Raw genomic sequence first — 44,645 nt, forward strand, 5'->3', positions numbered from 1 at the left:
GGGAAATTAGGGGAGTATAGAACCCAACCCATAGCGCCAACCCATAACCCATATTAGCGATCCATATATGATCCGGTTGGTTATTTTTATGTGGGTGGACAGGCTGGACAAAGTGGACAGCTATATTTTTTGGCTGTCCAGTATGTGTGTCTGGTAGTGGGTGGACAGACTGGACAAAGTGGACGCTAGCCGCAAAGCCTTGATATATAAGGCTTTATCTCTTGCAATCTGTCCATTTGGTATAGTGGACACGTTGATCTGTCCAGTGGACAACAGCTAATTAGGGTTTAAAACTGTCCATTTGCTTGTCCAGTAGTCCAATAAGCAAGGTGGACAGATTTGTATGGTGGACAGGATCGAGGTAGAACAGTGTAGCTAATGGCGGTGTTGGAAGCAATTAAGGGTTTTGGGTTTTGTTGGTTTGGGTTTATGGGTATCTATCTAAAACCCATAGTAACCCATACCCTATTTGATACCTGATCTCAAATTAACAGTAGTATAGATTAGTATAGTCTATATTGTAATTGCTAGTTGTGGTTCATTTGAGCTACAATATTATCAATCCAACGCTAACAGGAAGCAATCTGGATTTATGAAAAGGGGCAAGACTCTGAACCAGTTGTGATCCTGAAACTAACCGAACAGCCCGGACACTGGAAAGTTGGAAACATCTACTCTGCCCTTCCTCATGATGCCATCCTTTCAGAAGCCACCATAAAGGAACTGGTAAAGGCCGGAAAGGTGCTGAAGGGCTAACGCCCTACCAAAAACAAAGAGTATAGACTATATTATACTAATCTATACTCTGTTATCTTCTGGTCTGCCATTATGGTTCCAGCTCCGGCATAAGGTAAAACTCGCCTTTTGGTTATACTTCTACTTTCTCCCTGATGTGCCTGATTACCTTAGTTCTACGCCAGATTTCAACACAGCGAGTATAGTCTATATCAGTATATACCGCTTGTTTTTGTCTGATCGAAAGCCTCTAAACCACGCTGTAGAGCCTTTAGGTAAGCTACTGGCCTCCTGAACGTATTAATCACTTCCCTGTATACTGTCCTGTCTTCATATGGGCTGTAATCAGCAGGGTTCTTGTAAACGTCCATGATGCTGATTATGATCTCTTTTTTATTTTTATACTTCATATCAACCAAGAAAACAGCCTTTTTACCATTATCTAATTCTTTTTCCTGACCGCTGATAGACTCATATTCTTCAATAAGCTCAATATTTTTATTGCTTGTTGTCAAGCCTAAAGATCTGTTCAGCTTCTTAAGCTCGTTATACATATCTCTTAAATATACAACAATAATAAACCTTGATTGATATCTCCTCCTCTTGTTTTTTAAGGATTCAATGTAATCTCTATTGCTCTTGATAAATGCTTCATGCTGTTCAACGTCATAAGACAATAACTCTTCTCTATAAAGTATGTTTAAGAACTCATTAAAATACATAGTTTCATTTTTTTTTAACTCAAGCTCTTTTATCTCCTTCACGATTTGTTGAAAGCTAATAAATTGTTTTTCCATATATCACCTCGTTAAATGTTGTTATTTGCTTTTGTTGGACTTTTAAAATAACTCATTATAGCTTCAGCCATTTCAAAGTCTGCTTCTTGTGCCGCTTCAAAAGATACAATATGTTTTTCACCTTTGAGCATTGCTATAAAATTATCGTTTGTTCTTTTTATTTTCTCTCTCCTTTTCAAATCCATTATTGCATCATCTAAGGATTTATCTATCATTACTGTTGTGTGTTCTATTTTCATTATACTTCTCCTTTATTAAGTTTATTTGTTTTCCTATGTAATAGGTATAATATCAAAGATAACAACCCAAATATTATAAGGTTTGTGATTTGCGGGTTTTCAATATTGAAATAGATTTTTAAAAATGGTAGTAAATCAAGCTTTAATTCATTCTTTAATTCATGATACTCGTGAGCACCAAACAAATTCATCATTATATAGCTGTATAAATAGAGCGCAGGAAAAAATAAACCACTGGCACTTACCACTCCATAACCTAAAGCTAACTGTCTAAATATTGTATTTTTATTGCTGCTAATCTTTTGTGAAATAATACAGAAAATCGGAATACAGAAAACCGCTATTACTAAAATCATTTCCATTATGTTTACTGTTCCGTTTGTATATATATTCCTTAAAAGAAAAATCACAAATAAAAACAATATTGCTAATATATATAGTGATTTCTCCAATGAGATATTAATGTATTTTTTCATTATACTTCTCCTTTTGTTTTGGTTTATGTATATACCTATAACCGATATAAAGTAAAAGTATATAGTAAAATATACAAATCCTTTATGTTTCCGACAAACGGTAGATATGCTTTTCAATCAATTCTCTTTGCTTTATTAGAAGCTACATATAACAAACAGAATATTAAAGACCACACACCAAAGAACAAAAAACAATGGATAAAAGGATTTTGCCAACTTAAAGACCAATCATTAATTCGCTCTACCTCCTGTTTACTAATATTGTAGAGTCTTGAGAAAACATCCGGGTTTATTTGAGCATAAATTAGATGATAAGGTGCAGTGATACTACCAATTGCTATAAACGCACATCCTTTAGCAAACCTTTTGAATATCATTTTCATTCCCATGATGTAATCTCCACAATATACAAAAGCACAAATAATATTTGAAATGGCATTAGATAAAACCTGCTTGCCACATAATAACTCATGACTATAACCGAACTGATACCTAATGCGGAAACCAATTCATTAACTAATGCTACTTGTATATTTAAACTGTTAAAGGCAGCAACTAATATTACTAATACCAATGAAATAATAAATGGCCTTTCAAATATAATACTCCCCTCGAAAGGATTAAAACCAAAGTCTTTTACTAACTTTTCAAATTCTTTTATTAAGTATTGCTTTATGATAGTCATAATTAACACCTCCATATAACAGCCCCTTTCGGGGCTATGTTAATATTACTCATCGTTTTCGTTTCTGTCAGCTTCAAGCATTTCTAAAACCTGCTCACAAGCATCATATTCATCTGATACATCATCAACAGCTAAAGAGTCATTGATAAGATATAAGTTAGCTTTTAAAACATACTCTTTTAACTCATCCTCTGTATCAAAGTAGTCATGACCAAAATCATGATTCATACCATAATATGAATTGATAACACTGGTATAAAAACCATCGCTTCCTAATGAATCAATAGCGCTATCTAAATAGTCTTTGATATAATCGGCGTTGTCATATTTAATATAATCTTCTTTTTCAAGGTCTGATATTGCTTGATAAATATAATGTGCTAAAACTTTCGTTGTTATAGTTGCTATCTCAAGTGGGTTATTGTATTTCATACTGCTCTCCTTTGTTTTGGTTTATATATATAGTTATAACCGATATAAAATAAAAGTATATAGTTAAATATACTTTTACTTTATGTTTCAGATAAACGGTGTAGTTATATCCTTTTTATAGTGGTTTTATTATTGGCTGTTGGTATAAATGATTTTAGATATACGCTCTGAAAGTGTGCTATTAACATATTAATCAAAACTGAATTAATATTTCTACAACCATTAAGATTAACAGTGTTATTTATAAAGCTATCTTTTAATGCTGGAAGGTTATCAGATACAAAATCTATTGTCGCCTGAAACCCTTCTCTTCTGTTTATTTCGTCTAACAGAATAACAGCCTCGCCTTGAGATAATACTTTTGCTTTAGCCTTTAATTCGTCTATAAATGTTTTGTGTTTTATCATATGACTTCTCCTTTTTTGTTTTGGTTAATAATCTTTAATCTATAAAAAAGAAAAAGTCAAATTTATTTTATACTTTTTGTTTTTTATTATGATAAGAGGTATAACTAAAGGATTTTTTTAAGTTGTTTAATAACGCATTGCCATTAAATATTTTGACTGATTTTATATCTACGTCTTTAAAAGCTACTGGAGCCATAATCTGAACAATAGCCATTTTAACCATTAGTGGATCTATGTCGTTCATTTGAACAGCCTGTTCAAGATAGTGTCCTTCTCTCCTACAGCGTTCTCTGAGCCTTGCCAGTGTCATAGAGCCTGCGCCACAACATTCTTCATAGAACGTTCCTGATTGCCCTGATGTTGCCTGTAATGACGCTGTAAGGCTGCTAATGTCCATAGGAGTAAGGAACTGGCCTAACCCGTCGCCGTTCTTACCCGTAAGGTAGAGATCTTCAAACAGCTCTGATAGAACGTCTGTAAAGGCTTCTTCCTGTTTTATAATGTCCCTGTAGAGAAAAGCGGCGTCTGCTGCTTTTGTATATTTAACAACCTCATTCTTAGACATGTTTTTGATTATGTTGCCATCAAAAATTTCAGATGTTATTTTGAATAAAAAATCTTTCTTGGCTAATCCATCACAAACGAGATAAAGGCAAAAGCCAGTAAATAGCTCAATGCCTTTTATTAGATTTGTAGCATTCGAAGGTGATGAAGGGTTTTTGATTTCAGTGATGAGTTTTGATAGTTTTTGAATGTCATTCATAATGTTTTCCTTTAATTGTTTTAATATTTAAAGTTAACACTATGACAAAAGCATAAATCAAATTTATTTCTATTTTAAAAAAAGAAAGCCCCTGAGCGGGGCTTGTAAAACTTTTATCTTGAGAATACTACTCTTTCTGAATAGATGGTTTTAGAGAGAATAAAGGTTAAGATCAAAAACACAAATAGAGAAGCTAAACCAATAAACATATTCTCTGAAAAAATCAGCACCACAAAGCTTAATACGACAGATAATAAAGCGCCAATTTGACCAAACCATAACGGTGCTTTACCGTATGTTATGTTTGCTCCGCAAGGTAAACACACACCTAAGCCGTGTTTTGTTTCGTGATCACAAAATGGGCAGCGAACAGTTTTATTTTCCATTTTATTAATCCTTTTCGAAAACTACGCCTTGATAAACTACGCCCTGTTTTACTTTCTCAATTTTGAAAGTCCAAGATCCAATGTCATTGTTTTGTGTTTTAGCAATGTATACAGGTTTTTGGCTTTCATCCCACGACTTAACATTAAAGGTGCTGTCTTTAAACTTGATTACGTCCTTTTGAATATCAAGCCTTACTCCATACTGCTTACTGATGTATTCGCCATAAATGCCGTCATTACAACCAGCCAGAAGTGAAGCCATACCGATAACCGCAACCGCCATAAACTTTTTCATACTCAACCCTCATTCATTATAAAAGTGGTCAGTTATGCACCAGATCGGCGTGACACTATCAATAAAAACTAGTTAAATCAATTAGTTAATTAGGCTTTTGTTAGGTGGGTAAGACAAGCCCCGGTCGGGGCTTTTGGTTAGTCGGCGTTGGTAAAAACAAGCACTGAACTGGTGTTAAAGCTGGAACAGAAAGCGGTTATGTCTGCCATGCTGGATGTGGCCGCAATCTTAGATCCTGATGTGGTGTTGCTTACGTTCCTGTAAACCACCCTACCGCTGCTTACAAGCGTAGAACAGGCGCTTGGTGGCACATTGTAGTAAGACACATCATAAGAGTCGTCTAAGCCGTTGTGAGCCGTTATAGTGAGCTTACCGCCATAAGCATTCACAAGCGTGTTAGTTCTGGTGTCTACCATCGTAGAGGGAAGACTCTTTGAACTGATGAGCATACTGTTAGCTTCAGCTACAGTGGGCTTAGAAGCTGTTATAGCGCTCATGGCTTTACTGATAGTTGCCAGATCACGTATAGCGTTGCTTGTTCTGAACCCTTCCTGCAGCTTGCTATACCCGTAAAACGTTGCTCCGGCGATTCCAGTAGCAACTACCAGCACTAATAACATTTCAATCAGGCTAAATCCTTTTTTACGTTCTTTCATTGAAACCTCCTTATGCCGCAAACTTTGGCTTGAAAAAACCTTTTATTTTTGAATGGATTTTCTTTCCTAAGAAGAAAACACCCAAAATAAAAGTCATTGAATAGGTGATTTTTAAATAGTGAACAAATATAAGAGATAGAATAATGTGAACTTCTCTTGATAAATGAACTGATATGAATAATGAAGCTAATAAAGCAACTCCTAACCATCCTATATTTTTATATATCTTTGTTAATTTCTTACTGTTTTTGATTTTAATGCCTGTATAAATAAAAAACGCTATAAATAAACAAAATACTATAACGCCAGATACTATTGATAATATATTCATAATGTAATCCTTCTTTTATTAGTTTAAAAATACGCTCATTCCATTAAAAGCTTCTCTGCTGCTTTTGGTTCTTGCGTTGATTCTTTTTTGTTTTCTGTATCTTCTGATAATTAACATTGATAAAATCCATAAATGTATCATCATCAAGATAATTATGCCTTCATCAATACCTACTGCCATTGCTGTTAAGTGTATAAAGAAAAGAATAGTTATTGTCGCTATCGTAAACTTTAAGTAATCTTTTGGATTAAACCAATCCTTTTTGAAAGTGCTTTCTTCTATACTACCGCTTACAGTCATAAGCTTTTCAACAACTATTATATTCCTTTTAAACCACGCCCTTATAATGTCTCTTCGTGTTCTTTCTGTATAAACACATGAAAAATACAACCCCATCACAAACGCACTTGTTTTTACTAACACCAATAAATCATTTATCATCTCCATCTGAATCACCTTTTATAAAACTCATTGCCTTATCCTGTGTTTTTACCGCCTCTTCAAGAACTATGTTTGTTAAGTCCTCTTTCATTTGCTCAATAATACTCGTTGTTTCATTTGCTCTTTTCTTACCTGCCGGGGCATATGCCACTTTGAGTATTTCGACAAACGGACTATCTACCCTGAATCTTTCAAACTTACGCCCACGTAAAACTTTGACTATTTTTAGTTTTATTTCGTATGTCGCTGTTGTATTAGAAACTAAGTGGTAATCGTGTTCATTAAAACTAATTGAATCCAATATCATTATAACCCTCCTTTATTTTGGTCTTTAAAATGTATGAAGAATGAATTACTTTGAGCTAACTTGAACGTTAACATCTTTAAGAACTGAGCTTCTTTCTCACTGTCCTGATCATTTTCAGGAGCGTAAAAGAAGACTGAACCCGCTACTATTTCATTTTTTCTTTTGCTATATGAAAGTATGCCATCAAGTTTCTTGAATGTTGTTATTTTCTTACCAAGCTTGCCGCTTAAATATTTAGTTAAATAATCAACATCTATTCTTTCTGAACTTGCGAAAACTTCATTGTGATTCCTGCCTTTTCTAATGTCGTTTATTATTCCATGCGCTAAAGCTATTGTTTTAATCTCTTTTATAGAATTCATATTTAAAACCCTCTTATATTTAATTGTGTATATTATAATATATAAGGGATTTTAAATATAAGTCAATCTATATTGAGACTTTATTTTATAATTAATTCAGAAACTTCATATAAATCTTCTTCTTTTAAAATTCCACGATAATATACATTACGGCAAAAAGCTAATTTGGCTTTGTGAGATATTTTATTTTGATAGCTAATAAGTAATTTAATGATGGGAATAGAAGGAGGGGTAAAGCGGTTATGGAAGGAATCAAAATACTCTAACAGATAATCATGTTTTACGTCTTTAAAATCTAAGCCACTTTCTGAACATTCTTTTATAACAGATTGAATCTCTGTATCACTACCTGAGCGAACCGTATGAAACAACTTATCAGCAAGACGTTTCCTGTGCTGTTCCTTACGTTTTTTATCATCCAGAAAATCATTTAAGCTTTTGTATTTCATCTGTGTTTCTTCATGATGTATTAATTTTGATGAAGGAGGCGTTGACCTCCTTCATCACTAAGAACTAAGCTTGTGCGTTCTTTATTAACTCATAAATCTCATCATTAGCAAATTGAGTCATGAATTCAACCTTGATTGTTTTGCTTATTTGATTAAACAATGCCTGAGCATGTGCAATTTTGCGTTGTTCTTCAAGCCGCAAACTATCTTTACCATCTACATTTTTTGTTTCAATGATAAAGTTTAAGTAATCACCACTTGTAGTTTTAACAACATAAGCAAAGTCAGGGGAATACGTGTATCCTCCTGCTACCGGAATTTTAATAGAGTTCTTCGGTATCTTCGTAAAAACAGCTACAGACTGGATCTCTCCATCTGTGATGTTGAGTCGTTCAAGCTCTGAGTCGTAAAAAACTTCTTCAAAAAGATAAGAATCTAACGGTGGTTTCGTATTATCATGTAATACACCAAGATCACTCGACAAAACCTCGTTTAGAGGACTTCCTTCTTCATTAGTGAACTTTGTAGGATGAATCGATCCTGAAATAACATTATATCCAAGACTGAATTTGTTAAACGAATTGTTAAGCAGATATTTACTAAACCCAGATTTAATTTTTCTGATTGTCTGAATGTTCAGGTAGTCAGTGATATTTATAGTATCCTTTATATAACAAAATACCTTATGCAAAGTATCATGTTTAGCAAACATGGTTTGTGATAAGTTATCAAGAAATTCTCGATAACTCATTGTGTTGAGTTTAGCAAAGTTATCATCATCACTTATAATGCTTTTCGACATCGCCGTATCATTATGGATGTAAATCCTATCTATGCGAGTATGAACGCCTGATTTAGTAAATCTATCTGCTTCTTCAAGCATGAATGATTTGAAAATGGATAAAAACTCATGCTCGCTGTTTATTTTGTACTCAATAACTGCTTTCTGATTGATCAGGTCCCAAAGTTCTTTCAGTTCAGTGAACTTGCCAATACGCATTTTAGTGCGTTTTTTCCCATCAGTGGCTTTTTTGATTTTGCTTGGTTTTAACCCAGTAGGGAATGCCGCTGGATATTTGGCTTTTAAGCGACTATAGGCATCAGAATCTTTAAAGTTGTCATTATCATCAATGATTTCATCATCAAAAACTTCATTCATGAGCGTTCTGGATGAAAGCTCAGGATACTTAGTTAGGATTTTAACCTTAAGCTCTTCAGTAAACTTACTTGGAACAGTTTCTTTGAAGGAGCTATCGTTGACCTCTTTGACAAGAGAATCGACAAAATCCTTTTCCGTAAAATCAACATAGTAGTTGAGTGTAAAATTGCGATCTTTCACTCGGCACATGTATTCATTCACTGGAAGACGCAACCCACGCCCTACTTCTTGAAGTTTAGATGTGGTGCTACCGCTCGAACGTAGCTTACAAATCTGGAATACGTTAGGGTTATCCCAGCCTTCCCTCAATGTCCACTTAGAGAAAATGAAACGGCGAGGATTATCTAAAGATAATAAACGCTCTTTGTCATGAAGGATTTCGTTGATTTCCTGTTCAATTTTATCATCCTTATCACTATTATCTTTTGAAAAATAACCACCATGAACAGAAGATACATCCTTAACAGTTTTTTCAAGGTAGTTTCTGTAAAACTCATCTTTTTCTGTTTTTAACAGTTCATTCGCTTCTGCCAAAATGAACGCTTCAAACTTAGTTTTCAGGCTTCCGGCAATATCATTACCATCACGATACCCTTCAATGTCATCAATGAAGAATAGAGTAAGAGGCTTTATACGTGGTCTTTGTGTCAGATACTCTTTTTCTAACTTAAAATGTTCTTTGACTGCTTTAAGCATCATGTTATCAGCGAGCGTCTGATCGTAAGAGTAGGGGTTTATTGAACCACCAATTTTTAGTTCAATACCATTACTCAACACTGCCGTGCTCTTGTTCAAGGCATCCAGCGTTAAATCATGAATTGCACTATGTGTTTTAGATAGTGATTCATCTTTTGCTAATTTGAATTTTTTCTTGTTGCCATTTTCATTCAGTTCAAAAGTGGCTTCTTTCCCATCGGATTTAACAAATCTGAGACTGGCATTACCATCACCAATCATATCTTCAATGTAAGCATCTATACCTTTAACAAGGTCTTCATTGAATGCATCTACGGCGGTGAGACGATAAACTAAGTTTTTATAGCCTTCACTAAAGGTTGCGCCATAGCGGATGATATATTGAGCATTGAATTTCTCAATATTTTCCCATGTTTTTTTAGCTGTCGGGAACTTATGAGGTTCATCAATAATAATGAATGGTTTAACCGCACTAAGAGCAGCAAATGGCGTATCAAACTGATTATCAAACAAACCCACATCATAAGTGTCAGTTAACGACTTGGAGTTAATCATACCTGAGTTGATTACAAGGACGTGTATATATTTCTTGTTAAAATTACTTGCTTCAACAAAATCATGAATAGCTTGAGGCATATACGATTTTGTGTTTTTTCCAGAGCTTTTCTGACTTTCAACAACATAAGTCTTTAGTTCACGCTCGTAATCATCTCTAAAATGCTCTTTTAAAGCATCGCTTTTTAAAAAGTTAACTGTCCCGGCCTTTATCGATAGGGTAGGAACAATAATAATAAATTTATTAACGCCAAAAGATTTGTTCAGATCAAAAATGGTTTTTGTGTAGGTATAGGTTTTACCCGTCCCTGTCTCCATAGAAACGTCAATGACGTTGCTTTTAGCATCGTAATTATCTTTTGAATGCTCAATACCATTGAACTCCTGAACATTTTTTATGTTGTTGTAGTATTGCTGTTCAGACAGATTCAGTTCTGGATTAGATAACAGGCGAATAGCAACATTATCCGTCTGATGAGGTATGGCAGATACAAAGACATTCATCACCGCATCAACGCCAGCCTTTTGATGAGGTAAATTCTTTTCGAATGTGAACCCTTTAGACATGATTAGTTCCTTACCACCAAATCTAAATCAATAGATTTTTTATTAGCATAACTTTTTAGTGCTTCATTGAGTTCCATCTGTTTCGCACTTTCGAAGTTGCTGCCATAAAACACGACTTTGTTAGGGTCAAAGTCTTTGTCTGAATCCAGCTTTTGAAGTAAAGCTTTCAGTGCTTCACTGGTGAAATTAGGCGCAATCATATACAGACGACCATCGCATAAGTGCGCTTTGTAGCCATCAAGATCAACATCTTCAATTGGTGTTGTTAACAAACTACCATCATACACACACCATGTAGTTAATAAGGTGTCATACTGTTCAGGAGTCAATACAACATCATCGAAGAAACTAAGGTTAGAAAGTGTTAGCTCTGATTCATTTTTCGCACGGAAATCATTTACTGTTTCAAAGATTTTGAAACCAATATCTCCATTATAATCTGGATTTGCTTTTTTTATTTTTTCTCCGGCCTTGATGATTCTATCTTTTGTAATATCAAAGATTGTTTTATATCCTTTATCGTACGCAAAATCATCATTTTTCAGTTTTTCATCAATTTGCACCAATATAAACTTTCTATAGGCATTGTCATTTTTGTTCAATTCTAAGATTGCATGAGCTGTTGAACCTGAACCACCAAAAAAATCAAGAACATAATCGCCATCAGAAACAACTATGTTAATCAAATCAGATAGTAGCTTTAAAGGTTTTGGATTATCGAATGGATGAAAATCAAACAAATCTAACAAATCACTACTTCCATCGCTAGTTGTACCTGATTTATCAAGTAAAGTTTCATTAATGAGAATTGATCTTGGTTTTTTCCCTTTTGGTAATCGTTGTTTAAATTGTACGGACCAACCTCCATCTTCCTTTTGGATTAATCTGACGTCTCCTTTTTCTAAATCACTTTCAAATCTATTTCTTGAACGAAGCCAGCTAATCTTATTACCGTTATCATCATATTCCAGCACTGTACCATCAGGGCAAGTTATTGGATAATATTGTTTCCCTGATTTTCTTTTAAACGTGTCCCAATAATATTTTGATTCATTATCTTCTTGATTGTATCTTGACAAATACTCTGGCTTGTACGTTTCAAACAAGCGCTCAAGACTACTTTTATTTTTTGAGTACATTAAAATATACTCATGTTCAATTGCTACATGAACAGAATCATTTCCACCACCCTTTTTATTCTTCCACACAAAGTCAGTGATAAAATTATGCTCACCAAAAACTTCATCGCACAATATTTTTAATTGGGAATGTTCGTTTTCATCAATCGAAATGCATATAACACCTTCATCACACATTAATTCTTTAGCTACATATAAACGTGGATAAATAAACGTCAGCCATGCACTATGGCTGCTTGAGCCTTTTGTAGTAAATTCAAGAATGCGTGTAGCTTCATCAAGACCAATACCAGCCAGCTCAGAAAGCTGTTCAGGCGTGAACTTGCGATCGTCATTATAGACGAACCCATCAGAACCTGTGTTATATGGCGGATCAATATAAATCATCTTCACCTTTTCAGCATAAGCATTAACCATATGCTTCAATACTTCGAGGTTATCCCCTTTGATTAACAGATTCTGACTGTTCTTGTTCTCTTCAAGTTGGTTATGGTCTTTATCTTCGGTGAGCAACGTCTTCGGTGGTAGGTTAGGGAAGGTGCGAACAAGTCCCTGATATGAGATCATGTTTGTCATCTGGAGCCATGGAACAGGGTTCATCATGAGTCATCAACTTACCTTCGCCGACAGTGAATTCAGCAGTAAGCGCCGTCAGACCAGAAAAGAGATTTTCTTGTCCCGCATGGAGCAGATTCTGCCATGGCAAAACATGGTGGAAGTCATCGAGCCGTTTTACCCCAAGGCTGGTAATGGCCGGCGACCTTATCCGCTGGAAACCATGCTACGCATTCACTGCATGCAGCATTGGTACAACCTGAGCGATGGCGCGATGGAAGATGCTCTGTACGAAATCGCCTCCATGCGTCTGTTTGCCCGGTTATCCCTGGATAGCGCCTTGCCGGACCGCACCACCATCATGAATTTCCGCCACCTGCTGGAGCAGCATCAACTGGCCCGCCAATTGTTCAAGACCATCAATCGCTGGCTGGCCGAAGCAGGCGTCATGATGACTCAAGGCACCTTGGTCGATGCCACCATCATTGAGGCACCCAGCTCGACCAAGAACAAAGAGCAGCAACGCGATCCGGAGATGCATCAGACCAAGAAAGGCAATCAGTGGCACTTTGGCATGAAGGCCCACATTGGTGTCGATGCCAAGAGTGGCCTGACCCACAGCCTAGTCACCACCGCGGCCAACGAGCATGACCTCAATCAGCTGGGTAATCTGCTGCATGGAGAGGAGCAATTTGTCTCAGCCGATGCCGGCTACCAAGGGGCGCCACAGCGCGAGGAGCTGGCCGAGGTGGATGTGGACTGGCTGATCGCCGAGCGCCCCGGCAAGGTAAGAACCTTGAAACAGCATCCACGCAAGAACAAAACGGCCATCAACATCGAATACATGAAAGCCAGCATCCGGGCCAAGGTGGAGCACCCATTTCGCATCATCAAGCGACAGTTCGGCTTCGTGAAAGCCAGATACAAGGGGTTGCTGAAAAACGATAACCAACTGGCGATGTTATTCACGCTGGCCAACCTGTTTCGGGCGGACCAAATGATACGTCAGTGGGAGAGATCTCACTAAAAACTGGGGATAACACCTTAAATGGCGAAGAAACGGTCTAAATAGGCTGATTCAAGGCATTTACGGGAGAAAAAATCGGCTCAAACATGAAGAAATGAAATGACTGAGTCAGCCGAGAAGAATTTCCCCGCTTATTCGCACCTTCCTTAGCCAACAGCCGGGCATAGGACTTACCCAGCCAGTTTAAGCTGTATGATTCTTTAGAGAGTTCAACATCCGAGGATTTGACGATCTCAAGTAGCTTCTCTTGAATGAACGCCCCGTTTTTATCAAAACACTGTGGGAAGTTAGCCTTTAATACAGCAAGCTGCTTGCTGTTAGCTGTTTCTACTTCTGAAAAAAGCGTTTCTTTTTGCATATCCATGTTAAACCTGATTATTTATTGTTCGATTTGGTGGTGTTTTTGATTGAAGCTTCACTTAAACCTATGCGCATTAGTTCGGCTACCGCACCATCAATGCTTTTGAAGAGCCGTGCTTCGTATGGCTGTCTTGAGCTACATAAGACTAATGGCTTACCTTCCCACTCTGAACCATCAAAAATCACGGTATACTCGCCTTTAGAGCCTTGTATTGTTGCTCTATCAAGTAGACCTGATCTGACCCTTTCCTTAGCCATTGAGCTAAGGATAAAATTTCCACCATCAAGACCTGACATCATCGTTATGACCTCGTTATGCGATACTGAAACAATATCAAATATCGTCTCAATGGTAAACTTTTGCTTTTGTTACGAGGGTGAATACGAGAGTCTTACATTGGTGTGCTACTCCAGAAATGACAAAGGGGCTTATGCCCCTTGTTTCGCCATTTTGATAAAATCTTTTATCACTTTAAACATTAGCCAGTTCAGATTTAAGGGATTTCAACTCGTTTTCAATTTTAGCAATCATATTCATAAGCGTATTAACCTTGTCTTCTTTACTGTCGTCTTCAACATGCTCTAAAACAAATGTTTTAACCTGCTTATGTCCAATCAGCTCTTTAAACTCTTTAGGGTTTAGTGTTGTTGTAAGAACAAGTCTGATATGTTTAAAGCGTAAATAGTCCATTAGAGCGTGAAGCTTAGTTATCTCTAATCTCGAATCATCTAATAAAAGACAATCACGTTCTATACCATCAATGATGATTGTGTTAATACTTAATTTTGTAGATGTTAAACCAAATGCTTTAGTCTTCCATGCATCAAGTTTTTCTGATCTGGTATTAGATGAGCTATTACGCAATAGATTAAGTATTGAAGTTTTACCTGTGGCTTCTCCACCTGTTAAAATAATTACTTTGCTTGAGTATATAGCTTTTTTAACTTGAGTTGTTTTATTTTTTATATATTTATTTACTGTATTCATAATTTATTTCCTCTTATTATTTTATTGTGATAACTTCTATGCCATAGTTTTCTTTCGTGTGTTGTTCAAGATATGGACTTAAAAAAACCTTATCATTCGTAAATGATAAAACCTTGTTGTTATTAGATGGCTTTTCAAATATTCGATTTGCATAACTGTTATCGTTAACCATAGCAAAATAGCTATAACCTATACCTCTTATTTGATCTACCTCTCCGCCAAAGTGCTTGTCATAAGTTTTTTCAGATATACTAATATCGAGATGGTCAAAAACAAATAAGGTGTTTATAGATTCCATCATTACTCGTCTGAGAGCAGCTTTTGTAATATTAGAATCGTTATAGAAAACTATGTTATCTATTCCTTCAATATTTAAATCCTTCAAGCCTAACATAATCTCATCTCTGTGAGACATATTTCCACCACGCACAACTACTATTCTTTTATCTTCAAATGCTGATTTTATTTCTTCTTGTATGTTTTCTATTTTCATAATGTTTTCCTTTTTTAATGTTTATAATGTAATGAATATTTCTATTCATAGATATGTTGTATTATATTTTAACTATAAGTCAAGTTTAATTGAGAAAATAAATTAAAAAAGAGAAGATAGTTAAACCTCCTCCTTTAATTATTTAAAATACTTGCTTGAGCATCTTGTAAAAAGCAAACCCGGTTGTTGATAATAATAAGAACGGCAAGTATATAATGAACGCCAACACCATAAGAAAACCAAGACTAAAAGCCGCCATGAAATCAAACTGTTTATTAATGAAATCATCAAAGGTCATTTCCTTACTGGATTCATTTTCAAAATCATCATCCTCACAAGTAAGTAAGATCTCATCGTCTTCTTCCGATAATTCTAAGTGCTCATAATCTTTTTTCATAATCACTTCCTTTATTTCTTCTTTTTTATAATATACTCTAACTCGCCATATAGACTATTAATCTTTTCATCATGCTCTTTTTTTAATTCTTCAATCTTTCTTTCTAAACCTATTATTTCACTTTGAAGAGTCATGTTTTCGAGAACAATGTAATCATAATCCTCATCTGCTTTATTCTTTTCCTCTTCCAGAGTTTCTATTCTTAACGTTAAAGCTTCTTTCTCATCCTTTAATTGATTGTATTCTTTTTTATACATAGTAGAATCACTTTCATTCAAATCATTAATCATTTCTAATCTGAATAAATCAATGGAATGTTCTTTAACTTCTTCTTTTAGTTTTTTATTTTCAGCAATCAATCCCTGTATAAATTCATCAGCCTCTTCTAATAACTTTCTTCCACAGTTAGATATTTCCTCTTCTTCCTTTAGTTGAGATTTAAGATATGAAATCTCATTTAATAAATCATCAGTCTCAGTGTTATTTTTTTCAGTATACATGTTAAGCATGTCATTAATTGCCTGTTCCGATAACACATCATCGTTATCTACTTCCGGGAGTGGTATCTCATCAGGGAACGTTTCTACCGTGTCAAATGCTTCTATAGCTTCTTTGTTTGCTGCTGTTCTCTTAGAAGCTTTGTTTTCAAGGTAGTTGACTTCAATAGTCTTCATAGGTCTATTTTTTAAGAGGTAAGCAATTTCTTTTCTGCTTTTATTGGATGTTAAAACAACTTTTATATCTTTATCTTTTAAAGCATCAAGAGCTATATTTATATCACCATCTCTATAGGTATAATCAGCTCTTTCAATGAATACTACTTCAACACTCTTACAGTCTGAAAACTTAGGATGTTCAATATCATATTCAAAAATCAACTCTGATCTATGATTGTAAATAGTCTTTGTGTTTTGTTTGGGTGTTTTTACCTTCCTTTCTAATGAGGATTTAGCTTTCAATTCAGAAACAACTTTACCGCATAAAACAGTATCACCTGTTAATAAAACTAAATTACACTTTCCAAATAATGCCTTTAATACTTGGTCTGCTTTTCTTTCAAAATACTTTTCTGTTCTTTTCATAACAATCTCCATTATTCATTAGTTAATATTTAGCGAGGTGTCATTATTGATAGCCTCACATTTGTAATTAAAACAAATAAAGAGAAAGTCAATAGATAACGATAAATTAAAAAATAGAGTCGATGCTATTATTTTAAAGGCATTTGATGTAGCCGCTTTAAACCCAGTAAATACGCCACTCTCTAATAATGCATACTAAATCTTACTTAATAATCACAACTGATAATTAAGTTATCAATGTCGCAAACAGGGTTTATCACCCTGTTGCTAAATCTAAATATTCCATTTCTTGACGGTATTTTTTAGCTTCATTAATCTTTAAACGATAACTGATTGTCGTTTCATAACCTTGATTGTAATCAGTGATAGCGTTTCTACAGCATAGCTCTATAGAGTGGATCACCGTATTCATTAGGTTGTTGTACGCCAACTGAGCAAAACAACAGGCTATAGCCACATCATCAAGATCTATGCAAATCATCTTGGTTATCTGCTGGCCTTGCTCCAGTTTGTATTTAGCTCTTGCGAGTGATAAAGCTCCCATACCACAACACATATCAAGCTCTATGATGTTGACTCTGTTCCCCATCATTTCGGCAACGGCTGTAGCTACAGAATCAGGTGTGTAAAACTGCCCGTTTCGCTTGGCCTGTGGCGCTCCATCAAGTATGAGTTCACTGTAGATAGGGCTTAACAGGTCTGTATACGGATCAGAGACTGATACCAGCTCTATGTATGTCATTATGGCATCACAGATAGCACTGGTGCTTGTTCTTGCGTATACATCCGGCCTTACCAAGAAATCACCCGTTTCGATCTCAGAGACATAAAGCCGGGTTGTATCCCTTGCGGCGGTAGCTGCCGCAAAAGCAAAGGCTGAAAAGCTTTTGTGTGTGTTATCACTGATAGCCTGAATCTGTTTAATCAGTTTCTTTTTAAGTAATTCATCTGTTTTTTTCATTTAATGCTCCTCTTGTTCATTGTTATTCTTCAACCTATCGCCATATCTAAGCACTTATCGTTATTATCTACTTCTTTATCATCAAGTTTAATTCGATAGTGAATATCCCATTCATCGCCATAATACATAACAGCGTTCATGCACTTTAAATCTATCAAATGAAAAACCGGATTTTTTAGATTGTTGTATGCCAACTGAGCAAAACACGCTGCTATAGAAGTTGGATCGATATCTACTCCTTTCATTACACAAATACTCTTGCCTTGTTCCAGAGCGTATCTTCCCCTTGCCAGAGCTAACGTTCCCATACCGCAACACAAATCAAGTTCTGCTTTGTAGAACGTATTACCCACAAATCTCGCAACGCCATTAGCTAACGAACGTGGTGTATGGAACTGTCCTGTTCTCTTGGCCTGTGGTGCGTAATCAAGCTGTAGTTGATGGAATACATCGCTTAACAGGTCTGTATACGGCTCAGAGACTGATACCAGCTCTATGTATGTCTCTATGGCATCACAGATCTTGCTGTAGCGTGTTCTTGCGTATACATCCGGCCTTACCAAGAAATCTCCTGTTTCGATCTCAGAGACATAAAGCCGGGTTGTATCCCTTGCGGCGGTAGCTGCCGCAAAAGCAAAGGCTGAAAAGCTTTTGTGTGTGTTATCACTGATTGCCTGAATCTGTTTAATCAGTTTCTTTTTAAGTAATTTATCTGTTTTTTTCATATAATGTTTCTCTTATTCATCGTTATCGCATTTATCAGCTTCAAGCATTTCCAAAACTTGTGAGCAAGCATCTAAATCATCGGAAACATCATTAATAATTAAAGAGTCATTAATGATAAATAGATCTTCTTCTAAAAGAAACTCGTTTAACTCTTCTTCTGTGTCAAAATGGACTGCTTCATATTCATGATTTTTCCCATAAAAGTTAGTTATTATATTTTCACAAAAACTATCTGTTTCTAATGAATCTATAACGTCATTTTGATATGATTCTATATCCTCTAAAACTTCATAAACATCTATATCTTCCTCATGAGATTGAAACCCAGCTAAGTCTTCATATTTAGCTAAACTCTCACCATCAAGTTTTTTTATTCCTTCATAAATGTATTTTGCCAACATATTAGTTGTTATGGTTGCTATTTTAAGAACGAGGCTTTGCTCATTTTTTAAAATAATATCTGTTTTTTTCATTCAATGTTCCTTCTTGTTATCTAAATATTTTCTAGATCAACCCAATCGCTAAAATACATATGTATATGCCGAGGCCATCTTTTACTTTCATCTCCTGTAAAGTTCTTATAAAACGGTTCATACCAGTTATTCATATGCATAGTGTATGACTCGTGATAAGGACAGCACCAAGATGTTATTGAGCTAATATTTACATAGCAATCAAACATCCTTGCAATCCCTTCTGAAAAAATTTCTTGATAGAAATGATTAAGTTCATCAGATGATTCAAAGAAAATATCAAACCATTCTTTCCTATATCTTTTCGTTTTTATATAATGAGCATCTTCTTCTCTATTATTATTTTTAATAATATCTATATTTGATGCACTTCCATATTCACATATGTTTTGAAAATCTTTAACCCAAGCGGTGAGTTTTTCAGCATTTTCTTTCTTAATCTGGATGCTTACAACATTCAATGACATATAACTCATTTTATTTCCTCTTTGTTTTTAATAAGATTCATCACATAATCTACATCTTCACTATCACCGCTAATAACCATCAGCATGTAATAGAAATGAGAAAGATAATATTCGAATGAATAGCTAACCATTCTGATATCAAAAACACCATAAAAAAGAGAACACATAGGGTTTACATCATCAAACATGCGATTTAACCTTTCTGTCATTTCTTCAATGTAATCATCAGGAGCATATTCATTAACATACTCAAGTAAAAGATACTTAACAGCGAGAAGTTTTATATCAACATCTTCTTTACTATCAATGCTGTCTTTTATGTATCTCTCTTTATTTATGTTTAATGATGATTTTCCATCATTCATCCAAACTTTTATCAAGGGACTAACTTTACTTTCAATCGCGTTCAAAATATCTTCTTTCATAGTATTTTCCTTTTGTTGTTAAAAAATAATTACGCTGCTTTTTGGGTGTGTTCGTGCCTACTCCACATAAGGAGCAAATCAGTAGCTTTAACGGCCTCATAGCCATTCGCTGTTTTCTTACGTCTTCCTGCCGTATAGGTAATGTCAAAACGCACTACAGAGGCATCAGAGGCGTGTTCTTCAAAGAAACCATCATTAGCCTCACGGTTAGCTAACCAGACACTACAGCCCCGTTCCTGTTGCTTACGACACCATGAGATCAGTTGTTGATGGTCTTCATCAGTGAATGCATGGCCATAATCGGCGTAGCTCGCCCGGTAAGGTGGATCACAGTAGATAAAAGCCCCTTCCGGCACATCGAGATCAGCATAAGAGCCACACTGGATAGATGTTTCCTGCAGGGCGGTATGCCACTCTTTCAGTAGAGAGTAATCAAAGAGGCTTGTTGTATGGTTAAGCAGTCCTGCAGCCGTTCCGTAGCGGCCTGTTTTGCGTGAAACCTGCCAGATTCCATTGAAGCCGGTTCTGAGCAAAAAGAAGAGCAAAGCAGATGCCCGGACGGATCCAATATCAGCTTTCCAGTATTGTTCCCGGATGCGGTAAAAGTGGTAGTTCCTCACCTCCAGAGAACGATAACCAAGATAGACGGCTTCCAGCTCCTGCAGATGGGTAATCAGCTCATCATGATCATGCTTGATAGTGTTCAGTAGAGCGATAAGCTCCGAGTTTACGTCATTGATGATTGCCGGGATATGGCTGTAGGTAGACTTAACAGACGCAAAGAGAGCGCCAGCGCCAAAAAATGGCTCTACGTATGCGCTTACGCTGTTCAGGTCTGGTAGATAGGTCTGGTAGCTTTTGAGTAGCTTAGATTTGCCGCCAGCCCACATGTAGAGGGGCTTTAAGCTTAATGATGGGGTGTTTTGGATAGATACAGTCATAAACCAACCTTCTGATAGTTAGATCAGCCCCATCATTGAGATGGAACAGGCCGGAACCATTCCGGCGGTTGGTTGATACCCATCTATCGAAAGATGGAGGGCTAAAGCCTGAACCTACGTATCATTTAACTATCAGAAGCAAATATGACTGCTTCGATGTGAACTATCGTATGTATTTCGTTTATGACGATCAACTACTTTTTTCACTTTTTTGAAAAAATTTTTAAATTACGATTGACAGGCTAATAGAAATTGATTACTTAATATTTATCCGGTTGGAAATTAATTAATACTCTAAGTTAATAATGAAAACAGGTGTCAAACATAAAGTATCCTTTTATATAAAATGTTGAATTGGTAGTATTAGAAAAGCGCTTATCCGGCGCTTTTTCTATTTGTATCTTCTGGACTTATAAACTTCTGTCAGAACATTTTCATACTGAATGATAAAATCTAAAAAACGGTCATTACCAATCTTCAATATGAGATCATACCCGCTCAAACCTTGCTTATTTCGCTTTTCAAGTGAAGCGCCATTCATTAACAGGAAGTTAAAGAAAGAAAGTTTATCCTGTATAACAGCCTCTTGAAGAGGCGTTAATGTATCAACAACAGTATTCAGATATTCAGGTTTTGCTATTAACTGAATCATTATATTGATAAAGTGATTACCTTGTTCGTCTTCTTTCAATACCCTGATTAAGTAAATAAGGGCATTAAGTTTAACTTCTAATGTTTGAAACATGAAGTGATCATAGATAATATCACCTCGATTCTGTTTTATTGCTGTAATTAACGCTTCTTTTATATCCATGATTAAGCCTTTTTCTTAGCCTTATTTTCTTCTGATAACAACATACGAGAAATTGTCTGGTTGTTTTCAATGTCTAACATCGCAGCATAATCAGCGGCTTTTCTTCCACTGTGATCATTAATCAAAACATCGCCACCATTGACAATAAAAAACTTAACTGCTGGAACATTACCCATTATAACAGCGTGAAATAGAACTGTTTTACCTTCTCTGTCCTGATTGTTTATATCAAAATATTTAACAAGCATTTTGGACATTTCATACTCTTTATATTTTTTATAAAGTAGCGTGTATAATAATAAGGTGTGATGATTTGTTGTAAGCCAATCATCCTTACCAATGCCATTATCTATAATATATTTTTCAAACCCGGCAACATCTTTTGAAGTAAATAGTTCTTTTGGGAAGTTTTCCATAATATTCTCCTTAATAATTAAAATGTGATGTATTTTATATACAAAATTAATTCTTATTGGTCAATAATATAGAAATAAAAAACCCGCAATTAAGCGGGTCAGAGAGAAGGAGTATTAATTTAAGCGCTCAATAACATTCTTTCTTCATTCTTTTTTCTTACGTTATTTTTAAATACCTCTATAAACTGACTGTAGTTTTTTCTGTCTGCCATTGTCATGTTTTCATAGTGATAATGACCATCAGCACTTTTCAGGAATGGATTACAGCCCATGTTAATCAATCGGGCAACATTCAAAAGCTTGTTGGTTTTAAAAAGCACTGTCTGGCCTTTGTTGTTTCTGTGGTTGATTTTAGCGCCACAGCTAACAAGATACCTGATTACATCAATATTACTATTGTGAAATATAGGTGTTTCACCTTCATTATTCATAAAGTTAACATCAGCACCAAGTTCTACAAGAGCCTTAGCTACATCAACATTACGCGCCACTGAAAGCGGAGTAAACCCCTTGTAGTTCACAAAGTTAACATCTGCGCCCTTTTTTATTAAATCTACAACTTCTTCATAGGTGTTTACCAAAAAGAGATCGTAATTGTATTCTTCAATCAAATTTAAATCTTTCATATTTAACTCCTTCTATGTTCTCTCTCCTTCTTATATACACCATAATAATAACATTTTCAAGTATAGATTAGTATAGACTATACTATTTTCTTTTAAAAAAGTTGCTTTTAACAAGGTTAAGATGTATATTTAAATCTATTCATAATGTATTTCCTCCATTTGAGGAAAAAATCTTTTTATATTGTATGGTCGGGATTTTCCCGGCCTTTTTTTATGCGTAAAAAAGCCCCGCATAAACGAGGCTAAAGTTAAACCTAATCAATAATCAAAAAGGCACAAAATCATCGTCTAACTCTAATGGTTCTCCATCTACTACTGTATCAACATTGCTGTGCGCATACTTAATGATTTCCTCAAGATCAGCTTTACTATCAATAGAGTTGTTAATAAAAGCTTCGTCAAGAAGCGCATTTTTGGCCTCTTCGCTTTCTGTTTCAATCACAACAGGTCTGTTCTTAAGAATAAATGTTTTTTCACGGGTAGATGTTGAACCAAGAAGCAATTGTTTTGCTCCCCTGACTCGCTTAGTATCATAGAGTTCAAGTTTCTTAGCAGAAGCTACAAGCTCTGTAATTTCGAGTTTGAATGAACGTCTTAGGTGTTCATCACCCATCGTATTTAAAATAACATAACCATCAAAATCATTTGGTGTTTCCATAGGGCTATTCAAATGAATAATACCTAAAACATTACCTTTTGACTGAGCCATATCAGAATAACGCTTCGCTTCTGATTTTTGAGCCGCTACTCTGTTAGAGGAATCATCATCAGAATAAGCGTAAGTTTCCCAAACAAAAGAAGCTTTATTGGCGTTGATCATGAGTTTGAGAATGTCCATATTATCCCAATGTTTCTCATTTACATCAAATTGAGGAATGTCCTTATTTGAGAATCTTGATTTGTGTATATCAATAGCTTCATGGCAAATCATGCCATATTCTTCACCAAGAATAGCTCCCACAATATCAGCACCAATTTTTGAAAGTGCTATTGTCTGAATGGTTCTTCTTTCATCATGAATGATTTTATAGTTAGGGTCATTTATTAACTCACCCTCATAAGCATAAATATTAGTTCTCAACTCATCTACATGCTTAACGATATAATCAATAATAAGGGGGTATAAATGACCAAAATTCTGGTCAAGCTGGTTTAGCCACCATTCAACAACATCACCACGCCCTTCTTCTAAGTTAATACCAAAGATGTTTATCTCTGGATCTTCTACGTCAAACTCAAAGATACGTGAGTCAATGGCGCTTTGCTTCATATCCCCTCTTGTTAGTTCATAAAGGGATTTATTACTGGTAGTGAAAAAGATACTGTTCCACATTTTACCTTCTGAAACTTCTGTATCTTTATCATACTTGGAACGCCCACCATTGTTAGCAATAGTCATGAGCTTAGAGATCGCATCACTGGCGCTACCACGGAACATATCATCAATCTCATCAATGACGAAAAAGCCATTGGTGTAAGATGCCAAGAGTTCTTCGAGTCCGGGGAACGTGGTCTTACTGTCTCTGATAAGACCATACTCACGGTTAGGCGCTCCCTCAATACTGGCTATCATGGCCTCTAATGTAGACTTCCCTTTACCCTTCTCACCGAAAATGTTGTAGATAGGTGAGAAGTTGGCTGTTTTACGTATCAGCCCCTTTGTATAGGAAGCAAAAGCAACAGATATAAATATGCTTGCAAGGCGTGAGGACTTAATCAGTTCTTGGAATACGGTGATCTGTATAGAAGCATTACCAACACGTTTAGTTCTGGTCTTGGACACACCTACGAATTGTGGATGGCTTTCTCTTATGTGTATCAGGCTATCAACAATCCAGCCTCGCTTTGTGTAAGCAGGTAAACAATCAATGAGCTGGTTTTCATCATCAATGATTTTACCATCCAAACGTTTATAAGGACTCTGAGCAGTAGCAAGGACGGTGCTCACTGCTTTCTGTATCTCTTTTAACTGCTGATTATCGCTGTAAGGTAAAAGATACCCGGCCTTTTTTAGCTTAGATGATTTGAGATCAGAAAATTGGTCGAGTGGAATAGAAAGAATTTTCTTTTCATTACGGATGTTTTTAAAAGCTACATTAACATACATGCTATTAATATCTTTGTTAGCATCATTGTTATCGCCTTCTAAATCCACTGTGGATAGAATCTGAACAGGATAAATATAATAGTCTGTAATTTTAATCCAGTAGTAATTAGCTTTTTTGTCTTTGGCTGGGTTGCTCTTTGCTAATTTATATATACCTGTTTCGTGAATGATATAATCACGAGCAGCAAAATAAGAAGTCTCTATTAGTTGCTTCTCGGTATATTGTTCTTCTTCATGGTAAACTATATCAGTTGATAGTTCACTTTTGATTGTTCTCATATTCATAATGTATCCTTTTATAATCTTTTTTGTGTGCTCTAATGGCACTTTTACTATTTATAACATTTTCTCACTATAAATCAATAGTAGAGTGAGAAATAATTAAGCAATCGCCTTTAAATTTCGCTTCCAGTTATAAACGTAGTTTTCTATATAGATTTTAGAAAGATTGTTCGGGGCTGTATTTCCATACTCATTTTGAATGTCATTTAATACATCTTTTATTACTTCAAGCTGTTTATTTTGATCAACGTTGAATATTGATACTGCCACAGGTAAGTTTCTTAAGATACATTCCTTGAAAAAGAAATATAAAAACTCATCATTATATGATTCTGGCTTGAAACAACCCCACTTTTTAAGCTTTGAACCAAAATAATCAATGAACATATTTACCTGCTGACAAGTAAAATTCTCATCGCCATATAGTGAATAACTGTTTATACCTTCTTCAACAATAAGTGTTTTATTGTCATTAAATGGTAATGAGTGTCTGAAAATAATTTTTTCTTTCCTTGATAAGTCAGTTCTGTTCTTCCAGACATATCCAAGCAATGAACCATAATCAACCTCAACATTTGAGGTTGTAGCGGTTATTTCAACTTCTGGCTGTGGTTCCTGTGCTTCTGCTTCTTTTCTGGATTGTATAGCCATCCTCGCTTGTTCTGTTCTATTCATCATAATGTTTTCCTTCAAATGTAATCGGCTAAAGCAAAGAGGGGCTTTTCAGCCCCTTCTAATTATTTGTTTTTAGGTTTCTTAGGGTCAGGATTATTATCTTTCTTGCTATCTTTAGCTTGTTCTAAGCGTTGTTTATTATCATCTTCATAAACCTTTAGAGCGTCATTCAGGTCTTTATTATCAACTTCTAATTTCGCTTTGTCGGATTTAAGTTCTTCAATTTCTTTTTGAACAGATTTGAGTTGTTCATTCAAACCGTTGTTTTCAGTTTGAAGTTGCTCCTTCTCTTTTTTCAGTTTACTTACATCAGCAACTTGTTTAGTTATTTCATCGGTTAATGATTTATTTGAAGCTTTGAGCGCTTCGATAGCTTCCAAATGACCTTGTTTAAGTTTTTCAATTAAATCATCGAAATCTTTACGCTGTTTATCTTTCTCTGTTTTCAGAGTAGCAAGATTATTTTCCAGTTCTGTATTTTTTCTTTCAAGATCTGCAATATTGGTATCTTTGCTAACAATAATAGCGTTAAGTTCTTTAAGCTCATTACCATGAGTAGTTTTAAGCTGTTTTATTTCTTCTTCTTTATCAGCTAAAAGATTGTCAAACGTTTTTTGCTGATTTTCTAACGCACCTTCATAGAACAATTCTTGTTCCTGAAGCTCTCTTTCATGAGTAGACTTAAGCTCTTCAATCTCTCTATTTTTAGCTGTTATTTCAGTAGTATGCTTAGTCGTGAGGTTAGTGATCTCAACCTCATGTTTTGCTACTGTAGTGGAATAAAGAGTATCTAACTCATCATATTGAGTAGTAATTTCAGTATAATTGGTTTTGAGGTTTTCATGTTCTTCTTTTAATTTTTCAAGAACAACATTTGTATCATTGAGTTGTTTCTCAAAAGCTTCTCTTGATTCTGCTTCAGCTTTTAATGTTGCTTCTGTAGTTTCTAAAAGCTGTTCAGTAGAGGTAAGTTTCTGTTTTATGGTGGCTAAGGCAATAGCATTTTCAACAGAAGAACGTGTAATGTTAACAAGCTCTATTTCCCTGTAAGCCTCGGCAAGTTTTTCTTCGGCACGTTTAGAAATATCAGCAAGTAATTTTTGCCCACTAATGATACTTTTATGAAGTTCAGCATCCTGAATATCTTTATCTGAGAACTCTTTTACAGCAAGCTCTTTAGATATTTTAAGATTTTCTAATTCTGAATTTAATTCTTCTTGCTCTTCATCTTTAATAGCATCCTGTAAAGCATCTTTAGCTTTAGCTTTACTTTCATCCATCTTCTCATCTTTATTTAACCAATGAGTTTTTGGAAGTCCAAGCGCTTCAAGTGCATCGTTAATGCGTTTTCTTTTTAGTTCTCGCCATTCAGCTTCTGAGCCAAGTAAAGAGCGTCTTGTAATACTTCTCCAGTCTGGATTATTTGGTAGGATGATTGGCTGATCATTATGGTCTATTCCATAGTAGTTCTTGTTATTTAAAGTTCGTGAACCAACAATCATATGGAAATGAGCACTTTTACCGTCTTGGCTAACATGAGTGCCAGAAGCAGCTACAAAACAATCACCAATATGAACAGTTGGCGTATAACGACCACCACCTTTACCTTTCTTATACCACTCATTAGGGTGTGCGAAAGCTTCAATAACTTCTTTTTTGAAGTCAGGCCATTTTTCTACCGGAGTTCCTTCAGGGATTTGAATTAACAAGTGAGTAAACTCTACATCAGATTCACCATCACCTATTCTTCTTTTCGTGTTATATCCCGGTCTGTCCTGTAATTTTATAAATAACTCATCGCTTGGAAAGTCTTCTGGTTTAATCAAACCATCAATATACTCTCCTGTTTCGGTATTACGATAGCCGATGTATTTATCAATAAGTTCTTTACTGTTTTCAGCAGTAATAAATGTCTTTGATACTGGATCATAAAGTAAAGCACCATCGTGAGAAGCCTCTTTGAAACTCTCAGAATGCCTTAAATCACTTATTACCCCTTTTTTTGATTTTTCACCAAGTATTTTCATCATAATGTATATCCTCTTATTATATTGTCTGTTTTATGGGTTTTGGGTTTCAGCCCATAAATATATCCTAACCCATATTTAATTAATTACAACAGACGAAGTAATCCCTTTATCAATTATTTTTCTGAAACGATGATTTTTTTATTTTCTTTTATTAACTCATCGGCTTTCAAATCGGCAAGAGCTAAAATAACGTTGGAATAAGGTTCATCGGAAAGAGATTTAATTTTCTCTTCCAGCGCTTGAGGAATACGGATAGCTGCCATACGGAAGTTATCTTTTTCACGGGTAATCTTGAAGGTGCAACGCACGTATGGCGTGGTTCCCGGAGGAATATCACCAAGATCGATATACTCATAGTTCCAGTAGGTTTCCGCATACTGGTTAGCAAAGGCCGTTTCAAGAGAGGTTTTTTCAAACGACTCCATATCATCTAACCAACTTGCTGCTTTTTTCTTCTTTTCTACTTTCTTATCAGTCATCACAAACTTCCTCAGATTTCACCAGAATGAATATAGTCTAGTCTATACCAGTCTATACTATAATGCATGTTTTTCAGGGTCAGGCTTCACTACCACCGGATGCAAGTTGCTTAATCTTGCTACCCATAACAGATAACAGATGTTCGAACTCGGCCTGAGCATCGTTAGCTGATGGCAAACCTGATTTTGGTTCGAATACTGTTATACCCATGCCGTAAGCGCGAGGGTAGGCAACACGTTTTCTGATGAAAGGTTGTTCATAGCCATGAGCGCGTGCTTTCTCTTGGATGCGCTCTAACAGTTCGCCTTGCTCTTTGTTCTGGATCTCAACACGGTTAGGAAGCAACAGATAAGGCTTCTTCATTTCGTTCTTCAGCTCATCAATGCTTTTGAGCGTAATTGAAAAGCTGGAAGCATCGAGGATAGTCGGCACGATCACAAAGCTACCCAAAGCACCACCGCTATTCACACCGGGGCTGTGGTCAAAAATGATGTATTCAGAATCGGCTGCAGGTTTACGGCCAACGTGAAAAGGAAGCTCTTTACCGTTCTGTTTGGCATATCCGGCAAAGATAAGTGAACCGCCTTGAGGGTCAAGATCTACAAGACTTGTTTTACGTCCCTGAGCCGCAAACCATCCAGCTATCTGGATGGCTGAATTTGTTTTCCCAACACCACCCTTACGATTCCACACACTGATAGTCAACATAACACTCACCTTTTTCTAGGTTTTTCAGTTGGTTAGGCTTTCCGTCAAATTGACATTCCGCCGATATAGATTAGTATATATTAGTATAGACTATACTAGCAATGGGAAAGTTTATGACAACCAAAACAATTACTTAAAGAGAGGAAACAATATGACAGACAATACAGAAAACTTGTTCGATGAGAACGGAAATATTCAGGATGTGTTCAAGGAAAAAACAGTAGAAGAGCTGGAAGCACTCTTCCCCTCGATGGATGAAGAACCGGCTTTACCAGTAGAAGCTAACCCGGCTGATGAGCTTATCGAGAACCGCCTTGTTCTACAGGAACGTATCACCAAGATTAATGAGCTTATCGCTAACAAAGATACGCATGGCTTCAATGACGCTGTTATCAGTGCGTTCAATGATGAGTTATCAGAACTGGAAGGTTCACTTAAAGAGATAAACAGCGTGTTAAGTAGTGATCCGGTGGCTGACGTTGAAACGCATAATCTCGCAAACAAGCAAACACAACTTATGCAACAGTTTGATAAAGATATAGATGATTTATACGCTTTGGATTTTAAAGACATGACTACCGAAGAGTTAGAAGAGTATTTTGAAAAGCAAAAAGCACTAAATGAACAAGAGATAAGGAATTGCGATTGGGTCATTCATAACCACTATGATTTTGATGTAAGTGATGTTATAGAGGCAACACAAAAACGTGATCACTACATGAATAAGTTCGATATTATTTCTCAAAGAGTTAATGATGAGTTAAACGTCCGAAAAGAAAACGATGAAAATGATTTATTTAATATTTTAACTAATAATCAGGCTCCGCAAACAACTACCAAGAATGAAATAGATTATACTGATTTAGATCGTTTTACTGAACAACATCGCAACCCTAAAGATGCGGATAAACTTATTGAAGAAAGAAATAAGTTAGAAGCGAGTGTAGAAAATTTCTCCAACCTAATAGAGAACAAGGATACATTAAATTTTGATGATGCATTTATAAAATCTATCATAGAAAACAAAAATGATGCGTCTAATAAACTTGAAGAAGCGAACAAATCTATAAAAAGCATACTTAACAATAAAGATCTTCCTGATATGACACATAATGAACTTAAAGAATGGAGTGATATTAAAAGGGATGCTTACATGTTTGTTAACAGTAAAATTTCAGAAGAGCTTATGACAACAGAGAATCATATTATAACTAACAGGCTTATTAATGAAAGAAATGAAAATGAAAAATGGTATAAAGAGGTAAGTGAAAAGATAAAAGAAGAAGAACTTAAAAGAGAGCGTGATTATAATAGTTTTATGCAAAGCATTCATCATGAAATTGTTAAAGAAAATAGCCAAAAAGAAACACTTACTGATGAAGATAAGTTGTCAAGTGAAATATATAAAAATGTAGCTATTGAAGAAACAATGACTCTTAAAAAATCTTCCAATCTAAAAAACAAACTATCTCAAACAAGAGAAAGAATAGCTACCAACAAAAAAGTCGATTATGAAGAAGATAATCAAATGCCGTGGTATAAAAAATTAGGTGATGTTGTAGATTACTTTGCTGATGGTTTAAAAGGTAGTTCCAATGCAAAACCAGTATTTTTAAGCGAGGATAAAATCTATGATACCTTTGGTGATGAGATTGATAAAATCATAAACAGATCTAAAACACGTATTATTCACTTTAAAGATAAAACATCTGTTCTTGAAAGTGCTCAGGAAATAAGAGCTAAAGGCAAAAACTATAATACAGTATCAGAAAAAATGTCTAAACTCGCCATAGCTAAAGGCTGGAAGTCTATAACGTTTGAAGGTAGTGATGTGTTCTTGGGTGTAGCTTATGAGAAAGCAACCCGTTTAGGGCTTGTCGTAGAGCCTCAGAACGCTGAACAAGAAGAACTGTTCAAAGGTATCCATAAAGCCAAAGGTCTTGATGAGATCATGCCATTCAGCGGTATGAAGAGAGAAGAGGTTAACAATAAAGAGATTGATGTTCCAGAGGTAAGAGCCACACAAGGCCAGAGGATGAGAATGTAAAAAGGGGCTAACGCCCCCTTTTTTATGCTCTGTATGATGATCTTGATTTTTGTTCTGGTTCATCTATCTCTAATGCCGCCTCTGCTTCAAGGGTCTGGATATTTGATTGTGCGGATTTTAAACCATCACTTAATGTAGGCTGATCACCGCCATATTCACCATCCCATGCTATAAAACGGAATCCCTCATCAGAATTTAAAGATTTAGAAGGATTATGATTTTTATTAGATTCTATTGAAAAAACAAGCTCACCATTACTATCACTTAATGACGCATATTCTCTATCGGTATCAATTGAAATCTCGCCATTTGATAATCTTCTATTCAAATCAGAAAGTTCAGGATCGGTTTTTATAGTATCTTCTATTTCTTTTGCGGCAAGTTCATGTGATAAATCATCAGATAAAGCCTTGTAATCTTCCTCTGTATAGTTAGATATATCAATCTTCTTATTGCCAAGATCAAGAACTAAATCACCTGTTGTTTCATCAGAAGTGTATTTAGATGTGGATGGAGTGGATTTTATTATACCTTCAGCATTATCATGGAACATTTGAAAATAGGTTTTATCATCATCATAATATTCTTGCTTGCTGTTATATTCTTTTGTTTGTAATGCTGCGTTTTCTAAAACATCATTAATGCTAACTAATTTATACTGTTTACCCATAATGATTCTCCTTTTGTTATATGGTCTTTAAATTACAACATATATTCAATGAAAATCAAATTAAATTGAGATATTAATTAATAAAACAAGACAAACGGTATAGGTAAACACAAAATAAAAGGGGCGTTAAGCCCCTACATAGTTTTTATGGTTCATCCGGGTAAGTAAATGCTTTATGTTTTTCATGCTCTAAAGCTGACATGACATAATGTAATAATGTTGGATTGTTATCATGGGATTTGTTTATCAGGAGCCGTAAAAACTCCATATTTAATCTTTGTTTATCGTTAAGGCTGTTTCTGTCATTTTTAATCTGTTCATAGCTGTTGCTATTGAGGTAATCAAAATAGTGCTGCATAAAGCCAGCCACAACATCACTCACTTGAACCAGAGGATTTAGCTTTGAATCAGCGAAAGAGTAATTAAGCGTTAGATTAGGGTTGGCCTTTGCTGCATCTTCAAGATCTGCTTCCACTACTTTCTCTATGTCAAAGATATGACTGGAAGCCTCGAACATTTGCGCCCGGTTCTGGTAGAACATAGCAAAACCATCAACAAGGCGGTTGTCGTCGTCTGCAGGCGGTTCATCTCTAATATCCATAGTGAGTGTCATATCATCTATGTTTTGGTCAGAGCAGGCCATCAGGAGCTGCAGGAGGCCATGAGCTAACCGGAGCTGGAAATCATCTTTATTGGTAGCTGTATAGAGGTTTACGCAATGAGTGGAGATCTGGCTTGATAGCCCTTGTATGAAATCCTTCTCCCGCCCCTCGATGTATGGGAAGTCATAGGACTTTAGGAACTGGATGAAGGGAACCTTGTTAGCCTTAACGTAGGTGTGTAGAGCGTCCTTGTTTGCCAACATGTAGCCATAGAGCTGTTCATCACTCATTTCCGGGATGAAGCCCTTCTCACGTCCAAACAGGATACAATCATCAATGATGTCCACGTATCCCCAGTACTCCATATTCAGGTGGAAATAGTGTAGGTATAGATCACCATAGAGAAGCCACTCAAAGAACGCTGTGAGCTTCTTAGACGTGAGCATAGTCAGGAAGTCGCCTTTGGCTAAGTGTTTCAGCTTGAACTCTTTGGCGTTGGCTTGTAGCTGTATGCGCTGGCGTAAATCATCAAAGTCAGCACTCGATGAGGAACCAGTATGAGCAACACCGGCTAACACGAAGTTTACGCTGTTGTGCTTGTCTGGATCATGGTCAATATTATAACCATCAATTTGTTTGGAAAGATATAGTTTACGAACGTTATTAGATTCATCGTAATAGAATTGATAGCTTTTGTTTTGCTGCGGGAAAGGATTCATACACATCACTTTTTTTGTGGGTTATGAACCATATATAACAATGTAGGATCTGGAAGTCTATAAACAAAAAACCCGCACAAGGCGGGCTTCTTTAAGAGAGAGAGGATTTGATTTAGAACCAGCCTAAATCGAAAATCTTGTTGAATACACTCAATAAAGAAATGAGAGTCATACCATATGTTAACAACACGCCAATCAAAAGTGGAAAACCAACTAACTTAGCGAAAACAGCATTATTAGTGCTTACATGCTGGAACTTACCAGATTGAGATACCTTGCCAAAAGGTAAAACAACCAAAAAGGTGAAAGCTAAAGATAAAACTACGTTAAACAAAAAGTATGGAATACCATAAAAGGTATGGCTTAACGCTTGTGCTGTATGGATGTATAAATCAATCATTTTAAAAACCCTCTCTCGTTGTGTTGAATAAATAATATCGTACAGTTTTATAGATATCAAATTATTTTTTTATAATCTTTTTACCCTTTGGGTAGAATTGAGCAGGAACGCTTTTTTTCCCACTTTTCACCTTAACGCCCTCATACATTACATTTGGAAAAAGGCTGTGTATGGATTTAAATACATCTAATTTTCTGTCGAATGAACGTGTTTTAAAACAATGACAGTAAACAGCGTAATGAAAATACATAGTAAGGATTACAAAGGAAAAAACAGCACCTGAAGCAACACTGATAGCCTCAGCACCTTTCAAGTAAAAATGAAAAGTTAAGGCGAAACCTAACAATGAAAAGATTAGATTAACCCATGCATATAACGCTGTAGCACGTATGTTATCCTCAAGTATCTCTTCATTTATATCTTTAAGCGCATACCATGTATCGAATGAGTTTACTTCATGCTCAAACTTCCCTTGTGCTCTTAAAAGAGAATGTAAAATATATTTTCCAAATAGATATACTGGATAGAATGGCAAAACAATTAACTTACCAGAAAAAATAAATGGAAATGAAACAACTTTAACAACTTTTTTTAATGCGCTATTCTTTTTATAATCTTCAATTTTATTCATAATGAATCTCCTTTTAATAATGTATATAATTTTATATACAATTTAATTATTATCTTGTCAAAATAAAAAGCCTCAATTTAGAGGCTTTTTGTTATTTATTTTTTATCAATGTCAAAGTCATTTATATCCTGACCACTATCACCTTTAGAATTATCTTGAGGGGTGTTCTGTGTAGTATCAGTGTTTGATGAGCTTTCTTCATTACGTCCTTGAGTAGCTTTTGGAACATTATTACCAGTTAGATCATTATTATTTCCTGAGTATTTAGGTTGCTGATGTTTATGTTGCATCAAATTAGCTAATACCCCTGAACCAATCGCAGCGGCTCCGATACCTTTAGACATTGCTGATTCAGTTTGTCCAGATACCATCCCAAGAACTGCAGAAGATGCTCCACCGATCCATTTAAAAATAGTATCAGGTATTATATAAAGGAGTTTAAGACACATAACCTGCATTGTGATCATTACTGATGTATATATTATAATCATCGTCAAGAATTTGTTGATACCAAGCAAACCACCTTCTGTATTACTCGCTGCGGTGAAGAAAGTTGAGTTGAGCAAATCAAACATTATAGTTGTTATTACATATGAACCTGCTAACCCTATCATATTCATCGTAGGTCTTAGTAAAACACTTAACGCAAGCATATATCCTTGCCCTTGCTTACCAACAACACCATCCTGATCCGGGAAGAGTAAAGCAACAGCAAGTAGTGTAGAACCAGCTAATGCTTCGAATATTAATATGTAATATGCGCCTACACAAAAGAATCCAATCATGTAAGGAAGCATTGGGTTTACGAATGTGAGAACATCACCAACATTAATCATTGTTGACAATATTTTATTTAACATCGGTGATAATATTATTGCTGCGGTCTGAATGCCATCGCCTACAAATGGAATACTACCACCTGCAACCGCCCCGCCCGTCACAAGTATATATGCCGCTTCTGCGGATAGTATCATCCTTGAACCTATATTTACAGAAACTGTTAGTGGCATTAAACTTGATGTTTTAGATTCATCTTGAGAGTTGATTATAGCCATATTACCACCGATAGCACTAATAACTTTCTGATAAGCGCCATCATCACTTTTAGAGGAATCTTTCATACTTGAATTATACTTGTTAGCAGTAGCTAATAATGTTTGCAATCTCTTTAAAGTCGCTAAAGAAGAAGGAGGGAATTGTTGATTAAAATACACATCCTCATCACCTCTATAATTCATTGTGCTCGTAGGGTATCTATTAACAGCAGCGTTTGCATCTGAAATAGCATTAGCAATTCTCGCATAATATGTATAGCTATAAGTCCAACCTTTTTCAGTCATTCTATCAACCTCATCTTGCGATAAAGCATCTTTCATTACTTTTTCTGCTGAAGCCTGAACATAGGCACTATATGCGTTAACCATTAAGTCTATTTGTTTATTGATAGCTTCGGCATTTTGTAAAGGAGCATCAACAAGATAATCTGCATACTGCTTAGCACCTAACACTAAAATATCATTAGCTTTTATTTGTGCTTCTTGAACTGCTTTAGCAATTTTACCTGTATCTATGATAGCATTTTCTGATTTGAAGTTCTTTTCATCAATAAGTTTAAGAACTGAACTTCCACACAAATCTATACCGCCACCCAACGAAGGATCACCATCTCCGGGGATACCGAATCTATAACCAACTAATTCATCCGTAGAAAAGCGTGTTCCACTCATTAAAGTATATAACTGTCCCCATCTTGAGGCATCGTTAGCTTTTTTAGCGTATCTATTATAAACGTTAACACATGCAGCGGAATATAAGGTGTTCATAACGTTCTGACGTATCAATATTTTATTATCAACAGATATGTATGTATTATCAGTAATTAAGGAGGGAGCTAAAGCATTCCATGTTTCATTTCCCCATTGATTGCCTTGAAGGGCTAACCATAAGATAATAGCCTGAACACAGTTGTATCCTCCAGTCGTGACGGGAAGTAAAAGTGTTGGGGCTATTGCAGTACGAATTGGAAGCCAAGCAGAAGACCACTTTTTACCTAACATTTCACCATCGTGAGCTGTAGACATGGTTCCAACGATAAGCGTATATGCAAGTATAATACCACCGACTAACATAACTTTATTTGAAAAAACTTGTAAAACGGTTCCTGTTATATTTGTAGCGTAGGGGTTCCAATACTTAACTACATTCTTACTTACTTCATCTGTGCCGCCAGTCAAACCGAATAGGTCAACTCCGGCAAACGCTGGAGTTATAAAACAACCCAGCAATATTAATAAAAACAAATTTATCTTTTTCATAATCTCTCCATTTTATTTATTTGGTTTTGTATCCTTATAACGGTTATTAGGCTTACAATTAAATAGATACATCAAAATTAAATATAGTCAAGATGTGTATAATATTATTGACAAATTATTTTTAATAAGTTAATTAGTTAATTGATAATTATAAAAGGAGAGCACGATGAATTATTATATGGTTAAACCATTTCGAATAGGAATGATAGAAAAAGATATAAATGTGAAAGAGTCAGATCAGTATGTGATTATTGATTTAATTAGTTCTGAAGAACTACTTTATTGTGAAGATAACTGTTTTTTGATAACACCTGAACTATTGTTAGATCTAAAGGAAAACAATCTGACCAATGTTAACGTAGTAAAACCTAAAAATATGAAGTTTAGCATTCAACATAACATGGATTATCCAAATAAAAGAATGCGCGACTGGTATAGGTTGATCCCTTTCAAATATGATCAATCAAAAAATCAAGAGATGTTTCTCGACCAAAACGACAACCTTATTGTAAATGAACGAATTTTCAACATACTGAAAAAGCATAGAATCATAAGAGCAAAGTATACTGAATTTCATATAGATGAGGCTAAAGACTTTGAAAAAGAAATTGATGAACAACCAGTATTAAAAAAGGACATAAAAAACAGCTATAGAGACTTGTTAGTTTTTGTAGTAATCATACTAACGGTTGCATACATATTTTTTAAATAAGAGGCTGAAATATGAATATTAAAATCAATGATGGTATTACAGGCGAGATCTTAGTGTTAAATCAAACAACGTTTAACAATGATGTGGATACTATACAGTTAAGAATGACACCAGAGTTTTTAGCCCTTATCAAAAGACATTGTTCCGGTGCTATTGATGTGTCTATATCAGCTTTATTAGATTATGGAATCAAAAAAATATTAGATGAAAATATTTCAATCTCAATACAACAAATTGAGAAAGAAATCGTAATTGAATCAGTAAAGCGTGATAGTAGCATTATTCCATTTACTACAGTTAACTATAGAGCATCGAGAAAAGACACACGCCCTGTATTCGTGAGATTATGTAAAGATCTAAAATATAGGTTAAAAGAAATATCTCCGACTAAATATACTCTTTCCGCAATTGGTATAATAAAGTATTCGATTGATACCTTGCTTAAAAACAATCAGTGCCTGATAATAAAAAGTGAGGTTGTTTATGAAAAATAAAAACATTGAATTTATACTTAATACTATTCTTTTTGCTAAGTTTCTTTTATATCAGGATGAGTTCACAAATGAAGAGCTTGAACGTGGTGAAGATGTTCGAAACATAAAAGAGCTTTTCGTATTTAAAAATAAAGAATGGATTAATGATATTAATACAATAAGAATAAAGGATATTAACCAAGATATTCATATATCATCAACATACATCATGTCATTAGATGGAGTGGGTTATTATGCTTTTTCTAATAAGTCAGAAGATGAGTTATACCAATATTTAGTTAATAACCTTTGCGATCATTATATCGCTGTAAGTGAAATGTCATTGGAAGACATAGAAGGAGCTTTAGAGGCAATCGAAGAAGATTTGTTTGATATATACCGAAGTAATCTATCTTTAGCCAACAAAATGATTTTAGATGTTTCAAACAGATTTAAAATAAAACCTGATTTGAAAAGACCATTACTCACCATCGTTTAAAAAGGGCTGTTAAGCCCCTTTTATATTGTTCACTGTTTTATGATGTGCTATGTTTACCTTCTAACTTAAATGTTGAAAAGGATAAAACATGAGCGCATTAGGGCATTTTAATAACATTCGCACTATCAGAAAAGAAGCCCATGAGATGGGCTATGACACCTTCCTTGAGTTCGCTGAAAAGGTTCAAACCGTTAAGGATGAGTTCCTAAAAGAAGCAGAAGAGGAAAAAGCGAAACAGGCACTGGTAGAAGAGAAGCTTAAGGCTACTACCGAACTTCTCCAGTCCGAGGGCTTTGAAGTAAGCCTTGAGGCCGTCAGAGCGCTTCTGTTAGGTCAAATTGATACACCTGCCCCTACTGGCAAGGGTAAAGGTGGTAAAGGCGTTAAACGTGGTTCTGTTGAGCCAAAATATGCGTTCACTGTAGAAGGTGAAGAACAGACGTGGACAGGCCGTGGACGTATGCCGTTAGCGCTGAAAGAATTGATTGAGAAGGGCGAAGAGCTGGAAAGCTTCCTGATCAAGAAAGAAGACTAAAAACAATACCAACACCAGAAAATAAAAGCCCCTCGATAGGGGCTTTTATTTTGGATTCACTCATTGGCATCTTTCTTAAGTTTTTTTACTGCTTTGAATGCCTGATATAACGCTGTTAACGTTCCTGCTATGAACATCAATCCTGCATTTGAATACTCTGGATTAAAAGCAGTCCATACAATAGCTCCACAACCAGTGAATACCAATGCTATATAAGTCCATGCATCTATAACTAAGTTTGTTCTATTCATAATTTATTCCTCTCTATTATTTGTCGTAAAAGTATATTGTGACGGGTCTACCGCCATAACCATCATCATTGTTGATACAGGCCGCTGTAAGTGTTGCCATGTTGAGATCCATACCGTTATCAGTGTTCTTCACCTCTGTAGACGCTACAACTATCTTGAAGAAGCTTGAACCAGCCTGAGTGACGAACTTGGCACAGGCATCTACAGACACGTTCTCAAACCCTATGTAAAAGCTACCGTCATAGTAGGGTTCTATGAGAACGTTAGCGTTCCAGCTATCCCATATCTGGCCTTCATCTACTAAGTCTTCCGGCACTAACTTAGCCTTGATAACAGCATCTACTGAAAGCCCGGTGTAGTTTGCTGATCCTGCGTATAGGTTTTTAATCCCTGCGTTAAGTGTTCCTAAAATCTTTATGTCATTATCTATTTTTTGTCCTGCGCTTATTTTTGGGTAAATCATGAAAACACCCACTATCAACGCTGATATAATCCCAAATACTAATAACATTTCTAATAATGAGAATCCTTTTTTTCTGTTTAATGTTTTAATCATGTTGTTAACTCCACTTTATATGATTGAAGAAAATATGATCGTAGAGTTATCTTCTGAAAAACATGCTGCTGATGTAGCGCCAATATCTATGTTTTTACCTTCCTCCAGATTTTTTACTTGCGTTGAACCATTGCTATTATAAACATCTATGATAACGAAGTTTCCTGATACTGCTGCTATGAGTTTAGAACAGTCAGAAGCCGGAACGGCGTCATAGATAATATTATATTTACCATGATTACCTGAATACTCTACTGATACATTCCCTTTCCACTCATTGATGAGTTTACCATCTTGGATCATGTTATCAGGGGCGTTCTTGGAAGCTATGAAACTATCAGTATTCAAGTCCGATATTTTAGCCCTTCCACCATAAAGCGATTTAACACCTGCTTGGATAGCTGTTAAGTTTCTGCTTTCTCTATCGAGTCTTTGTGAACCCTGAACTTTTGGAAATATCATAAATGCTGCTACAATCAATGCCGCTATAACACCTAACACCAATAATAACTCTAATAATGAAAATCCTTTCTTACTCTTTCTATCTTTTAATAATCTGAAACTATTTATCATAATCATTCTCCTTTGTTGTTTTGCTTGATGGTTTTACCATCATAGATACTGCCATCTTTTTTAAATATAAACGTAATAAACAAACCTATAAGAAATACAACACCTCCAACTCCTGTAATTACAGTCATCTTAGCAATTACGTCTGTATTGAAATCGAAACCTAAAAAACCACCAAATAAAACACTGAAAGAACCGTATGTAATCATCCATATTCCTAATCTCATTATGACCATTGAGAATTCTCTAAGTTTTTTTCCGTTTTTGCTCTCAGTGTCATAAAGACTTCTAAAGAAACAATTTAATTTATCCATCATATTAACCTCTACTTGTTTGATTGTTATTTTCTCTCTGTTTGTAAATGATACCGCCATCATTCAAAAACTCTTTTATAAACTCAGACCATGTTTCAGCTTCCTTTTCTCTTGTATCTGTTCCCATAACTACCTCCTTTAAATATTCCAGTGTATATCTGCCTTAAAATTTTCCTTTGGTTCATTCACATAGGCTTTAAACGCTATAACAGCTATGGCCTGATTGATGTAGCCGGATAACCTGTATGCTGCCTTAATCTGATTGAAACCGTGTTTAACGGCATCAGGAATTATTTTGCGTCTACCTAAGCGTTCTATCAGGGATAAGATACCTTCTGCTCTCTCTCCTTCAATTAACGCCGCTTTTGCTATAAACTCATTACCATTATGTAAACCCAACTTCTTTAACTCTCTTGTTATGTCTTTTTTCATTTTTTTTCTCCGTTTTCTTTCGGCACTCCAACTATTAAAAACAGAAGAGGCAATGTAAATATAAACCATGATCCTAACATCCCCCCTACATCATCTTTACTGGCTGCTGAATCATTACCCATCAATCCCAAAATAAATATCATGGTAAGTAATATGTAAGTTATCATTATTCCCGTTTTGATATGGCTTTTGATTCTGTCAGGAATCTTAAAACCTATAGGTTTTAACCTTTTTTCATTTACAAACTCCTTTTCTTATTTGATCTTTTTAATCTTTTTCTATCATGGTTGGCTTTACTTATATCTTCATTATTAGACTCCACATCAGGATAAAAATCTAATAGCTCTACTATTAATTTTATTGCCAGAATGACAAAATTATATGTTGCTATTACACATCCAAATATTACAAATGGTGCTAATACAGAGCCAATCCAACTATGATTTATCTTGAAATCATCGCTTAAGCTTAAAGCGGTAATGAAGCCAAAAGCCATCAAACACAACCCCAACATCATATCTATTAAATTTCCCTTTATTACGTTCATCATAATTTACCCCTTACGTTTTGATTAGTTCCAAACTCATTTGATATTTCATTCCTGTATGCGACTATCGTTAATAGCCCAACCACAACAGAAGCTATCCAGTAGCTAAGAGTGTTTTCAACCTTCAACATACTTAGAAAGCCAATAACAGCACATATATTAAAAATCATCATTCCTGCGATATTGAAAACAAACTTAGCCTTTTTCATTTCTTTCTCCTTATGCTGCGTATCTTTTTTGTTCTTTATGACTTATTTCTATCCCGGCATCCATTAAAACACTCATCATGTTTCTGTCATTTAATAAGTGAGCGTAATATAAAGCAGTATGACCAAGTTTAGATTTATTGTTTATGTTTATACCTGATTTGATTAGCATCCTTGCTTTGGAAGTATCAGCGGTGTATAGCGCATTCATGTTATTGTTGTTTACTGCGTTAATGTCAGCGCCTTTATTCAATAACAACCATGTGCTATTAAAATCACTAAAGAACAATGCTGTATTACCGAAGTTATCCTTATGGTTTACGTCTATGCCAGCTTTTATTAAAAGTTCAGCTATTTCAAAACTTGCCCCGAACAAAGCTGTTTTACCATTTTCATCTGTAGTGTTTATTTCAGAAGTTCCAGCAAAGTGAATGTAAGACTTAACAGTTTCAACGTCATTAGAAAATAGCATTCTGTTTCTGCTTGAGAATATACCTCTGTTTCTTATACTCTGTATTCTTGTATTTAAAGTGTTTTTCATAATGTTTATTCCTTATATTTAAATGTTTATAGTTAAGTTATATTCGATTTTAAATATAAGTCAATCTATATTGAGAAAATAAATTAAAATAAATTTGACTTTTATTTATATTAATTGGATATTGATTAAGAGAGTTAAGTATATTAACTATTCATTCATAATGTTTCTGTTTATTTGTTTTCGGTTAGTGTTATTAAAGCGTCCTTCGGGGCGCTTTTCTTTTATATATACTCCGTTCGTCGGAACATAAACAAAAAGTATAATATATATTTGATTTTTACTTTATATTAAAGTATCTATTAACTATAACCAAACAAAAAAAGGAAAACATTATGAATATATTTAATAGCTTTAAAACAATCAAAGAAAAAATCTCCGTTAAATACTCCAAGAACAAAGAGTGGGTCGAGGTATATTTAATATTAGCATTAATAGCTGCTGTTTCGTTTGCATCTCGATTTCCAAGTCAAACACATGAAGATAACATAAAGCCTACAGTAAGTATTGAACAGCCTTTAGTAGTTTCTTATCCTCATATAAACGAAAACAACTACGAAGAAAAACTAAAAACATATCTTGAAGATTTCTACCCTACCTTAGATAAAATAGAAGATTTGAATCTCAAAAAAGGCATAGAACAATCTAATAATGAATACCTTAAAATCCATACTGATATAGAATCATTAAGAATGAAAAGACTTTTTTGCGATAGTTTATTTAAAACAAAAAACGTCATTGCTTGTTATCATACTTATGATGGAATCGATAGTGAACTTTCTCTAAAAGTTCAGGAATGGGTTAATCATAGAATAGATCTTGCTAAAGAATGGTATTTAATAGATAAAGATGAAAAGTTTGATATTAACTACGTTGTCATAAGAGGTGATTTTAAAGGATACTATCTCGGTGTTAAGAGTGAACCTGAACCAAAAATGTTTTCAACATTAACAGGTTTAATTGGAAGTATGGTTGAAAAGTTATACAAATAAAAAAAGCCCCATTAAGGGGCTTTAGTTTTTCCATCTTCTTTAGTCTTATCAGGTTTAGGGAGTCTGGTTATCCGGGAAGGTTTCAATTCACCTTTCGAGATTTTTACGGCTTCCTCTGCTGACTTCAACAACTCTTCAAAGAACTTGCTCATAATGATTACCGATCCATCAAAACAGGTCTGAATGTGTTCCGGTTCGCTCAAAGCGTAGGACTTCATCAGTTATCTTGTAGATGAGTAGCCAGTCCGGTTCTATGTGAGCATCCCTATAGCCTTTGTAGTTCCCCTGTAGAGGGTGATCTTTGTAGACTTGAGGCAATGGCAAGGCATCATTGATTAACAGCGTCATAAGGGCTTTAAGCTTGCTCATGTCTTTATGACGTTTCTGAGCCTTCTTCACATCTTTCTGGAACTGGCCTGAGTATTCAATCGTCCTTGTGGTCATTTATCAGATACCAAGCTGATTAAACAGATCATCAGCATCTTTAGCTGTATGAACGTCTACGCCTTTCTCACTGTTAGCGATGGTATTAGCAGTAAGCTCATTAGGAACACGCATATCGAACGGCAGAGCCTTTTCTTTGGCTACCTTAGTCAGAGTGATACGAACCAGATCGGAAACGGTTAAGCCCATTCCGGCAAGCACTACTGCAGCTTCATTTTTCAGTGTTTCATCTATACGAGCACGAACAAATGCATTTGCGGCCATTTTGGAAACCTCCTTTTGGTTAATGGTTATACTGTAGCTCATGTGAGCAACAAAAACAAGCGGTATATACTGATATAGACTATACTCGCTGTGTTGAAATCTGGCGTAGAACTAAGGTAATCAGGCACATCAGGGAGAAAGTAGAAGTATAACCAAAAGGCGAGTTTTACCTTATGCCGGAGCTGGAACCATAATGGCAGACCAGAAGATAACAGAGTATAGATTAGTATAATATAGTCTATACTCTTTGTTTTTGGTAGGGCGTTAGCCCTTCAGCACCTTTCCGGCCTTTACCAGTTCCTTTATGGTGGCTTCTGAAAGGATGGCATCATGAGGAAGGGCAGAGTAGATGTTTCCAACTTTCCAGTGTCCGGGCTGTTCGGTTGGTTTCAGGATCACAACTGGTTCAGAGTCTTGCCCCTTTTCATAAATCCAGATTGCTTCCTGTTAGCGTTGGATTGATAATATTGTAGCTCAAATGAACCACAACTAGCAATTACAATATAGACTATACTAATCTATACTACTGTTAATTTGAGATCAGGTATCAAATAGGGTATGGGTTACTATGGGTTTTAGATAGATACCCATAAACCCAAACCAACAAAACCCAAAACCCTTAATTGCTTCCAACACCGCCATTAGCTACACTGTTCTACCTCGATCCTGTCCACCATACAAATCTGTCCACCTTGCTTATTGGACTACTGGACAAGCAAATGGACAGTTTTAAACCCTAATTAGCTGTTGTCCACTGGACAGATCAACGTGTCCACTATACCAAATGGACAGATTGCAAGAGATAAAGCCTTATATATCAAGGCTTTGCGGCTAGCGTCCACTTTGTCCAGTCTGTCCACCCACTACCAGACACACATACTGGACAGCCAAAAAATATAGCTGTCCACTTTGTCCAGCCTGTCCACCCACATAAAAATAACCAACCGGATCATATATGGATCGCTAATATGGGTTATGGGTTGGCGCTATGGGTTGGGTTCTATACTCCCCTAATTTC

At 35.4% G+C, this 44,645-nt stretch carries 61 protein-coding genes and 1 pseudogene; 7 read left to right on the forward strand and 55 right to left on the reverse strand.

The annotated features are described in order from the left end of the window. Positions 1-947 precede the first annotated feature (947 nt). The 18 genes from ACJ69_RS23095 to ACJ69_RS25825 all read right to left on the reverse strand — a co-directional run bounded on the left by ACJ69_RS23095 (position 948) and on the right by ACJ69_RS25825 (position 12,453). A complete protein-coding gene (locus tag ACJ69_RS23095; protein WP_048242305.1) occupies positions 948-1,532 on the reverse strand; it encodes a hypothetical protein in 585 nt (194 codons plus the stop codon). An 11-nt stretch (positions 1,533-1,543) separates the two neighbouring features. Beyond that, positions 1,544-1,771 carry a hypothetical protein gene (locus ACJ69_RS23100; protein ID WP_001569532.1) on the reverse strand — a complete coding sequence of 76 codons (228 nt, stop codon included), beginning with the start codon at positions 1,769-1,771 and terminating at the stop codon, positions 1,544-1,546. Then, a complete protein-coding gene (locus tag ACJ69_RS23105; RefSeq protein WP_059347865.1) occupies positions 1,771-2,247 on the reverse strand; it encodes a hypothetical protein in 477 nt (158 codons plus the stop codon). The genes ACJ69_RS23100 and ACJ69_RS23105 overlap by 1 nt, the downstream gene beginning before the upstream one ends. Before the next feature lie 113 nt (positions 2,248-2,360). Further along, complete coding sequence (locus ACJ69_RS25400) at positions 2,361-2,636, reverse strand: hypothetical protein (protein WP_060615702.1); 276 nt, start codon at positions 2,634-2,636, stop codon at positions 2,361-2,363. Then, positions 2,627-2,932, reverse strand: coding sequence for a hypothetical protein (locus tag ACJ69_RS23110; protein ID WP_128334256.1), 306 nt, complete (start codon positions 2,930-2,932; stop codon positions 2,627-2,629). Before ACJ69_RS23110 ends, ACJ69_RS25400 begins: the two co-directional genes overlap by 10 nt. A 45-nt stretch (positions 2,933-2,977) precedes the next feature. Continuing rightward, positions 2,978-3,364, reverse strand: coding sequence for a hypothetical protein (locus ACJ69_RS23115; RefSeq protein WP_048242309.1), 387 nt, complete (start codon positions 3,362-3,364; stop codon positions 2,978-2,980). Positions 3,365-3,468: 104 nt separating this feature from the next. Next, on the reverse strand, positions 3,469-3,771 hold the full coding sequence (locus tag ACJ69_RS23120) for a hypothetical protein (protein WP_048242310.1): 303 nt from the start codon (positions 3,769-3,771) through the stop codon (positions 3,469-3,471). Between the two features lie 67 nt (positions 3,772-3,838). Next, positions 3,839-4,534: an N-6 DNA methylase gene (locus ACJ69_RS23125; protein WP_059347866.1), complete on the reverse strand. Its 696-nt coding sequence runs from the start codon at positions 4,532-4,534 to the stop codon at positions 3,839-3,841. Positions 4,535-4,647: 113 nt separating this feature from the next. After that, positions 4,648-4,920, reverse strand: a complete 273-nt coding sequence (locus ACJ69_RS25405; RefSeq protein ID WP_128334257.1) for a hypothetical protein — start codon at positions 4,918-4,920, stop codon at positions 4,648-4,650. A gap of 4 nt (positions 4,921-4,924) precedes the next feature. Then, positions 4,925-5,215, reverse strand: coding sequence for a hypothetical protein (locus ACJ69_RS23130; RefSeq protein ID WP_048242312.1), 291 nt, complete (start codon positions 5,213-5,215; stop codon positions 4,925-4,927). A 137-nt stretch (positions 5,216-5,352) separates the two neighbouring features. Then, positions 5,353-5,871 carry a type 4 pilus major pilin gene (locus ACJ69_RS23135; RefSeq protein ID WP_048242313.1) on the reverse strand — a complete coding sequence of 173 codons (519 nt, stop codon included), beginning with the start codon at positions 5,869-5,871 and terminating at the stop codon, positions 5,353-5,355. 10 nt (positions 5,872-5,881) lie between these two features. Further along, the gene (locus tag ACJ69_RS23140; protein ID WP_048242314.1) at positions 5,882-6,202 is read right to left on the reverse strand and encodes a hypothetical protein; all 321 of its coding nucleotides are present in this window, start codon (positions 6,200-6,202) and stop codon (positions 5,882-5,884) included. Positions 6,203-6,220: 18 nt separating this feature from the next. Continuing rightward, positions 6,221-6,649 (reverse strand): hypothetical protein, encoded by a 429-nt coding sequence (locus tag ACJ69_RS23145; RefSeq protein ID WP_059347867.1) that lies wholly within the window; start codon positions 6,647-6,649, stop codon positions 6,221-6,223. Then, the gene (locus ACJ69_RS23150; RefSeq protein ID WP_001569517.1) at positions 6,633-6,950 is read right to left on the reverse strand and encodes a hypothetical protein; all 318 of its coding nucleotides are present in this window, start codon (positions 6,948-6,950) and stop codon (positions 6,633-6,635) included. The genes ACJ69_RS23145 and ACJ69_RS23150 overlap by 17 nt, the downstream gene beginning before the upstream one ends. Continuing rightward, the gene (locus tag ACJ69_RS23155) at positions 6,950-7,312 is read right to left on the reverse strand and encodes a hypothetical protein (protein ID WP_048242316.1); all 363 of its coding nucleotides are present in this window, start codon (positions 7,310-7,312) and stop codon (positions 6,950-6,952) included. The genes ACJ69_RS23150 and ACJ69_RS23155 overlap by 1 nt, the downstream gene beginning before the upstream one ends. Positions 7,313-7,392: 80 nt before the next feature. Continuing rightward, positions 7,393-7,761, reverse strand: coding sequence for a hypothetical protein (locus tag ACJ69_RS23160; RefSeq protein ID WP_048242317.1), 369 nt, complete (start codon positions 7,759-7,761; stop codon positions 7,393-7,395). Positions 7,762-7,825: 64 nt separating this feature from the next. Then, entirely contained in the window at positions 7,826-10,738 is a 2,913-nt protein-coding gene (locus ACJ69_RS23165; RefSeq protein WP_059347868.1) for a type III restriction-modification system endonuclease, read from the reverse strand. A 2-nt stretch (positions 10,739-10,740) separates the two neighbouring features. Continuing rightward, on the reverse strand, positions 10,741-12,453 hold the full coding sequence (locus ACJ69_RS25825) for a site-specific DNA-methyltransferase (RefSeq protein WP_233424649.1): 1,713 nt from the start codon (positions 12,451-12,453) through the stop codon (positions 10,741-10,743). 25 nt (positions 12,454-12,478) lie between these two features. On the opposite strand from ACJ69_RS25825, the gene ACJ69_RS23175 reads away from it, so the two are divergent. Next, positions 12,479-13,459 carry an IS5-like element IS5 family transposase gene (locus tag ACJ69_RS23175; RefSeq protein ID WP_000019402.1) on the forward strand — a complete coding sequence of 327 codons (981 nt, stop codon included), beginning with the start codon at positions 12,479-12,481 and terminating at the stop codon, positions 13,457-13,459. A gap of 148 nt (positions 13,460-13,607) precedes the next feature. Here ACJ69_RS23175 and ACJ69_RS23180 read toward each other — a convergent pair. From ACJ69_RS23180 to ACJ69_RS23270, 20 genes and pseudogenes are all read right to left on the reverse strand, one after another. After that, positions 13,608-13,823: pseudogene (locus tag ACJ69_RS23180) on the reverse strand (site-specific DNA-methyltransferase); the annotation flags it as partial. 11 nt (positions 13,824-13,834) lie between these two features. Continuing rightward, positions 13,835-14,119, reverse strand: coding sequence for a hypothetical protein (locus ACJ69_RS24735; protein WP_077257440.1), 285 nt, complete (start codon positions 14,117-14,119; stop codon positions 13,835-13,837). Positions 14,120-14,291: 172 nt separating this feature from the next. Then, a complete protein-coding gene (locus ACJ69_RS23185) occupies positions 14,292-14,807 on the reverse strand; it encodes a hypothetical protein (protein ID WP_001569513.1) in 516 nt (171 codons plus the stop codon). 16 nt (positions 14,808-14,823) lie between these two features. Then, positions 14,824-15,300 carry a hypothetical protein gene (locus tag ACJ69_RS23190; RefSeq protein ID WP_059347871.1) on the reverse strand — a complete coding sequence of 159 codons (477 nt, stop codon included), beginning with the start codon at positions 15,298-15,300 and terminating at the stop codon, positions 14,824-14,826. A 142-nt stretch (positions 15,301-15,442) separates the two neighbouring features. Then, a complete protein-coding gene (locus tag ACJ69_RS23195) occupies positions 15,443-15,697 on the reverse strand; it encodes a hypothetical protein (protein WP_050395484.1) in 255 nt (84 codons plus the stop codon). A gap of 11 nt (positions 15,698-15,708) precedes the next feature. After that, the gene (locus ACJ69_RS23200) at positions 15,709-16,779 is read right to left on the reverse strand and encodes a hypothetical protein (RefSeq protein WP_223229624.1); all 1,071 of its coding nucleotides are present in this window, start codon (positions 16,777-16,779) and stop codon (positions 15,709-15,711) included. A 256-nt stretch (positions 16,780-17,035) separates the two neighbouring features. Continuing rightward, positions 17,036-17,740 carry an N-6 DNA methylase gene (locus ACJ69_RS23205; RefSeq protein ID WP_045351302.1) on the reverse strand — a complete coding sequence of 235 codons (705 nt, stop codon included), beginning with the start codon at positions 17,738-17,740 and terminating at the stop codon, positions 17,036-17,038. Between the two features lie 29 nt (positions 17,741-17,769). Next, positions 17,770-18,465, reverse strand: a complete 696-nt coding sequence (locus ACJ69_RS23210; RefSeq protein ID WP_059347873.1) for an N-6 DNA methylase — start codon at positions 18,463-18,465, stop codon at positions 17,770-17,772. Between the two features lie 12 nt (positions 18,466-18,477). Then, positions 18,478-18,939: a hypothetical protein gene (locus tag ACJ69_RS23215; protein ID WP_045351300.1), complete on the reverse strand. Its 462-nt coding sequence runs from the start codon at positions 18,937-18,939 to the stop codon at positions 18,478-18,480. A 20-nt stretch (positions 18,940-18,959) separates the two neighbouring features. Then, a complete protein-coding gene (locus ACJ69_RS23220; RefSeq protein ID WP_054829968.1) occupies positions 18,960-19,415 on the reverse strand; it encodes a hypothetical protein in 456 nt (151 codons plus the stop codon). Further along, on the reverse strand, positions 19,412-19,831 hold the full coding sequence (locus ACJ69_RS23225; RefSeq protein WP_045351296.1) for a hypothetical protein: 420 nt from the start codon (positions 19,829-19,831) through the stop codon (positions 19,412-19,414). Before ACJ69_RS23225 ends, ACJ69_RS23220 begins: the two co-directional genes overlap by 4 nt. A 29-nt stretch (positions 19,832-19,860) precedes the next feature. After that, positions 19,861-20,772, reverse strand: coding sequence for a DNA adenine methylase (locus ACJ69_RS23230; protein ID WP_054829969.1), 912 nt, complete (start codon positions 20,770-20,772; stop codon positions 19,861-19,863). A 391-nt stretch (positions 20,773-21,163) separates the two neighbouring features. After that, positions 21,164-21,586, reverse strand: coding sequence for a hypothetical protein (locus ACJ69_RS23235; RefSeq protein WP_001569503.1), 423 nt, complete (start codon positions 21,584-21,586; stop codon positions 21,164-21,166). Positions 21,587-21,588: 2 nt separating this feature from the next. Continuing rightward, entirely contained in the window at positions 21,589-22,002 is a 414-nt protein-coding gene (locus tag ACJ69_RS23240) for an ankyrin repeat domain-containing protein (protein ID WP_059347874.1), read from the reverse strand. 119 nt (positions 22,003-22,121) lie between these two features. After that, complete coding sequence (locus tag ACJ69_RS23245) at positions 22,122-22,628, reverse strand: ankyrin repeat domain-containing protein (RefSeq protein ID WP_001569501.1); 507 nt, start codon at positions 22,626-22,628, stop codon at positions 22,122-22,124. Between the two features lie 265 nt (positions 22,629-22,893). Next, the gene (locus ACJ69_RS23250; RefSeq protein ID WP_001569500.1) at positions 22,894-25,020 is read right to left on the reverse strand and encodes a DUF927 domain-containing protein; all 2,127 of its coding nucleotides are present in this window, start codon (positions 25,018-25,020) and stop codon (positions 22,894-22,896) included. Between the two features lie 96 nt (positions 25,021-25,116). Then, a complete protein-coding gene (locus ACJ69_RS23255; RefSeq protein WP_048242330.1) occupies positions 25,117-25,695 on the reverse strand; it encodes a hypothetical protein in 579 nt (192 codons plus the stop codon). A gap of 59 nt (positions 25,696-25,754) precedes the next feature. After that, positions 25,755-27,722 carry a coiled-coil domain-containing protein gene (locus tag ACJ69_RS23260; RefSeq protein ID WP_025862067.1) on the reverse strand — a complete coding sequence of 656 codons (1,968 nt, stop codon included), beginning with the start codon at positions 27,720-27,722 and terminating at the stop codon, positions 25,755-25,757. 113 nt (positions 27,723-27,835) lie between these two features. After that, the gene (locus ACJ69_RS23265; RefSeq protein ID WP_001569496.1) at positions 27,836-28,201 is read right to left on the reverse strand and encodes a hypothetical protein; all 366 of its coding nucleotides are present in this window, start codon (positions 28,199-28,201) and stop codon (positions 27,836-27,838) included. A 79-nt stretch (positions 28,202-28,280) separates the two neighbouring features. Then, positions 28,281-28,910 (reverse strand): ParA family protein, encoded by a 630-nt coding sequence (locus ACJ69_RS23270; protein WP_001569497.1) that lies wholly within the window; start codon positions 28,908-28,910, stop codon positions 28,281-28,283. Between the two features lie 151 nt (positions 28,911-29,061). On the opposite strand from ACJ69_RS23270, the gene ACJ69_RS23275 reads away from it, so the two are divergent. Then, on the forward strand, positions 29,062-30,957 hold the full coding sequence (locus ACJ69_RS23275; RefSeq protein ID WP_059347875.1) for an LPD7 domain-containing protein: 1,896 nt from the start codon (positions 29,062-29,064) through the stop codon (positions 30,955-30,957). A 22-nt stretch (positions 30,958-30,979) separates the two neighbouring features. Here the strand turns inward: ACJ69_RS23275 and ACJ69_RS23280 are convergent, their stop codons facing one another. The 5 genes from ACJ69_RS23280 to ACJ69_RS23300 all read right to left on the reverse strand — a co-directional run bounded on the left by ACJ69_RS23280 (position 30,980) and on the right by ACJ69_RS23300 (position 36,294). Next, positions 30,980-31,627: a hypothetical protein gene (locus tag ACJ69_RS23280; protein ID WP_059347876.1), complete on the reverse strand. Its 648-nt coding sequence runs from the start codon at positions 31,625-31,627 to the stop codon at positions 30,980-30,982. Between the two features lie 145 nt (positions 31,628-31,772). Continuing rightward, positions 31,773-32,954, reverse strand: coding sequence for a DUF3800 domain-containing protein (locus ACJ69_RS23285; protein ID WP_059347877.1), 1,182 nt, complete (start codon positions 32,952-32,954; stop codon positions 31,773-31,775). A 106-nt stretch (positions 32,955-33,060) separates the two neighbouring features. Beyond that, on the reverse strand, positions 33,061-33,348 hold the full coding sequence (locus ACJ69_RS23290; protein WP_059347878.1) for a hypothetical protein: 288 nt from the start codon (positions 33,346-33,348) through the stop codon (positions 33,061-33,063). Positions 33,349-33,409: 61 nt separating this feature from the next. After that, the gene (locus ACJ69_RS23295; RefSeq protein WP_001570834.1) at positions 33,410-33,979 is read right to left on the reverse strand and encodes a hypothetical protein; all 570 of its coding nucleotides are present in this window, start codon (positions 33,977-33,979) and stop codon (positions 33,410-33,412) included. Positions 33,980-34,074: 95 nt separating this feature from the next. After that, positions 34,075-36,294 carry a DotA/TraY family protein gene (locus ACJ69_RS23300; protein WP_059347879.1) on the reverse strand — a complete coding sequence of 740 codons (2,220 nt, stop codon included), beginning with the start codon at positions 36,292-36,294 and terminating at the stop codon, positions 34,075-34,077. Between the two features lie 166 nt (positions 36,295-36,460). Here ACJ69_RS23300 and ACJ69_RS23305 point away from each other — a divergent pair, with 166 nt between their 5' ends. From ACJ69_RS23305 to ACJ69_RS23320, 4 genes are all read left to right on the forward strand, one after another. Then, positions 36,461-37,006 (forward strand): hypothetical protein, encoded by a 546-nt coding sequence (locus tag ACJ69_RS23305; protein WP_059347880.1) that lies wholly within the window; start codon positions 36,461-36,463, stop codon positions 37,004-37,006. Between the two features lie 11 nt (positions 37,007-37,017). After that, positions 37,018-37,500 carry a hypothetical protein gene (locus ACJ69_RS23310; RefSeq protein ID WP_059347881.1) on the forward strand — a complete coding sequence of 161 codons (483 nt, stop codon included), beginning with the start codon at positions 37,018-37,020 and terminating at the stop codon, positions 37,498-37,500. Beyond that, entirely contained in the window at positions 37,490-37,978 is a 489-nt protein-coding gene (locus ACJ69_RS23315) for a hypothetical protein (protein WP_054829980.1), read from the forward strand. Before ACJ69_RS23310 ends, ACJ69_RS23315 begins: the two co-directional genes overlap by 11 nt. An 88-nt stretch (positions 37,979-38,066) precedes the next feature. After that, complete coding sequence (locus tag ACJ69_RS23320) at positions 38,067-38,513, forward strand: H-NS family nucleoid-associated regulatory protein (RefSeq protein WP_045351267.1); 447 nt, start codon at positions 38,067-38,069, stop codon at positions 38,511-38,513. A 56-nt stretch (positions 38,514-38,569) separates the two neighbouring features. Here the strand turns inward: ACJ69_RS23320 and ACJ69_RS23325 are convergent, their stop codons facing one another. The 9 genes from ACJ69_RS23325 to ACJ69_RS23360 form a co-directional block, all read right to left on the reverse strand. Continuing rightward, complete coding sequence (locus tag ACJ69_RS23325; protein ID WP_059347882.1) at positions 38,570-38,764, reverse strand: hypothetical protein; 195 nt, start codon at positions 38,762-38,764, stop codon at positions 38,570-38,572. A gap of 16 nt (positions 38,765-38,780) precedes the next feature. Then, positions 38,781-39,320: a type 4 pilus major pilin gene (locus tag ACJ69_RS23330; RefSeq protein WP_032445848.1), complete on the reverse strand. Its 540-nt coding sequence runs from the start codon at positions 39,318-39,320 to the stop codon at positions 38,781-38,783. Between the two features lie 15 nt (positions 39,321-39,335). Next, positions 39,336-39,893, reverse strand: coding sequence for a type 4 pilus major pilin (locus ACJ69_RS23335; RefSeq protein ID WP_059347883.1), 558 nt, complete (start codon positions 39,891-39,893; stop codon positions 39,336-39,338). Between the two features lie 2 nt (positions 39,894-39,895). After that, a complete protein-coding gene (locus ACJ69_RS23340) occupies positions 39,896-40,207 on the reverse strand; it encodes a hypothetical protein (protein WP_048242340.1) in 312 nt (103 codons plus the stop codon). A 1-nt stretch (position 40,208) separates the two neighbouring features. Continuing rightward, the gene (locus ACJ69_RS25895; protein WP_262926459.1) at positions 40,209-40,331 is read right to left on the reverse strand and encodes a hypothetical protein; all 123 of its coding nucleotides are present in this window, start codon (positions 40,329-40,331) and stop codon (positions 40,209-40,211) included. Positions 40,332-40,342: 11 nt separating this feature from the next. After that, entirely contained in the window at positions 40,343-40,705 is a 363-nt protein-coding gene (locus ACJ69_RS23345; protein WP_232248316.1) for a hypothetical protein, read from the reverse strand. A 169-nt stretch (positions 40,706-40,874) separates the two neighbouring features. Beyond that, positions 40,875-41,186, reverse strand: coding sequence for a hypothetical protein (locus tag ACJ69_RS23350; RefSeq protein ID WP_054829977.1), 312 nt, complete (start codon positions 41,184-41,186; stop codon positions 40,875-40,877). After that, positions 41,183-41,392: a hypothetical protein gene (locus ACJ69_RS23355; RefSeq protein WP_054829978.1), complete on the reverse strand. Its 210-nt coding sequence runs from the start codon at positions 41,390-41,392 to the stop codon at positions 41,183-41,185. The genes ACJ69_RS23350 and ACJ69_RS23355 overlap by 4 nt, the downstream gene beginning before the upstream one ends. 10 nt (positions 41,393-41,402) lie before the next feature. Further along, the gene (locus ACJ69_RS23360) at positions 41,403-41,930 is read right to left on the reverse strand and encodes an ankyrin repeat domain-containing protein (RefSeq protein WP_059347886.1); all 528 of its coding nucleotides are present in this window, start codon (positions 41,928-41,930) and stop codon (positions 41,403-41,405) included. A gap of 332 nt (positions 41,931-42,262) precedes the next feature. Here ACJ69_RS23360 and ACJ69_RS23365 point away from each other — a divergent pair, with 332 nt between their 5' ends. After that, entirely contained in the window at positions 42,263-42,919 is a 657-nt protein-coding gene (locus ACJ69_RS23365) for a hypothetical protein (protein ID WP_059347887.1), read from the forward strand. A gap of 11 nt (positions 42,920-42,930) precedes the next feature. Here ACJ69_RS23365 and ACJ69_RS25545 read toward each other — a convergent pair whose 3' ends face one another. From ACJ69_RS25545 to ACJ69_RS23375, 3 genes are read right to left on the reverse strand one after another with little or no spacing between them, the layout of a single operon-like run. Further along, positions 42,931-43,137 (reverse strand): hypothetical protein, encoded by a 207-nt coding sequence (locus ACJ69_RS25545; protein ID WP_162184628.1) that lies wholly within the window; start codon positions 43,135-43,137, stop codon positions 42,931-42,933. Then, a complete protein-coding gene (locus ACJ69_RS23370) occupies positions 43,088-43,363 on the reverse strand; it encodes a type II toxin-antitoxin system YafQ family toxin (protein ID WP_004150484.1) in 276 nt (91 codons plus the stop codon). The genes ACJ69_RS25545 and ACJ69_RS23370 overlap by 50 nt, the downstream gene beginning before the upstream one ends. A 3-nt stretch (positions 43,364-43,366) precedes the next feature. Further along, on the reverse strand, positions 43,367-43,627 hold the full coding sequence (locus tag ACJ69_RS23375) for a type II toxin-antitoxin system RelB/DinJ family antitoxin (protein WP_001570852.1): 261 nt from the start codon (positions 43,625-43,627) through the stop codon (positions 43,367-43,369). Positions 43,628-44,645: the final 1,018 nt, after the last annotated feature.

The organism is Enterobacter asburiae (assembly GCF_001521715.1).
GTDB lineage: Bacteria > Pseudomonadota > Gammaproteobacteria > Enterobacterales > Enterobacteriaceae > Enterobacter > Enterobacter asburiae.

What these genes read in the sequence shown, in the direction of transcription:
- ACJ69_RS23190 (WP_059347871.1), bottom strand. Translation starts at nt 15,300, where the DNA reads ATGAAAATAGAAAACATACAAGAAGAAATAAAATCAGCATTTGAAGAT.
- ACJ69_RS23315 (WP_054829980.1), top strand. Translation starts at nt 37,490, where the DNA reads ATGAAAAATAAAAACATTGAATTTATACTTAATACTATTCTTTTTGCT.
- ACJ69_RS23230 (WP_054829969.1), bottom strand. Translation starts at nt 20,772, where the DNA reads ATGACTGTATCTATCCAAAACACCCCATCATTAAGCTTAAAGCCCCTC.
- ACJ69_RS23300 (WP_059347879.1), bottom strand. Translation starts at nt 36,294, where the DNA reads ATGAAAAAGATAAATTTGTTTTTATTAATATTGCTGGGTTGTTTTATA.
- ACJ69_RS25895 (WP_262926459.1), bottom strand. Translation starts at nt 40,331, where the DNA reads ATGGGAACAGATACAAGAGAAAAGGAAGCTGAAACATGGTCTGAGTTT.
- ACJ69_RS23250 (WP_001569500.1), bottom strand. Translation starts at nt 25,020, where the DNA reads ATGAATATGAGAACAATCAAAAGTGAACTATCAACTGATATAGTTTAC.
- ACJ69_RS23185 (WP_001569513.1), bottom strand. Translation starts at nt 14,807, where the DNA reads ATGAATACAGTAAATAAATATATAAAAAATAAAACAACTCAAGTTAAA.
- ACJ69_RS23195 (WP_050395484.1), bottom strand. Translation starts at nt 15,697, where the DNA reads ATGAAAAAAGATTATGAGCACTTAGAATTATCGGAAGAAGACGATGAG.
- ACJ69_RS23135 (WP_048242313.1), bottom strand. Translation starts at nt 5,871, where the DNA reads ATGAAAGAACGTAAAAAAGGATTTAGCCTGATTGAAATGTTATTAGTG.
- ACJ69_RS23275 (WP_059347875.1), top strand. Translation starts at nt 29,062, where the DNA reads ATGACAGACAATACAGAAAACTTGTTCGATGAGAACGGAAATATTCAG.
- ACJ69_RS23105 (WP_059347865.1), bottom strand. Translation starts at nt 2,247, where the DNA reads ATGAAAAAATACATTAATATCTCATTGGAGAAATCACTATATATATTA.
- ACJ69_RS23165 (WP_059347868.1), bottom strand. Translation starts at nt 10,738, where the DNA reads ATGTCTAAAGGGTTCACATTCGAAAAGAATTTACCTCATCAAAAGGCT.
- ACJ69_RS23365 (WP_059347887.1), top strand. Translation starts at nt 42,263, where the DNA reads ATGAATATATTTAATAGCTTTAAAACAATCAAAGAAAAAATCTCCGTT.
- ACJ69_RS23270 (WP_001569497.1), bottom strand. Translation starts at nt 28,910, where the DNA reads ATGTTGACTATCAGTGTGTGGAATCGTAAGGGTGGTGTTGGGAAAACA.
- ACJ69_RS23155 (WP_048242316.1), bottom strand. Translation starts at nt 7,312, where the DNA reads ATGAATTCTATAAAAGAGATTAAAACAATAGCTTTAGCGCATGGAATA.
- ACJ69_RS23095 (WP_048242305.1), bottom strand. Translation starts at nt 1,532, where the DNA reads ATGGAAAAACAATTTATTAGCTTTCAACAAATCGTGAAGGAGATAAAA.
- ACJ69_RS23360 (WP_059347886.1), bottom strand. Translation starts at nt 41,930, where the DNA reads ATGAAAAACACTTTAAATACAAGAATACAGAGTATAAGAAACAGAGGT.
- ACJ69_RS23145 (WP_059347867.1), bottom strand. Translation starts at nt 6,649, where the DNA reads ATGGAGATGATAAATGATTTATTGGTGTTAGTAAAAACAAGTGCGTTT.
- ACJ69_RS25400 (WP_060615702.1), bottom strand. Translation starts at nt 2,636, where the DNA reads ATGGGAATGAAAATGATATTCAAAAGGTTTGCTAAAGGATGTGCGTTT.
- ACJ69_RS24735 (WP_077257440.1), bottom strand. Translation starts at nt 14,119, where the DNA reads ATGATGTCAGGTCTTGATGGTGGAAATTTTATCCTTAGCTCAATGGCT.
- ACJ69_RS23255 (WP_048242330.1), bottom strand. Translation starts at nt 25,695, where the DNA reads ATGATGAATAGAACAGAACAAGCGAGGATGGCTATACAATCCAGAAAA.
- ACJ69_RS23120 (WP_048242310.1), bottom strand. Translation starts at nt 3,771, where the DNA reads ATGATAAAACACAAAACATTTATAGACGAATTAAAGGCTAAAGCAAAA.
- ACJ69_RS23115 (WP_048242309.1), bottom strand. Translation starts at nt 3,364, where the DNA reads ATGAAATACAATAACCCACTTGAGATAGCAACTATAACAACGAAAGTT.
- ACJ69_RS23200 (WP_223229624.1), bottom strand. Translation starts at nt 16,779, where the DNA reads ATGAAAAGAACAGAAAAGTATTTTGAAAGAAAAGCAGACCAAGTATTA.
- ACJ69_RS23370 (WP_004150484.1), bottom strand. Translation starts at nt 43,363, where the DNA reads ATGACCACAAGGACGATTGAATACTCAGGCCAGTTCCAGAAAGATGTG.
- ACJ69_RS23260 (WP_025862067.1), bottom strand. Translation starts at nt 27,722, where the DNA reads ATGATGAAAATACTTGGTGAAAAATCAAAAAAAGGGGTAATAAGTGAT.
- ACJ69_RS23205 (WP_045351302.1), bottom strand. Translation starts at nt 17,740, where the DNA reads ATGAAAAAAACAGATGAATTACTTAAAAAGAAACTGATTAAACAGATT.
- ACJ69_RS23340 (WP_048242340.1), bottom strand. Translation starts at nt 40,207, where the DNA reads ATGATGGATAAATTAAATTGTTTCTTTAGAAGTCTTTATGACACTGAG.
- ACJ69_RS25545 (WP_162184628.1), bottom strand. Translation starts at nt 43,137, where the DNA reads ATGAAGTCCTACGCTTTGAGCGAACCGGAACACATTCAGACCTGTTTT.
- ACJ69_RS23375 (WP_001570852.1), bottom strand. Translation starts at nt 43,627, where the DNA reads ATGGCCGCAAATGCATTTGTTCGTGCTCGTATAGATGAAACACTGAAA.
- ACJ69_RS23295 (WP_001570834.1), bottom strand. Translation starts at nt 33,979, where the DNA reads ATGAATAAAATTGAAGATTATAAAAAGAATAGCGCATTAAAAAAAGTT.
- ACJ69_RS23345 (WP_232248316.1), bottom strand. Translation starts at nt 40,705, where the DNA reads ATGGTTTATATTTACATTGCCTCTTCTGTTTTTAATAGTTGGAGTGCC.
- ACJ69_RS23225 (WP_045351296.1), bottom strand. Translation starts at nt 19,831, where the DNA reads ATGAAAGAAGATATTTTGAACGCGATTGAAAGTAAAGTTAGTCCCTTG.
- ACJ69_RS23140 (WP_048242314.1), bottom strand. Translation starts at nt 6,202, where the DNA reads ATGAATATATTATCAATAGTATCTGGCGTTATAGTATTTTGTTTATTT.
- ACJ69_RS25825 (WP_233424649.1), bottom strand. Translation starts at nt 12,453, where the DNA reads ATGACAAACATGATCTCATATCAGGGACTTGTTCGCACCTTCCCTAAC.
- ACJ69_RS23175 (WP_000019402.1), top strand. Translation starts at nt 12,479, where the DNA reads ATGAGTCATCAACTTACCTTCGCCGACAGTGAATTCAGCAGTAAGCGC.
- ACJ69_RS23245 (WP_001569501.1), bottom strand. Translation starts at nt 22,628, where the DNA reads ATGAAAGATTTAAATTTGATTGAAGAATACAATTACGATCTCTTTTTG.
- ACJ69_RS23100 (WP_001569532.1), bottom strand. Translation starts at nt 1,771, where the DNA reads ATGAAAATAGAACACACAACAGTAATGATAGATAAATCCTTAGATGAT.
- ACJ69_RS23235 (WP_001569503.1), bottom strand. Translation starts at nt 21,586, where the DNA reads ATGGATATAAAAGAAGCGTTAATTACAGCAATAAAACAGAATCGAGGT.
- ACJ69_RS23350 (WP_054829977.1), bottom strand. Translation starts at nt 41,186, where the DNA reads ATGATGAACGTAATAAAGGGAAATTTAATAGATATGATGTTGGGGTTG.
- ACJ69_RS23210 (WP_059347873.1), bottom strand. Translation starts at nt 18,465, where the DNA reads ATGAAAAAAACAGATAAATTACTTAAAAAGAAACTGATTAAACAGATT.
- ACJ69_RS23305 (WP_059347880.1), top strand. Translation starts at nt 36,461, where the DNA reads ATGAATTATTATATGGTTAAACCATTTCGAATAGGAATGATAGAAAAA.
- ACJ69_RS23110 (WP_128334256.1), bottom strand. Translation starts at nt 2,932, where the DNA reads ATGACTATCATAAAGCAATACTTAATAAAAGAATTTGAAAAGTTAGTA.
- ACJ69_RS23160 (WP_048242317.1), bottom strand. Translation starts at nt 7,761, where the DNA reads ATGAAATACAAAAGCTTAAATGATTTTCTGGATGATAAAAAACGTAAG.
- ACJ69_RS23290 (WP_059347878.1), bottom strand. Translation starts at nt 33,348, where the DNA reads ATGATTGATTTATACATCCATACAGCACAAGCGTTAAGCCATACCTTT.
- ACJ69_RS23355 (WP_054829978.1), bottom strand. Translation starts at nt 41,392, where the DNA reads ATGAAAAAGGCTAAGTTTGTTTTCAATATCGCAGGAATGATGATTTTT.
- ACJ69_RS23325 (WP_059347882.1), bottom strand. Translation starts at nt 38,764, where the DNA reads ATGAATAGAACAAACTTAGTTATAGATGCATGGACTTATATAGCATTG.
- ACJ69_RS25405 (WP_128334257.1), bottom strand. Translation starts at nt 4,920, where the DNA reads ATGGAAAATAAAACTGTTCGCTGCCCATTTTGTGATCACGAAACAAAA.
- ACJ69_RS23125 (WP_059347866.1), bottom strand. Translation starts at nt 4,534, where the DNA reads ATGAATGACATTCAAAAACTATCAAAACTCATCACTGAAATCAAAAAC.
- ACJ69_RS23215 (WP_045351300.1), bottom strand. Translation starts at nt 18,939, where the DNA reads ATGAAAAAAACAGATATTATTTTAAAAAATGAGCAAAGCCTCGTTCTT.
- ACJ69_RS23320 (WP_045351267.1), top strand. Translation starts at nt 38,067, where the DNA reads ATGAGCGCATTAGGGCATTTTAATAACATTCGCACTATCAGAAAAGAA.
- ACJ69_RS23265 (WP_001569496.1), bottom strand. Translation starts at nt 28,201, where the DNA reads ATGACTGATAAGAAAGTAGAAAAGAAGAAAAAAGCAGCAAGTTGGTTA.
- ACJ69_RS23285 (WP_059347877.1), bottom strand. Translation starts at nt 32,954, where the DNA reads ATGTGTATGAATCCTTTCCCGCAGCAAAACAAAAGCTATCAATTCTAT.
- ACJ69_RS23310 (WP_059347881.1), top strand. Translation starts at nt 37,018, where the DNA reads ATGAATATTAAAATCAATGATGGTATTACAGGCGAGATCTTAGTGTTA.
- ACJ69_RS23335 (WP_059347883.1), bottom strand. Translation starts at nt 39,893, where the DNA reads ATGATAAATAGTTTCAGATTATTAAAAGATAGAAAGAGTAAGAAAGGA.
- ACJ69_RS23220 (WP_054829968.1), bottom strand. Translation starts at nt 19,415, where the DNA reads ATGAGTTATATGTCATTGAATGTTGTAAGCATCCAGATTAAGAAAGAA.
- ACJ69_RS23150 (WP_001569517.1), bottom strand. Translation starts at nt 6,950, where the DNA reads ATGATATTGGATTCAATTAGTTTTAATGAACACGATTACCACTTAGTT.
- ACJ69_RS23280 (WP_059347876.1), bottom strand. Translation starts at nt 31,627, where the DNA reads ATGGGTAAACAGTATAAATTAGTTAGCATTAATGATGTTTTAGAAAAC.
- ACJ69_RS23240 (WP_059347874.1), bottom strand. Translation starts at nt 22,002, where the DNA reads ATGGAAAACTTCCCAAAAGAACTATTTACTTCAAAAGATGTTGCCGGG.
- ACJ69_RS23330 (WP_032445848.1), bottom strand. Translation starts at nt 39,320, where the DNA reads ATGATTAAAACATTAAACAGAAAAAAAGGATTCTCATTATTAGAAATG.
- ACJ69_RS23130 (WP_048242312.1), bottom strand. Translation starts at nt 5,215, where the DNA reads ATGAAAAAGTTTATGGCGGTTGCGGTTATCGGTATGGCTTCACTTCTG.